Source organism: Mesorhizobium sp. M0016 (assembly GCF_040324035.1).
Lineage (GTDB): Bacteria > Pseudomonadota > Alphaproteobacteria > Rhizobiales > Rhizobiaceae > Mesorhizobium.
The window spans coordinates 1-57023 of sequence record NZ_JAMYVM010000035.1; the positions used below are offsets into that span (position 1 = coordinate 1).

Sequence of the window (57023 nt, forward strand, 5' to 3'; positions counted from 1 at the left end):
TCACAAACGAGATCATCGCACGTGAGTACGCGGCGTTTCAGCTGGGAGTAAGGCCAGTGGAACCGTCCGCGCTCTATCACTACGTGGCGATTTGGCAGAGGGGCAGGACCTTTTCGAACGCACTGGATGTGACGCTCGAGGCGATCATCGCCGCGTTTTCCCAGTCCGCTAGAGGGGGATCATCCCTTGAGGGCTGATATCCTCGGCAGCCGCTGCCCACAACAAGCAGCGGTTCTTTCTGACGGAGCAATCGGCCCGCGCCCTTGAACAGGATGCGGGCTTTTGTGCGAAATAGCCCCTATGTCAGGTTGTTTTGATGCCGATCTTGCGGCGCTTGGCCGGTGCCGGCAACGTTACGGGTTCAGGCGCGACGGCCTTCCGTCCAAGGCCGATCGCCTTTGCCATCGCGGATCGCACCGCGGCATAGTTCGGCGCAACCATTGGGTAATCGGAGGGCAGGCCCCATTTCGCCCGGTACGCATCCGGCGAAAGATCGTAGTGAGTGCCAAGGTGCCGCCTGAGCGATTTGAACCTCTTGCCGTCTTCCAGGCAGATGATGAAATCGGGCGTCACCGATTTCTTGATCGGGACTGCGGGTGTAAGCTTCTCTTCCGCTTTGGGTGGGAGTGCTCCCTGCAGCTTGCTGATTGCTCCATAGGTATCGGCAATTATGCGGGCGAGTTCCGCGACGGGAATCGGGTTGTTGCTGACATAAGCGGAAACGATGTCAGCTGTCATCTCCAGCAATTCCGCGTCGGAGTTAAGATCTTCAGGCATTTAGCCACCCTTCATTTGCTCTTCAGTTGCCGTAGCCCCGATCTACGTCAGCTGCCTCGCTACAGCAAATCGCACCGGGTGCACAAGACATGAAGTCACAAAGAGGAACGTGGCGGGGGCGTGGGCCACGAAACTCTGCATGAAGCAGTTCAGGCGAGGCACCGCCCAGCAATAAAGGCAATTGGGCGGGAGGGCGGAAGCTGGTTTCAAGCGAGCCTTGTTATCCTGCCGGCTGCATGGCTGCCTTCGCTAGCATGCCGAACAGAGCTGGCGGCTCGTCGGTGCTTGTAGCGGGTCGCGCACGTATCGCAGCGCCGAAAAATCTTCGATGGCGAGGCCGACGGAAGTGAAGAGGGTGATCTGCTGACGTCCCGGCGGCCTTGCGCGTTGGCGGCGATCACTCCCCGAACTCGGTACCCGCACAGTTGGGGTCCAGTTGCTGGATCTCGCCCTTGATGCGTGTCCGTGGTGGGAATTCGACGAAGATGTCAGAGACGCACCAGGATGCCGCGGTGCAGTTCAGTCTTGCCAGGGCAGTCGCCACCGACGCCCCCGGCTAAGGTAGAATCGACCGAAACCTTACGCTCACGACGTCGATCGCGCTCACCTATACCCCGGAGGACCCCTTCAACAGCTCTTCTATAAAATCAGCCACAATCGTCGAAGGCTCCCTTTGAGGCGGGAGCAACAGAAGCGTCCGAAAGTGAATTGCTGGCTCGAACGGCACGATCATCATTCCCCGTCCGAGGAAGGGGTCCGCCGTAATCGGATTGACCATGCCGCAGCCAAGACCAGCCTCGACCATCGCCGCGATCGTCGTCGAATAAGGGGTCTCCAAGACAATTTTTGGCTTCACCCCATGCTCCGCGAAGATCGCCTCCGCCTCTCGCCTTGTCGTGTCCTCCGGCGCGAGTGCGACGAAGTTTTCATCGTGGAGGTCTCTTGGATAGATAACTGCTCTGCCCTGCAAACGGTGGCCCGGAGGCAGGGCAATGGCAACCTGATAGCTGGCAAAGGGCCGAGCGATGACGCCCGCGAGATCGATCTCGTCCGCCGCCACACCGACGTCGAACTGGCCGGAAGCAACCAACTCCTTGACCGAGGACGACATCCGCGCTTGGAATGTTATAGCCACCTGCGGGTGGCGCTTCTGGAACGAGCGCATGACTTTCGGCATGACGTTTGTGCTTAACGCCGACAGGCTTGCCACTCTTATTTCGCCCGACCCGAAGTCTCTTATACGCGCAGCCGCACTCTTGAGATGGATCAGGCCGGAAAACGAGGTTTCAACCTCTCGGAAGAAGAGCCGCCCTTCCGCAGTTGGGCTCATGCGCCCCTTAGCGCGATTGAACAGCGCAAAGCCAACGGTGCGCTCCAACTCCTGAACTGCCTTGCTCACGGCCGGCTGTGAGATGCGCAGGATCTCGGCCGCACGTGTCGTCGTGCCGTTTGTCATCAGGGCATGGAAGACTTCGATCTGCCTCAGGTTCATCCGACCCTATAACCTCCGAGAATAGTAAACCGCAATCTTGATATTAGACCGCATAGTGAGGTGTGTGCTTAAACAATCGCCATGTCCAGGGGGTGGCGAGAGAATGAACGACTTTACCGAGGTAGTGCTGACCCCGAAGGTTAGGAATGAGGGCTTCGATCCTCTTGGAACGGCGGTCCACAGAGCTTCGACAATCGTGTTCGAGAATGCGGAGGCATACGCCAACCGCGCGCAGCGCGGGCCTGAAGGATATTCCTACGGCTTGTACGGCACGCCGACGACGCGCACGCTCGAACAAAAGCTTACCAAGCTCGAAGGAGGCGTCCGGACGTTCCTCGCCCCTTCTGGCCAAGCGGCCAACTCGGTAGCGATGCTTTCTTTCCTGAAGGCTGGCGACAACATCCTCCTTGTAGACACGTCCTACCCGCCCGTCAGGGACTTCGCCAACCAGGACTTGGCACGCTTCCAGATAGAGACGAGGTACTTCGATCCATCCACGATCGATGATCTCGAAAGCAAGATCGACGAGCGCACCGCGATTGTCTGGTGCGAGTCTCCTGGTTCGACGAGCATGGACGTCCAGGACATACCAGCCATTGTGGCGGTGGCCCGGCGCCGCGGCATTCTCGTCGGATGCGACAACACTTGGGCGACGCCGCTGAACTTCAAGCCGATCCTGCACGGCGTCCATATTGTCACAGAGGCGTTGACCAAATACATCTCCGGGCACTCCGACATACTGATGGGATCGATTACGATCGCCCGTCCCGAACACGAGGCTGTGGTCAAGGGTTTCATGGGACGCTTTGGGATAGGCGTCTCGCCGGACGACGCGGCCCTCGTCCTGCGCGGCATGGAGACACTCGGCATCCGGATGCAGCGCTCGTTCGAAAGCGCGCGGACCTTGGTCGAACAGATCGAACGGCATCCGTTGGTAGACCGCGTGCTGTGGCCGCCACTCGCCCATTCGCCTGGTCATGAGTTCTGGAAACGCGACTTCGTTGGAGCGAGCGGCGTATTCGGCGTGCTGTTCAAGGACGCCTGCACCCCACATGTCTCACCAGCGCTCGACGTCTTGACGACCTTCGCCATCGGCGCCTCCTGGGGAGGCACCCGCAGTCTCGTCGCACCGATGCCCGTCCGGCAGAACAGAACGGCGACAGAATGGCTCGCGTCCGACCTCGTGCTGCGCATCAGTGTCGGGATCGAGGCGCTTGAGGATTTGCAGGCGGACGTCGCTCGCTTGCTCGAAGACATATCTGTTCGGACCGCACAAGATCGGTCCGGCACGGGAGCTCGCTCCTACGGGTAATCAAATCAAAAACAAGGGGAATGGAACATGGACAGCAGCAAATTCATAGCAATTCACAGGCGGTCGTTTCTGACAGGCTTGTCCGGCATGATCGGCATCGCCGCCGGCGGCTCATTCTTTCCGAGCATGGTCGCGGCCGCGGCTGATAATGATACGCTTAGGATCGCCATCTCTGTGGCCCCCGGCGACTTGGACCCCCACAAATTTAAGGGGCTCTACGCGGTCCAGGACATGGTGTTCGAACCACTCGTCACATACTCCTATGACGGAAAAATTGAACCTGGACTGGCGACCGCTTGGTCCATCGAGAATGAGGGCAAGCTCCTGCGCCTGACGCTCAGAGAGCGGGTAGTCTTCCATGACGGGACACCCTTCGACGCCACCGCCGCCAAGTGGAACCTGGGGCGCTGGATGGGGCAGGCTGACAACAACTGGATGAACTGCTCCAGGCTCTTCGTGGACGCCACCGTCGTCGACGACAGTCATATCGATATTCGCTTCAAGGAGCCCGTTCTTGGGCTGCTGCAAGAATTGGCCTATGTCCGCCCCGGTCGTTTCCTCAGCCCGAAATCGGTCGCGGCTGACGGGAGCTACAAGGCTCCGGTCGGGACCGGTCCGTGGCGTGAAATCAGCGCGGATAACTCGGGCAGCGTCTTCGAGCGGTTCGACCCCTATTGGGGCGAGAAGCCCAAGTTCTCGAAAGTCCAGTTGAAGGTGCTCCCCGACTCGCGTGGCCGTATGGCTGCGCTCCGAGCCGGCGATATCGACCTAATGGGTGGGGCCTTCGTATCGCCGATCACCGCGATCGAGGCCCAGACCTTGAAGCAGGCGGGGCTAGACGTCGTTGTGGAACCCGGTTCGACGACGATGATCATGGCATTCAATCCCGACCGGGCTCCAGCTCTCAAGGAAGTCGCAGTCCGGAAGGCCATCGATATCGGCATAGATCGGGCAGCAATTTCAAAGGTACTTTATCGCGGGATGGCAGCGACGTCGGCCAATCTCTTCGCCGAATCCGTTCCACTTGCCGGAAAGCGCTATGAGGTTCCCCAGATCGACGTCGAAGGCGCTAAGGCGCTTTTGCAAAAAGCGGGATGGGTCGGCAGTCCTGTGAGAGAGAAGGAGGGTACTCCGCTCGCTCTCGAAATCGTCGTCAGCGAAGAACAAATTCCCGGATCGAGATCCGTCGCCGAGGTGCTTCAGGCGGAACTGCAGGAGATTGGCATTCAGCTTACGATCCGCTCGGTGGACCATGCCTCGCGACACAGCGATATTCCCGAGCGCAAGTTCGACCTTGCTTTCTTCCAGACATACGGCGCCCCTTACGAGCCTTTCGCCACAATCGTCGGTCTTTTCCTGTCTACCTACGACAACGGGGTCGACGGCAAGCTGTTCGTCGACGCCGAGCGGCTCGATCCGCTCGTGACCGCGACGATGTCGGCGTTGGACCCAAACATGGAAGCCAACGTCCAGAAGGTTTACGATTGGCTGCACGACAACGTCGCCATCGCTCCACTGCTTTACGTGCCAGGTGTCTGGGCGCACTCCAGCCGCGTCAAAGACTTCAAGGCCCCAGCAACGGAGTACGACATGCCTTACGAAAACATCAGCCTGAGCGAATAGGAGACGCCGTGTTCTTCTTCATCGCAAAGAGAGCCCGGAACGCGCTCATTCTGCTTTTTCTGGCTTCCGTCTTGTGCTTCTCGCTGGTGGTGTCAGCCCCAGGCAACATCGCTATCTTGATTGCGGAGCTTCGCACCCCAACGGCGACCAAGGCAGACATTGCCAAGGTCGCCGAGGAAATCGGCCTGAACAAGCCATTGCTCATTCGATACACGGACTGGCTTGGCAATGCCGCTCACGGCAACTTCGGTATCTCCTACAAGACTGGGGAGGACGTTGGAACATCTCTTCGGAGCCGGTTATCGGTTACCGCTACGCTGGTCGCCGGCGGAGCCATGGTCGCCCTCGTGTTGAGTTTGCTCATAGGATTTCTCGGGGCCCTGTGGGCACACAGAATGCCCGACCACATTGCACGCGGACTGGCGTTGTTCGGTGCATCCACTCCCTCGTTCTTCGTCGGTGCGCTTCTGGTCTATGCTTTCTCAGTGTCGTTCAAGATATTTCCGACATTCGGCTACGACGGTTTTCGCAGCTTCATTTTGCCATGGCTCACAATAGCGATGCTGCCTGCCGCTGTCCTCAGCCGCGTCGTGCGAGTCGGCCTTGAGGAGGCCATGGCGCGTCCTTTCGTCCTGACCGCGATGAGCAAGGGCTTCAAACGTGAGCGGATACTCGTGCGCGACGCTTTGCCCAACATCGCGCCGACCTACCTTAATGCGCTCGGAACTCAGATAGGTCTCATGGTCGTGGGCGCCGTCGTGGTGGAGCCGCTGTTCGCCTGGCAAGGGGTCGCAGAGCTGTTCCTGACCGGGGTCCGGTTCCGCGACTTCATGGTGGTGCAGGCCTGTCTCCTGATCTTCATAACCTTCTTCATTATCCTGAATGTGATCGTGGACGTCCTGATGATGCTCACCGATCCGCGGATGCGCCGGCAAAGGAGCGGATCATGAACATAGTAGGCAAATTGGCAGAGCCGATAAGGAAACTGCCGCGGGCATCCGTCATCACCATTGGCGCTTTCGTATTCATCGGCGTGTTCGCACCGCTGCTCACACCTCACGCACCGAACGCCCAGAACCTGCTGCTCGCAGGCGAAGGGCCAACCATGACACACTGGCTGGGCGCCGACCACCTTGGACGGGACACGCTCAGCAGGCTGATAACCGCTGCCCGGACCTCACTTGTCGGCGTCTGTCTCGTGCTCGTCATCGCCCACACGATAGGAACCACCATCGGTACGGTCGCCGGATATCGACGCGGCTGGACGGACGAGATCCTGATGCGCATTGTCGACGTCGGTCTCGCTATCCCCAGCCTTATCATTTCGCTCGCGGTCATCGGCGTATTCGGGGCCAGCTACTGGAACATGATCCTCGCCTTGGCGCTGGCTTGGTGGCCGGGTAGCGCTCGCGTCAGCCGCGCGGTGGCCGTGAGCGTCATGAACAAGCCCGAGATGGAGGCGCTGCGCGTCCTTGGTGCTAGCCCTATGCGGATCTACTTCGTCCATCTTCTTCCAACGACGCTCGGCGCCGTCCTTGTCTATGCCACGGCAGACGCGGGCGCAGTAGCTCTGGCGATTGCCACTCTGAGCTTTCTCGGCCTCGGCATCCAACCGCCAACTCCAGAATGGGGGCAGATGCTGGTCGATGCGCTTCCCTATCTGGAAACGGATCCACGGCAGGTCGTTCTCCCGGGTCTTGCCCTTACGCTGGCCGTGATTGGATTCAATATCCTGGGTGAAGCAGTCGCGCTGAACCGCGTGCCGACCCCGCTCACGAACAAGATGCTTGTCGCGCGTCGCCGCGCCACGGCGCTCTGGGCAAAGGAGTCGATCTGATGCCCGCTCAAACCGTACTGGACGTGAGAAACCTGACTGTCGATCTCTTAACTGGCCATGGGGCGGTCCGTCCGGTCGATGGCGTCAGTTATTCGATACGACGCGGGGAGACGTTGGCTGTCGTAGGAGAGAGCGGCAGCGGCAAGACCGTGATGAACTTCGCTCCTCTCGGTCTGATGCCGATTGGTGTGAAAGCGGACGTTTCGGGCTCAGTGGTCTTCGACGGCACCGAGCTGGTTGGAGCCTCCGAGGACAAAATCAGACGCCTCCGTGGAAAATCGACAGGCTTCATTTTTCAGGACCCGATGAGTGCACTGAACCCCGCAAGAAGGGTGGGGCGGCAAATCGCGGAGATGGCTGAGTTCCACTTGGGCATGTCGGCAACTGCCGCCGAAGCAAGGGCGCTAGACCTTCTTAAATTGGTCGACATATCCGACCCGGCGGCGCGACTAAGGCAGTATCCTCACGAACTGTCCGGTGGCCTCAGGCAGCGCGTGATGATTGCAATTGCCATCGCGGCCGAACCCAAGCTCCTGATTGCGGACGAGCCGACCACCGCGCTCGACGTCACCGTTCAGGCCCAGATCCTGCGCCTGCTCAAGAACATTCAGTCAAAGCTTAAAATGGCGATGGTTCTCATTACTCACGACATGGGCGTCGTCGCAGGATCGGCAGACCGAGTGGTCGTCATGTACGCGGGCCGGAACGCGGAAACCGGTCCCGTCGAAAAGGTTCTGGTTTCCCCGCATCATCCCTACACGATGGGACTGATCGACGCCATCCCGCGGCGTGAAGACGCGATCGGGGCACCCTTCCGGGGACTCCCCGGCGTGCCGCCTATGCTCGCGGCGCCTATTGTCGGGTGCGCTTTTGAGCCGCGCTGCGTTCATTCGGTCCAAAGCTGCAAATCGCATCGGCCTAAGCTCGTCGAGACGCTCGACCCTTCGGTCTTCGCCGCATGTCCTGTGATCAACGACCACCTCTTGGAGAGAGTAAGCTGATGGCTGTTCTCGAAGTCGAAAACCTTGTGACCAGCTTTCCCAGCGCGATGAGGGGCAAGACCATCAAGGCCGTAAACGACGTGTCAATCACGTTGAACGCGGGCGAAATCGTCGGCCTCGTCGGCGAGTCCGGCTGCGGTAAGTCGACACTTGGCCGATCCATCGTGGGGCTGGAGAACCCTCAGTCGGGTAGAGTGATCTTCGACGGCGTCGATCTCGGATCCCTCTCGGGCAGACGCCTTAGGGAAGTGCGCCGTGCCGTCCAATACGTGTTCCAGGACCCCTACGCCTCGTTGAACGATCGACAGACCGTTGGCGAAGCAATCGCAGAGGCTCTGATCATCAAAGGGATGCGCTCGAAGGAACAACGTGCGGCGCGTACGACGGAGCTGTTGGACCAGGTCGGACTGGCGACCCAGGTCAGGGACCGGTTCACCCGAGAGCTGTCCGGTGGACAGCGTCAACGTGTGGCAATCGCGAGGTCACTTGCCGTGGAACCGCGGGTGCTGATCTGCGACGAGCCCGTTAGCGCGCTCGATCTTTCGATCAGGGCGCAAGTGATGAATTTGTTCATGGGACTGCGCAGGGACCTTGGCGTCGCCTGTTTGTTCATCGCTCACGACCTCGGCCTCGTTCGACAGGCTTCGTCGCGTGTTTACGTCATGTACCTTGGTCGGATCGTCGAGATGGGAACGTCTGAGGACGTCTACAGCCATCCGAGCCACCCCTACACGCAGTTGCTCCTGGCATCGGTTCCAGTAGCCGATCCCATTGAGGAGAGAAATCGGAAGGTCCCGCTGCTCGTAGGAGAAATACCGAGCCCGACCAATCCTCCTTCGGGATGCGCGTTTCGGACGCGTTGTCCACTAGCTGTCGCCGACTGTGCGACAGCACTCCCGCCTCAGGTCGAGGTCAGTGCCGGTCACCGGGCGGCGTGCGTGCTCGCGGAAAAGGTCTTCCGTGGAGAACGCAGTGCTCTCAACGTCCCGCCTGAATCCGGAAGAATGCCCGGGCAAGTGCGTCTGATGACTGCCCCCGCCCTCTGAAAGTAATTGTTCAAGATCGAGTCGCACCTGCATGAGTCTGTCACCGGACATCGCCCTGCTGTCGCTTGCGGAACTGTCCCGCAGACTTCGCGCGAGGGAAATATCTCCCCTTGAACTCACGAAGACGTACCTCGACAGAATCGCTGGGCTGGACCAGAGACTTCACAGCTTCAACTCGCTGCGAACTGAAAGCGCGTTGCAGGAGGCATCGGCGGCGGAGCAGGCGCTCATGCGCGGGGACTGGCTAGGCCCTCTGCACGGCGTGCCCATTGGCATCAAGGACCTCATCGATGTCGCGGGACTGCCGACCACGGCGCAGGCTGTTCACAGGCGCGACGCGATCGCCAGCGAGGATGCAGGCGTCGTCGCATCCTTGAAGCGGGCCGGCGCGATTATCCTCGGGAAGCAAGCAACCACCGAATACGCGGTGTCCGGGACGCAGTTCGATCTTGGCTGGCCGCCCGCCCGCAACCCGTGGAACCTCGATCTCGACCCATCGTCGTCATCGAGCGGCTCGGCGATTGCGGTTGCGGCGGGTTTGTGCGCCGGGTCGGTGGGGACGGAGACCGCAGGCTCCATACGAGATCCTGCCGCGTGGTGTGGGGTCGCAGGTCTCAAGCCGACGGACGCGCTGGTAAGCCGAAAAGGCGTACTTCCGCTGTCACGATCAATGGATTGCGTCGGTCCGCTAGCCTGGACGGTCGAGGACTGCGCCCTGATGATAGCGTCGATGGTGTCGACGGATACTGACGATCTTTTGCTTAGAGGTTTCAAGAGCCCTGATATCTCAGGGATAGGAGAAGGGATCCGAGGTCTGCGTGTCGGCGTCATAAGGCAATTCTATGAGGGCGATCCCGACGTCGATCAGGACGTGCTCGACGCGATGGAGAATACGCTCGCCGTCGTGCAGGATCTTGGCGGCCGTGTTTCCTCCGTCAATTTGGCGGATTTCGGCCTGTACGGTTCTGTCGCAAGGAACATTACCTGGCCGGAGGAATACGCCGAACATCGGGCGGAGCTCGATGCCTATCCAGAACGGTTTCACCCTGTCAGCCGCTCCCGCCTGCAGGACGGGAAGACCGTTTCGGCGGCCGACTATATCGATGCCCGCCTTCGGCAGAAGGCGCTGACTGAAGCCCTAGCCGGCATTATGGAGGACGTCGACGTCCTTGTCCTGCCGACGATGAAGACGCCCGCTCAGATCCTAGGTTATGAGATGACGGAGATGGGCGAGATGGAACTTTCGCTCAGCCGGCCTTTCAACCTTACTGGTAGCCCGGCGCTTGCGATCTGCAACGGCTTTACCGCGACGGGACTTCCGATCTCGATGCAGATCGTGGGCCGCAAGTTTGAGGACGACACAGTGCTGAGGGCGGGACACTCCGTGGAGCAGGCGCTGGGACTTCGATCCAGGAGGCCGGTGGTGGCGACAGAAAATCCCGGGTGAGACCCGCCAAAGCGCAGCCAGCCGAACGTCGATCTCATGGCGCCTTCGGACCTATGTGCAGAGCAATCTCCCGAAGGCGGTACACTCGGTCAATGCCACGCTCGTTTTGTACAGCTTACAAGGCAGAAAGCCTGGCGGAGATGCCAGTTAACCCGAGCCGCGGACTACGCTGCCCTCGCAGCTTGGAGAGTGTGCAGCATCTCCGGCTTGAGATGCGTATACCGCCGCAACATCTTCCAATCCTTGTGACCCGTGACCAAAGCTACCTGTTCGATCGTGAATCCAGCTTCGAAGAGGCGGCTTGTTCCTTCATGCCGCAAGTCGTGAAAGTGAAGGTCGTCGATGGCCAGGTCAGCGCATCCTCGACGAAAGGCGGTGCCGACCGACCTATGATTGAAGGGGAAAATTCGATCATCGTCATTGCTTCGCTTGGCCAGTCGGTCCTCGACAATGGCCCACCACCGCGCCTTGCAGATTTCCTCCTGGCGCATCGCCGTTGCGACGGCGAAACGTATTATCTGACCAACCGGCGCTATTTGACGAGGATTTGCATCGAAGTGGGCGATGAGTCTGTCGAGTTCATCCTGGGTCGGCCTCCTGTCGCGCTGATTGCCTTTACCAACGAGGCCAAGCCTCTTTAGGGCAATACGCGCGAGATCAACCGGTTCGACCTTGACGGGCAGGCCGTGCACCGCAGCGGCATGAGCCAGTATGAGTTTTACAAAGCCGATGTCCATGCCGAGCGTCATCGGTCCGGCACCTTGGGCGGCCCGGTCGCGCCCAAAACGAATGAGCCGTTCGCGATCGAGAGCCGCAATGTTGCACTTCCCCAGATGTCTTTGGAGCATATCGAGAGCCGCGGCCTTGGAGCGGCGAGGGGACTTGCCTACATCACACATGTCGTCGATATGAAGGTCGATGAGTTCACCGAAAGTTTTCAGGCGGGCTATACGGGACTTGGTCGGCGTCTCACCACGATCGACTTGGCGCTCGGCTTCGGTTGCCCAGCGCCGTGCGTCGTCTCGGCGTAGAAAGGTCTCGCTAACGTAGCGACCCTTGCGACGGACTTGGACGCGCCAGGAACCGGACGAGAGTTTTGTGTAGGTGGCCATTTTTTTGTGTGCGCTCTGTGTGCACTGAGAGATCGAAACGTGGCGAAAAGGGTCGTATTCTGGCGTAAATTCGTGTGCACTCGGGCTGCTCTAACGATTTGATGTTAAAGAAAAAATGCTGAAAAATCAAGATCATAGACTGGCTATTGCACCCATGATGGTCTGGACACGCTTCGGCGATAGCTTCTGTTCGATGAACAGGCTGGCCGCTGCATGACGCAGGCCATGGAAGTCGTACTTGGGGCGCAAGTTCAACCAAAAGATTGAACAGGTTATCCAGACCAGAACATTAGCGCCGACTAACGGTTAATGTCGGCAGTGTCCCGAATCATGATTGGCTGGAGCGATGGCGGTACCGGCGTTCGATCTTGTCTATTTTTCCCGCCTGACCCTAGGCGACCTGCTGGGCAGCGTCATTTCGTTGCTGGCGTGTTTGGTGCTCTACAACGCTTTGGCTACGGACCGCCCGAACCGATAGGTCGGGTCTAACCCGCGATCGCGATTCCAAAGCCAAGGCCCAGGCCAATTGCGACGTCAAGGAACAGCTTGCCGGCCATGTCGATGCGAAGGCGCATACAGGGCGCCATGCGTCTGTGCGGGCGCTCTGAGGCCGTTGCCGATGTCATCGAAGATCGTTTCGATCGGTCGAGTCTCCGAATCTGTGAATCCCCTGTTTGATCCGTCAAAGTCTAACGATCAGGGAAGCGCCATGGAAAGCACGTGCAGTAACGGTTGATTCAACCATTGCTGGTATAAGTGTGGGGTGGGTGGCGGCTCCGACAGCTCGGGGGTGGAACTGAGTGCCGAAGCCGCCTGCGCAGCCAAGGTTGGGGTTTGACCGCGCCGTCCTATTCTGGGACAGCGCGGTCAACGATTCGTTAAAATGATCCGGACCTAATTAAGTCGGTGCTAATTGCGCCCTTCGGCCTTTTTGCGTCAGCCGGGAACATCCTCGCTCCGAGGCTGTTCGGTCACACCCGGCTCGCGTTCTCAGCGGTCCTGCCGGTGACCAAGATGGCCCCTCACTCATCATGGTCGGCCCGCGCTCGGAAGCAGGCGCGGGCCATCCCTGAACAAGCCCGGCGTCTCCAGAGTCAGCGCCCTGGCGCGAGCCGGACTGCATAACGATTGCGGATGTGGCTGTTAAAATAGACGCCCTTGGCAAAGACAGCTTTGAACGCAGCAACGGCCTTCAGCAGATACGTCCAAAAACTCGTAATGCTTCCCGCTCGCTACAAACCAAACCGAGAGAACCCTGGTGTTCGGGTCATAGTCGAACTTGCGTATCGAGGTCGACGGCATGGTATGCCATTCAAAAAACTCAGCTAGCCGAGTTGGCTAAAACTGTATTCGAATATGTGGCCGCGCTTTTCGTCGGCAACCCTGATCCAGATGGGCTCGCTGGTGCGCAGAGTGATGTCGCGCTCTGTCGCTTCCCGCGCCGCCCTGATCGCCGTTGTCGCGTGGAGATGTGGGTAGCCGTCACGGTATCGCCGTCCATTTCCTCAACGTGGTATTTCGGCACTTTTGGTCCTAAGCGTCCAGTTCGAGCGGGTCGTGCTCCGGATCGGCATGATAAGTGACCTGGCGAAAATCGCGCATATCGATCTGTTGCCCGCAAACAGGGCAAGGGAGGAAATGCGCGAGTTCGCTCGCGGGCGGGCCTTCATATCGGTGCCCGATTAGTGGTCTGCCGAGATCAGATAGCCTGGTCATTGTTTCCGCAGCGCCTTGGCTGCCCGCTCCAAAGTCTCGCGTTGGTTGCCGTGCTTCGCGATCAGCTCTTTGACCTGCTGGGGTGTTATGCCGGTCTTTGTTGCGAAATATTCAACTTCATAATCCTCGTCGGCTGAGACACGGTCCCGATCGCGAAAATCCCGCTTGCTCTTGTCATCGGCCATATCGTTTCCTCCTTCCCTCATCCCGCAACGTCGAGTTGACGTATTTGTTGCACCAAAAGGCTGATTTCCGGTTTCGGAACTATTTTAGCTTAATCGCCGGAGGGTGGGTCTGTGCATACGTTTGAACTTCATCGAGCCGTTGATGCCGACCCTTCGTGGAGAAGCCTCCCGCGGGTGAAGGCTGGACCCACGAGGTCAAGTTCGACGGCTACCGATCGCAGATGATCATTGATGAAGTCGGCACACGCATTTATTACGCGCAACGGCCACGACTGGACGGCGAAATATCGCGACTTGGTGAGAGAGGCCAAGCGCCTTGGTGCCGAAAGCGCCATTGTCGAGGGCGAGATCGTCGTTCTGAACGACAAGGGCCTTTCGGACTTCGCAGCGCTGCGCAAAGCCATCACCCGCCGGCAGCACGACTTGTATTTTGTAGCCTTTGATCTGCTTCATCTTAACGGCCACGATATGCGCGATAAGGCGCTAGAGGAGCGGCGCGAGATCCTGGCCAGCATGATCGAGCCCGGCGGGCGCATTCAATTCAGCGAGCCCCTGCCGGGCGAAGCGAAGGCCATCTTTCACTTGCTCGACAAGGCCGGACTTGAAGGCATTGGTGTCGAAGCGGAAGGACAGCAAATACCGAAGCGGTCCGTCGACCAACTGGCTGAAGGCCAAGTGCTATGCGATCGACGAGTTCGATCTGCTCGGCGTCGAGCGTGAAGCGGGCAAGCCGGCTTTCGCTCTGATGGCTGAGCGCGGCACCGGGCGCTATGTCGGAAGCGCATTCGTCACCTTGAACCGGGAATTGCGCGAGAGGCTATGGAAACGCGTCCAGGAGCACTCAGGCACGACGCCCAAGGGCATCGTGAAGCGGCCGGCCACGCAATGGGTCAAGCCGAGGCTGATCGGCCGCGTGAAGCATCTGCGCGGCGAGGATGACCTGCGGCTTGCATGGCTGCAGGATTTCCGCGAGGATGAGGATCAATAGGAATTTGCTTTTTTTGCGGAACTGAGGGTTTGATTCCGCGTTCCTGCAGACTTAAGTTCCTATCTTGGGTAGGACCTTAGTCTGATTCGATGATTTCAAGAAACCTTGCCGCCAGTGCCAAAACCGTCTCCGCCTTTCTCAACTTGATGGGAAATGAGAAGCGGCTTTTGATCATGAACCACCTGGCCGGCGGCGAACTTTCGGCCGGTGTCCTCGCCGAGAAAGTTCAACTCAGCCAGTCGGCTTTGTCGCAGCATCTTGCCAAGCTCCGCGCCTTCGGCCTTGTCGGCACCCGACGCGACGGTCAAGTAATCTACTACTACTGCTCATCCGGCGCAGCGCGCGAATTGCTAGCTATGCTGGACGGCTTGCTGATGACCGGACGACCGCTCGCGGGGCCAGGTCCGCACTACGTCGCCCATAGACTTCGCCGACTGCGAATGGCCTGATAAGGCAAATCTAAGACCTAAACGGGGGCGACCCGAACTAAGTGGATCGCTAAGTTCGATGGACCTAACGGGGCACGAGGGGCCCGCGCCAGCCTGTAAAGCACAGCACGGGCCTCAACCGTCGACATCGGTTGGCAGCGGGAGACGCTGCAACCACCCAACTCACCCGCCTGACGCCTGTTCCCCGGACAGACAAAAAGCCCGCCGCCTATGCGTTTTGCGCGCAATTAGTTCGCGCAGTTCACTGGCGCTAGTTGACCATCTCGCGCAGCGGCTTTTTTCGCCTCGGCGGTACATAGGGCGGCCCAGCAGCTTGTTGCGGGGGGGCGCTAACGGGCGGCCACTGGGCCTGACCGGTGATACTTAGCGCCGGCTGGCAAACATATGGGCACTGCTACCAATGCCCACGAAACATACAAACGAAGGAAGGACGCGATCTAACCCACGATCGCCATTCCAAAGCCAACACCAAGGCCGACTGCGAGGCCCAGGAACAGCGTGGCGGCAACATCGAAGGCGAAGGCGCGGACGGGCGCCACAAGTCCGGCGGGGCTCCCTGAGGCCTGGCCGGTATCATCGGAAACCGTGTCCATGCCTTCATAGAAACGCCCGCACTGTGAATCCCCCTGGAACATTGTAGGCTCGAAACACTTGGGGCGGTCGCACTGTTCCCATATCAGTGTCTCCCAAAACTGCCCACTACCTGAACGGTGGTGGGCTTTTTTGTACATTAGCGGAACCTGAAATTTGGGGGCATGTTGATAGAACGGCAGCGAGTGGGTGTTCGCTGCTGGTCGAGGTCCCGCAAGACTCGGCCGGGCTCGCATCACACCTGCCCCGGTACGGTGCGAGCCCACCGTCCCGCGACCAAGCGAGATCCCGTGTGTCGGTCTCTATTTGATACTCGGGGACGGCGGTTCATCATCACGATGGTTTATGGCACGTTGTCCGACATGCCGAGCGCCGGGCTCGGGCTGCAGCAAGTGCTGGTCGATAGCGGCGGCCTTGAACGCCGCAAATGCTACGGCCGGACTGCAGCTTCCATACTTGGCCTCCGCAATTAATCGGCATGCATCCCTATAGGCCGCCGCACCCTTATTTGGCCACTGCCCCTGGAGCGCTTGCTCGGCCTCACAAATAGAGGAAACCGTCATTGATTTCCGGTCTACCAGCTTAACGAAGAGCGGTAAAAAGGTGCCCATGGGCACAACCTCCCGGCCTTTAGTGCGCCGAACGCAACAAGAGCTTTTTGGTTTCCATGCCTATTTGATTTTTGACCCCATTTCAGCACAAGCCAATTGAATCGACGGATTGGGACGACCCAGCCATAGGGAATGGCTTTCTAAAATTGTATGGAACCGTAGCGAGAACCGCACATTTCCTAATCTAAGCCGTCGATTCTTCGGATGTAGCCGTGACTATGGAAACCCGCTGTTGCGCGCGATGGCGGTTTTCTTGGCGTTGATCCGCTACCGGTAAGAGAGGCTAAGTCCCATGAAAGACCGGTGGGAACCTGACCACCAGTTCATTGAAAGCGCCCGCCGTGGCCAGCGCCGAGCGGAGAGCCAGCTGGAATCCCTACAATCGACCATCCAAGAGACACGCCGCGTACTAGAGGCTTCACGGAAGCTCTTGGAAAAGATTGCCGAACGCAAAGACCATCCCCAGCCATAAGGGAATGGCCGGTGCAGTTGGGCAAGCTTGTGGGGGGCTTAACTGCACCGGCCACTGCGGGAAGACAGGAAGCCCCGCGCTGCCGAAGATATGCGTATTAGGAACCGAGCAAATTATCTCGCAATGCCATCTTGAAGGCTCAACCGCGAAGCCAACTTAGTTCCGAGAGAATGGGCGGATTGGTGAACGCAATGTCGCACCCGGTAGCAGTGAGCATCTTTGGGCTTTGGACCTTGCCGACCTGCGCAAGGCGTTTGGAAAGTTCGCTCAAGAGCACGGGACAACGCCTCTTGAGCGGAACGAGCACACCAAGCTGTTCCTTGAAGAACGAAGGGAACGCTGCCAGGAACCGGACCCTACCGGGCATTAGGACAATCATTCAGATCGTCAAGAGATGGAAGCCGAGGGCGACGAAGCCGCCGTCGAGCGCTCCTGACAAATAGCCATTTTGCCGTATGAATCCGTTTTTTTGATTGAAGGAAGGGTTTCGACGCCTATAAAGATTGCTGTTACCATTGCCTTTTGGGAGGATGCGATGGTTGCAACGCCCATAGATATCGCTCAAGCGGCCACTGCGACTACCGCCACCTTGCTAAAGTGGCAGAAGTCCATGGAGGAACGCGCCACGTGCCAGAACATGGATCAATCGCGCAGGGCGATCCAAGCCTCTCGCGAACTGCTGAAGCGCCTTCGTCAACATCATCGCGATGACATGGCGCAAAGTTGGGAAGATGCCGACCCATCGTCGGCAGCTAGCGCGAGGCGACCAGAGCCGATGAAGGGAAAAGTTTCAGTGGCCTGTGCTTTGGGTCGGCTGTGCCGTTAGGCTTTGTCAACAAGCCGCGTTTTCCCCTTCGGCGCCACATAGCTCTCAACCAGCCGCACATACTCGGCGTCCACAGTCACCAATGGCCGGAGGCTCACGGTCACCTTGTCTCCATCGACGCGCGTGACCGTGCCGGTGACCTCCATATTCTGGCCGATCACGGCTTTCAAAGCCGCATATTATACTTGACGTACCCACTCAAACGGAATAGGTTGATTCCATAAGGAGTTAGACCGATGTCCGTGCTTTCAGACCGCCACTTTCACGACGAAGCCGCCGCCTACAAGTTTGTAGAGGCCAGGATTTGGCCGAACGGCCCAACCTGCCCGCATTGCGGTGGCGTCGAGCGCATCTCGAAGATGGAAGGCAAGAGCACCCGCATTGGCACCTACAAGTGCTACCAGTGCCGCAAGCCCTTCACCGTGAAGATCGGCACCATCTTTGAAGCCAGCCACGTCAAGCTCAACCATTGGCTACAGGCGATCTTCCTTATCGCTTCGTCCAAGAAGGGCATTTCGAGCAACCAGCTTCACCGCACCCTTGGCGTGACCCTGAAAACCGCTTGGTTCATCTCGCATCGCATCCGTGAAGCCATGCGCGACGGCAAGCTTGGCCCGCTCGGCGGCAACGGCATGATCGTGGAGGCCGACGAGACCTATTACGGCCCGACCAAAGAGAAGCGCACTATGACCACCAGCGGTCGTCCCTTCACCAAGGGCGGGCGCACCGGCCCGTCGAACAAGCGTGCTATCGTTGGCCTTGTCGAGCGCGGCGGTTCGGTTCGCACCTTCCATGTCGTGCAGGCGACCAAGGTCAATGTCGCGGCGCTGGTGACTGAGAACGTCCATCGCGAAAGCACCCTCTACACCGACGAGAGCAAGCTCTATCACGGCATGGACGGTCACTTCGCCGGCCATGAGACCACCAAACACACTGGCGGCGAATATGTTCGCTACGTTGGCGATGCCGTCATCCACTCGAACACCATCGAAAGCTATTTCAGCGTCTTCAAGCGCGGCATGCGCGGCACCTACCAGCATTGTGCCGAGAAGCATCTGCACCGCTACCTTGCGGAATTTGACTTCCGCCATAATTCGCGCGTAGCCCTTGGCGTGAATGACGTAGCACGCGCCGGTCGCATCCTTGATGGTGTCGTTGGCAAGCGCCTGACCTATGAAACAACTAAAGCAAGGTGAGGCACCCTATGGCGTCTGGCGACCCTCCAAATACCGCCCGAAAGCCAAGCGGCAAAAAGGCGACAAAGCTTAGTCAGAAAGAGCAATCCGAGCGGTTCAAGGAAGCCGCTCGGGAGCTTGAAGCCGATGAGACTGGCGAGGCATTCGAGCGTGCCTTTGAGAAGATTGCGAAGCCGCCAAAACGTTGATTGTCATGAAAAAAGGCCCCGTTTTTGGCGGGACCTTCTTTTTCAGACACCACAATTAGCTTGGCTTCGCCGGTTGTGATGGCCCTTGCGGGACTTAAATCCCGGATATCTCCGGGGCCGTTCCCAAAATGGGGATATTCGAACCTAAAGTCAACCTTACATACCAAGAGAGTGCTTAATACATTCCTTGATTTCTGCCATTTTGGCTGCTTCTAGAACGCGGACGTCATAAACCCGCTCCCCGTTCGCATCTCTGCCACGGTCAAGCAATTTGAGGCGGTGAAAGGCAACGCACATGATCATGTCAGCCTTCACCCACATTCTTGGTGCTTCGTATGGGAATGGCAACGGCGGATCCATATCAAGCACGCAATTGTAAGGCTGCAAGGGGTTGGGCTGCGTGGTGCTGAGAGGCACTATCGTACACAATTGGTCTCGACCTGCTAAAGCAGGCGATATCACGATGGCAGGTCGCCGCTTCCGCATTTCCGGAACGCGGAACCCCTCATTTAGATCAACCCTGAGAATAGAACCAACTTGCGGGTGGTAAAGGATGCTCATAGCCAGCACTGTGCACGGAATCGGCGACTAAGGCTATATGGCTAGGTCTAGCTTTCTATTGACCTGCTTCTAAAGAAATTACGGCCGTCGAAGTCGTCAATTCGGGGATCACTAGCGGCTGAAGCATTTCTGTTACTGCCGTTCTGACCAAACCATGCGTCGCTATTCCTGCATCAACCGTGAGTGCTGTATCGGGGTGGATGAGCGGATTTCGGAAGCGATCAGAAATTTCTTTAACTAGAAAGAGGACCTTTTCGTCTCCCTTCCCCGACTGCCGCATGGCATTCACATACACAGCGATGTTGCGCACTTTTGGTTGCGGTCGGCCCCCTGTGACATGGGTGTAATAGCGACGCAAAACGGCTTCCAGCACTCTAAATATGTGAAATCCCGCCGCCGTAGCATTTTCGTAAGCCAGGCACTTCCCGGCCTCTCGCGCGTCAAAGACAGCTTCAGGAACCTTGGTAGCCAGATCGCTGGGAAAGAGGCTTTCCCCGAACATTAGAAGCGTCCAAGTGTCATACCCGCCTTTCTGGGAAACGAAATATGCGTGTAAAATAGCCAAATCGGCCAAGAGAACCGTTTTGTATTGGTCGTAGGCCTGCTTCAGCGTGAACATCTCATACTGCGGCACGGTGCCCTCAATTGGTATCTTAATCACCTTTGCCAGTTCGACCATCAAACTTTGCGCATACTGATACGACGCTCTCAAATGCGGCGCGTACATGGTGCTGGTTATCAGCTCACTGATAGCGTTGTGGGCAATTAAAGCGGGAAAATATAGGTCAGTCTTATTGGTCTCTAGCGGCGCGATAGTGCCTATCGGCTCCAGAGCCGCAGCCAGATTATAGATGTAAGACAGGGTAATTCGAATCACGGTTGCGCCTCTCCGGCCTTGGTGATTTTTCATATCACATCACCAAGTGGGTACGCAAAGTATAATATGCTGACTATAATCCTACATGCCGAGCCGGCTCGCAAGCGCGTCGCTGGCTTACCCGGAAGGAAGAGGTAGGGCCACGGCGCCAAGCGCAGCCATCAGGAGCAACCACCCGAGCAACGGCAGGCCCAGCGACCTCCTTTGGACACACACACAGGGAACGAAAAGAAGGGCGCCGAGCCTTACCGGCGCTGCTTTGTGAGGGAGACGACGCCGGATGAGATGAGAGTATGCGATCATGCCAATCTCCGCGAACCATGCGAATGAACGAAAGCCGTGTGACAGCGCGGTTGAGACCAAGGTAGGCGGTGCGATCAGCTACGGTGCTGAAGGGCGGGTGCGGCTTCAGTCGCAATCTCTGCCGGTGGAGTTATAGCCGGACTTGATGACGCGCTCTGATCTTGTGATTTCATCCCGCAAGTTGGCAGAGCCGATTTTCTGTTATGACTTCAGACGACAATAGTCGTGCCCAGCGTGTGATCGCGGATTTGGCCAGGGCGCAGACGTCATCAATACCCGCTTACGGCCGCTACGACCTCGGCGACAATGCCGCCCGGATCAGTGGGGTTCTTCGCCGAACTGCACCACGATGTAGCGGGGCAGGTGGGTGCGGCGCCGGCTGAGTGAAGGGTGATGCCAGGCACCGTTGCGGGCGTTGGCGCCGCTTGCGCTGGCGGTTCTCTAGGTGACGGCGGCGTGCCGCCGGAAGCCGCGTCGGCGCCGCTCTGGCCATAACCCATTCTTCAAACAGTTCCATCTTGCGTGCAGAGTGCGGTGATCTGGCTGACGAGCACCAGGCAGCGGCATCGGGACAGCGAACGGTGCCACCGACGTCCGGTACGGTCCGGTGCACTAGCCTGGCAGCTCGCGCACAAGGGCCAATGATGAATCGGCCGTCGTTGGTGAAAATCCAACAGAAAGATGCTACCAGCCAAATAGAAATAGCTAGAACCGCATGCGCCGGCCGACAGTTCCTTCAGGTCCGGCGAAGCTAGAACAGCTGATTCGTTGCGCCAGGGGAGCTGGCGGCCAAGTATTCTAGTTGGATCTCATTGCCAGACGGCTCGCAAGCACCTCAAGTTCATCAAGCGTCAACTCAATCTGGTACCGGTATTGCGAACCGCTTGCATAAATGCCGCCGGCATCTATCGACATGATGACCGCCCCCGTTTCGGATCTGATATCGGCATCGCCCAACGGTCGATGGAAAATCGTTCGAGAAACACCTTCTCGTTTAGCAGGTCCCACTAGGATGCGCATTGCCTACCTCGCCCTGTTGCTTCGCCAACCAGGAAGCAGCGCCCTCGCGCCACGACAAAGCTTTAGAAGCAATTGCGGTGCCAAACCAAGGGTGTCCCAATATGAGCCAAAGACAGACGGCGCCATTCGGCGTTGGGGGACTGCGGCTTGGCTTCCGCTTTCGCACGCAGCTCAACAAGACCGACGCGTCGGCGTCGCCAAAATCCTGCGCACTTGCTGGTCCCGCTGGGGCTATATCAAGTCGGAAAGGTGCAACCGAACGCACCTGCTGCTAAGGCACCGGCGAAGCTGAAAGCCAAGCTGCTCTATCTGGAGAACGCCGTCCGCCACTCGTTAAAGTCGTTCGGCATCCGCATGGGGCAAGGTCGGAGGCGGCGCCTTCGCGCAGGCGGTGCGCAGGCTGCGGCCGAGTTGATAGATGACATGCTCACCGGCCCGCGCGCGCTGTGGCGACAGTACTGCCGGCTGCATGATCTGGTCATGAGGACCGTCGCGCGCTGCGAGGCATGCTGGCGCTTTACGGCGATCCGCGGCGTCAGCCCGGTGACGGCAACTTCTTCATGACAGCGATCGAGGACCCGACGCGCATTCGTCGCTCGGGCACTCGCCGCCTACTTCGGCCTAGTCTCGCGGCCCAGGCACTCGGGCACTTCGATCGATGTTCGAGGTCCCTATCTCAAAGGCTGGCGACGCCGACGTGCGGCGCGCGCTCTCCGAGGCGGGTGTCGGGACGGATGACGCGCTTCAAGGCAAGGACAAGATCAAGAGCTAGGGCCTGGAGATCGGCAACGCTCTTGCCATCGCTAGGCCTGCGATAGCGCGCAAGCTGGCGGCGTTCATTTACGCCATGTGGAGCGACTGCACATTCTACGTCGCGATGGGCGGCGGGTGAGGGTGACGCCGCGGGGCGCGCCCATGTCAAGGATCGCACGCTTCTGCCATGTAGGGGCAAGCCTATCAGGAAAGATTTCGTCGTCGCGCGAGCGGTTCGTCAGGTCACCTGCCCGCGTTTGGCTCGCCACCAGTCGACCAGGCGGGTGAGGCCCTCATCGAGGTCGATGCTCGCCTTGAAGCCCAGCATCTTTTCCGCCTTGGACGTGTCGGCAAGGCGCCGCGAGACGGGGTTCACTTTGCGCTCGGGCCCGTACTCCGGCTGAAGGTCGGAGTCCATCACGCGAAGGAGTGAGGCGGCCAGGTCGTTCAGGCTGGTCTCCACGCCGCTGGCGACGTTGAACACATCGTCCTCCACGTCAGAAAGCAGGGACAGGATGTTCGCTCGGGCGATGTCCTCGATATAGACGAAGTCCATGGTGGTGGAACCGTCGCCGAGAATCAGCGGCGGCTGGCCGGCGTCGATGCGGTCCATCCAGCGGATTAGAACCTCGGTATACTTACCATGCAGGTCCATGCGCGGGCCGTACACGTTGAAATAGCGCAAAGCCACGTAGGGAAGGCCGTACATGTCATTGAACGAGCGCAAAAGGCCTTCCAGCATGACCTTGCTGGCGCCGTACCAGGTGCGGTTGTTGTACGGGTGGTGGCTCTCTTCTGTCGGGAAGAGGTCGGCCAGGCCGTAGACCGAGGCCGAGGAGGCCGCGCAGATCTTCTTCACGCCCTTAGCCTGGGCGGCCTCAATGACGTTGTAGCTGCCGTCGCACATGACGCCCAGGGCTTCGCGCGGCTCGGCGGCGCAGGCGATGACCCTCAGGGTTGCCATGTGGATGACGGCGTCCATTCCGTCGGTGGCCCTGTGGACAGTTGCCACGTCGCGAATGTCGCCTTCGACGAGTTCGATGCGCGGGTCTTGCAGCGCGTCCTTGACGTTTTGCAGGCTGCCGCGGACCAGGTTGTCGAGGATCACTATTTTTTCCGGCGCGTGCTCCTTCAGCAGCAGGTCGATGGTGGTCGAGCCGACCAGACCGCAGCCGCCGGTCACCAGGATGCGAGAGCCTTCAAGTTTCATCGTATTCCCTGTCATCGGTTCGAGGCGTGTTTCCGGTTGTGTGGGGCCCGCTCAACGCTTGCTTGCAATTCGATGACCGCGGCCACGACCGCGTCCTGCTGCTGCTCCGTCAACTCCGGGAACATAGGTAGGGAGAGAACCTCGGCGGCGGCCTTTTCGGCGTGCGGGAACTGGCCCTGCTTGTAGCCGAGATCGGCGTAGGCGGGCAGCAGGTGAACCGGAATGGGATAGTGGATACCCGACTGGATGCCTTGAGCGTTCAGCGCCTCCCCCCAGCGCGCGCGGTCGGGCGTACGCACGGCGTAGATGTGGTAGACGTGGCGCACATCGTCGCGGACGAACGGGGTCGACAGCCCGATGCCGGCGAACATGGCGTCATAGCGGGCGGCCGTGGCGCGTCGCTGCTCGGTCCATCGGTCCAGATGTTTGAGCTTCACACGCAGGACAGCGCCCTGAAGGCCTTCCAGGCGATAGTTATAGCCTTTGACTTCGTGATGGTACTTCCGCTCGGCGCCCCAGTCTCGCAGCATGCGAACCGCACGGTTGTGGTCGGCGATGTTGGTCGTCAGCATCCCGCCCTCGCCATAGGCGCCGAGGTTCTTGCCGGGATAGAAGCTGAAAGCTGCCATGTCGCCGATGGCCCCGACGCGCTTGCCCTTGTATTCCGCGCCGTGGGCCTGGCAAGCGTCCTCCAGCACCATCAGGCCGTGCTTCCGGGCGATGGCCATGATCGGATCCATGTCGGCGGGCTGGCCGTAGAGGTGGATCGGGATGATCGCCTTGGTGGCCGGCGTGACCGCGGCTTCGATCTGGGCCGGGTCGATGGTGTAGGTCGCAGGATCGATATCGACGAGCACGGGGGTCGCGCCTGTGTAGTAAATGGCCGCAACCGTCGCCACGAAGGTGAAGGGGGAGGTGATCACCTCGTCGCCCGGTCCAATCCCGGCGGCCAGCAGGCCCAGGTGCAGGGCGCTAGTGCCGGTATTGACGCCGACGCCGAACGCCGCTTGCGAATAGGCGGCGAATTCCTTTTCGAATTCAGCGACGTCAGCGCCCAGGGTAAACTGACAGCTCTCCAAAGTGCGCTGAATGGCGGCATCTACCTCGAGCTTGATCGTGGTGTACTGGGCTTTCAGATCTACGAACGGGATCATATTAGGCTGCATCTTTGCGTCGCAGGTGCACGGTTTCGCCACGCCCGCGCATGGAACTGGTGGCGGCTTCGATGATCTCCACCACGCGCAGGCCAAGCCGGCCATCTGCGATGGGAACCCTCTTTTCGACGATGCAGTCGATCCACTCCTGGCCGGCGATACGCAGGGCCTCGGTGGAGTCGAGCTTGGGCGCCCACATGTCGCCCGTCCGGTAGCCGACGCGCATCTCGTGGATCTTGGCCGGGTCGTCGGTGAAGGAGACGCCCTTGTCGTAAACCTTGACCTTCTCGGACGGCTCCAGATCGTCGTAGGTGATCATCTTGTTGGAGCCGCCGACCAGTATGTTACGCACCTTCACCGGAGCTAGCCAACTCACGTTGATGTGCGCCATCATGCCAGAGTCGTAAAACAGCGAAATGTAGGCCAAATTTTCCGGGGTGCCGGGGAAGTGGTTGATACCGCTGGCCGAAACGGCGGTCGGATGCTCTTCGAACAGACGGTCGATGATCGCGAAGTCGTGGACCGCCAGGTCGGATATGACGTTTACGTCCTTCTGAAAGAGGCCCAGGTTCACCCGGGTGGCGTCGTAATAATAGATCTGGCCGAGGTCGCCGGCGGCGACGATGTCGCGCATCTTCCGGACTGCACCGGTATAGATGAAGGTGTGATCGACAATCAGGGTCAACCCGCGCTTGTCCGCTTCATTAACCAGCATCCTGGCCTGTAGCGAGGTTTCGGTCATAGGCTTCTCGAGCCAGAGATGCTTGCCGGCCTTTAGCGCAGACATGCCCAGTTCGAAGTGGCTATTGACCGGCGTCGCCACGGCGATGGCGTCGATCTCGGGATCTTGGAACAGGGCCTGGACGTCCCTGGTGGTCTGGAGACCCGGATAGCGACGGTTCACCAACTCGCGCTTCTTGGGGTCCAGGTCGGCGACCACGCGGACCCGGGCATCGGGGATCTCCATGAAGTTGCGCAGGAGGTTCGGCCCCCAATAGCCGTAACCGATGATGCCGATATTGATCATATTGACTACCCTTCGCTCCGCCCCTGCCACCGGAGTCTTGGAGGCTTGTTGGAGCTTGTCGTTGGTTGAGAAGGGATGCGCCGATCGCTCAATGCCGTGCCACCTCGACCTCTTCACAATGCAGTTTGAAGCTGCGAAGCGGTGCGGTCACCATGGCCGTTGGGTCATCAAGACCCCATCAGGATCATCCAGCCAGGCGAGGGCAGGGCGCCGGATCTACCTCAAATGATCTCTCCGAATACACCAAAGATCGCAATTCGGTGTACGAAGCCGTGCCGAGAGGGCGCCGAGAGGGGGCGTCAGCCAGTCTTTGCGGTCCTTACGTCTCCGACCACACGGGCTGGCACGCCGGCAGCGATCGCGAAGTCGGGGATGTCACGGGTGACGACGGCGCCAGCGCCGATCAGGGCCCGTTCTCCGATGGTCACGCCCGGGGTGATGGTCACGTTGGAGCCGATGGAGGCGCCCTTCTTGACCAGGGTCAGCTCAATTTTCCAGTCGGCTTCATTCTGGGCGCTCCCGTCCGGGTTGGTGGCTCGGGGAAGACGGTCGTTGGTGAACATCACCCCATGGCCGATGAAGACCTCGTCCTTAATGGTTACGCCCTCGCAGATGAAGGTGTGCGAGGAGATCTTGCAGCGCTCGCCGACGGAGGAATTCTTCTGGATTTCGACGAAGGCGCCGATGCGCGAGCCGTTACCGACCTCGCAGCCGTAGAGGTTCACCATATTGGGGTGGTGGATGACGACCTCGCCACGCAGCACCACACTGTCCGAAATCGGCATCGCTTCCCCCTGGAGTTGTCTGTCTCGTGCCATCGCCTGCAAATCGGATATGATCCTTGGTGCGCCGCTGAAGCGATAGCAGCGGTCGGTTACAGTTCTATGTAACCTGCCTTGTCGCTTGGCAAGCGTTCGCCACTCGGTATAACAAGTTTAGGGCAGGCTGCGACCGTGGGGGGAAGGATGCCGGAGACGATGCGATTTGAAGCCGTGCGCTCCGATTCCGAGGTGGCGCGTATGCGTCACAACTATGAAGAGTTTCAAAGCCTTCGGTTTGAGGCGGAGCGCTGTCTGGAGGCTGACGACCTCAACTCCGCGGCGGCCTATGTAGAGGCGGCGGTCACGCTTGCACGCAAGCGGCATTGCGGCTTTTATCGGTCCGAGCCGCTTGAGCAAATCCTGATCGAGATCGCGCGACGGACACTCGCCCCGAAGGCCGAAACTGCGCGACCAGCGCGAACGAAGATCGGCCGCGTGCTGCATGTGGCCACCGCCTTGAGCGAAGTCGGCGGCTTGACGCGGATGATGCGCCGCTGGATCGTCGCCGACGAGAGCCGTCATCACTCCTTGGCCCTGTTGCGCCATCCGGGGAAGCCGCCGGCCTCGGTGCGCCAGGCCGTGGAGGCTCGTGGCGGACATATCCACGTAATCGGCGCAACACGCGGCGGACCGGTGGAATGGGCCAGCGCGCTCCGCAAGTTGTCGCTCAATTTCGACTTGGTCGTCCTGCACGTCAGCAACGAGGACCCGACGCCCAGTATAGCCTTCGCCGACGAGCGCAACCGACCGCCCGTGGTGCTGGTCAACCATGCCGACCATGCCTTCTGGGTCGGGCTCTGTGTGTGCGACCTGATCGCCAGTTCGCGCGTCTCGGGCGAGCGTCTGGTGGTGGAACGGCGTGGGATCCCGGCTAAGCGTCACGCCATCCTGCCGATCCAAATCGATCCGCCGATCCGCAAGCACAGCCGGGCCGAGGCGCGCCAGAAGCTCGGCATCCCGGTCGACGGACCGCTTCTGGTTTCGGTCGCGCGCGGCGTGAAATACCGGACGATGGGCGGGGTGTCGTTCGCCGACATGCATGTCGAGGCACTGCTGGCCCGATCCGATGCGCGGTTGTTGGTCGTCGGGCCGGGCGAGCCGGCCGATTGGCAAGACGCCATAGCGGCGACCGGCGGGCGGATCATGGGGCGGCCGGAGACGCCCGATCCTTCGCTCAGCTTCGAGGCGGCGGACATCTATCTCGACTCTTACCCCTTTGTATCGATTACCTCGATGCTGGAAGCCGGCGGGCTGGGCGCGCCCTGCGCAACGCTGTTTCCCTATCCGTTGGATGCCAACGTCATGAGCACCGATATGCCTGGGCTGGCGCCTACCATTGGCTTCGCCACCTCGATGGTGGAGTATAACCGCATCCTGGCGGACTGGCTCGCCGACCCGCAGGCGCTGCGTCGGCGGGGCGATGAGACGGCGGCCAATGTCAAGCGGCTGCACACCACGCCGAATTGGATCGAAAGCCTGGAGGCTCTCTACGCCAGAGCCGTGGCGATCCCGCCAGTCACACCGCTGCGTGGGAATGGCGCGCCCGCGAACGAGGAATTCTACGAAGGATATCCAGACATCCTGCTCAACGAGGTGTTCGGCGAGTTCGACAGCGCCGAGGCGATCCTGAAGCGTTCCCTGCGCCTGATGGCGCTGCCGGAACGGCTACGGGTATGGCGGCGCCTGGCGCGGACCAAGAGCTTCGACGGGCCTTGGGACGCAGTCCGCAACCTGCTTCCCGAATGGCTGCCGCGGTCGGCGAGCCGGCTGAGGGGCGACAGCTGGATGTGAGGTTTTAACGGCATGATTTGCCCGGCGTCCCTTCGTCGGGCGCGTCTGCGACGCCTGTAAAAGCGAGATCGATCTTCAGATGCGACCCGCACACCTTATTCCCAGTACCCCTATAGCCTGAAGGGCTGTCAGTCAGGCAGCCATCGCGAATTACACTTTTGATTTAGCAGGCTGACAAAAACGTACCGGGATACCCTTTTTGACTCTGGTCTGTTCAGCACCTCATTCTGATACGTTCGACGAAACAAAGCCTGTTGAGGCCTTGCTTTCCTTCTGGTGAGGATTGCGTTTGACGGGATGGGTATGGGTGCCTCGGGTTTCGACATGGTGGCGTTGGCGTCAGAAGTCATACTTGCCATGAGGCCTGCTATTCGACACCGACAAAAAGAACTGAGGCGAAGGTGAATATGATTGGGCGACCGCCGAAGATTCTGAAGCGGGCTGTCCGCGCCTTCGGTGCCGAAAGGCGTCATCTGGTCGGCGCACGCATGGTCCTCGAACGAGAGGGCATGTCCGTCCTTGGCCGACGCGTAAGCCGTTCGGGCGGCCGTATCCTGGCCTACCACTCGGTCGGCCAGCCGCTGATGGATCACAACGACGTGCCGCCGAAGCTGTTCCGTCGCCAGTTGGAGTGGGCCGCGGCGCGAGGCTACCGGTTCGTCCCGGCCTCGAAGATCGCTCGGACGGGGGGCGACCCGATGGACCTTGCCATCACCTTCGACGACGGTCTGCGCAGCGTGATGACCGAGGCCGCGTCAATCCTGAAGGACTTCGAGGCTCCCTGGAGCCTGTTCGTCGTCACCGACTGGAGCGAAGGCGGGTCTCCCTGGCCGACCGACGAGGTTCTAGGCTGGCGCGATCTGGAGCGCCTGGCCGCCGACGGCGCCGAAATCGGCAGCCACTCCGCAAGCCATCCCGATTTTGGACAGCTGGACGGCGCGGCCGCCCGTGAGGAATTGGACCGCTCGCGCACTATGATCGAGGCCCGGCTCGGCTTTGCGCCGACCTCGTTCGCAATTCCGCTCGGCCAATCGACCAACTGGACCCCGATCGCCATGCGGGAGGCCAAGGCAGCAGGTTATGAGCTGGTGTACGCCCAGGCAGAGGAGACGCGTTCGGCTGGCACCATCGCGCGGACCTTCATCACGCGCTTCGACAACATGCGGGTATTTTCGGCGGCCCTGGCGGGCGTCTTTGATCGGTGGGAGGAATGGGGGTGAGTCAGGCGCGCATCGTCTCGGTAGTCGTCCCGACCCGCGACCGTCCGCAGTACCTGGACCAGTCGCTGGCGAGCATTCGCGCGCTCGAAGGCCCGGATCTAACGTTTGAGATCCTTGTTGGCGACAACGGCTCCAACCATGACGCCACCGGCGCAGTGACACAGGCCCATGGCGCGCAGCACCTCATCGTGACGACCGCAGGCGCTGGCGCCGCGCGCAACGCCGCGATGCGGGCGGCCTCGGGGGAGTTCCTGGCGTTCCTGGACGACGACGACGTGTGGACCGAGCAACATGTGCGGCCGCATTTGCAACTCTTCGATCGCCAGCCGGAGGTGGAGGCGGTCTTCGGTCAGGTTGTGATGGCCGATCCTAGTCTGCGGCCGATCGCGCCTCCCATCCCCAATGACGTGCGCCCCGACGGCGACCATCTGAAGATGATGCTGGACGGCTACTTCCCGCAGATCGGCGCCACGATGGCGCGTATCGCGGTACGCGACGCCTACGGTTATTTCGACGAGACCCTGCTGGCCGACCAGGACTGGGACTGGCATATGCGCGTCGCCAGCGGTGGGCATGTGGAGCATGTGGCCGTGCCATGCGTTTTGTTCCGCCAGCGTCCGTCGGGGTCCTACGACGCCTTGGTCCTGAGCCGGATTCCCTATACGCGCAGGGTGTTTATGCGGCACGCCATACCCGTCTGGCGCAAGTGGCGCTCACCGAAGGAGTGGCTGCATTCCTATTTCGCCACGCTCTTGGGATTCTACACCTATTTCGCCGATGCGGCGGTGGAGCGGGCGGCCAAGGGGGATGCGAAGGGCGTGCGGTTCGCGGTGCGTCATGCGCTGCTGGTGTTTCCGTTCCGGGCGGTTAGGCAGCTCGTGAGGCCGACGCCGTTGCGCGCGGCGTTCTTCTGGTCGATCGGCCTAGGCGCGCGCCCGTCGGCCGTCGAGGACGCGGCGCTGGACTGAACGCGCGTGGAGCTTAAGGATCGGATGGGCATGCACGACGCCAAGGACGCGCCGAAGATCAGCACAGGTGCCCCGGCCATTAGCATCGTCATCGCCACACACAACCGCAGCCACGACGTCCTCGAAAACGTCGACGCCCTGCTGCCGCAATGCGTCGGCCAGGCGGTGGAGGTCATCGTCATCGACAGCGCCTCGGCGCCGGCGCACGCCGATGTGCTGGAGACCCTGAAGGCGCGCCCGGGACTGAGCTTCTTACGGCTCGACGAGCCCGGCGTTGCCCGGGCCCGTAACGCGGGTTTCGAGGCAGGCAAAGGCGATTGGATTGCATTGCTGGACGATGACGCCGTGCCGCGGCCCGGCTGGGTACAAGCGGCGATCACCTACGCGGCCCGCTGTGACGCCCAGACCGCCATCCTGGCGGGGCGGGTGGTCGCACACTGGCCCGACGACGCCAGCAGTCTTGAAATACCGCCGAGCCAGCTCGGACCGCGAGCGCGCTTGTTGTTGTCGGTGGTCGATGAGGACGGCTTCCGCGACACGACCGATCATCCCATCGGCGTCGGCGCCAACTTGTTGTTCCGCCGCAGCGCGCTTCAAGCTCATGGTGGGTTCGACGTAAAGACCGGTCGGGTCGGCTCGAACCTAGCCAGCGGGGAAGAGGCCCAGATGATGACCGATCTGATTGGAGCAGGTTATCGCTGTTGGTACGCGGATGCCTTCGTCGTGGACCACAAGGTCGATGCTGGCCGTCTTACGCGCGCGTGGCTCACAGAGCGCGCGCGCAAGGAAGGCGAGGTGGAACTGAGGGGTTTGAAAACGCCAGGCCAGAAGATCGCGCGAGCAATCAAGATGCTCGTCGCCACCCCGGTGCTGGCCGCGTTCCAGATGCTCGACCGGCCCGAACGCGAATATTACCTGCGCCTGAACCACAACATTGGTCTGCTGCGGAAGCTGTTCGGTCTGGCAAGCTGAGGGGGGCTCAGGCGATGGCCGGCGCGGCTTTCGGTGTCGCCCGATGGGCCCAGGCCATGATTGGTCGTTCAAAGAATCGCCAGGAGACGGTCGCCAAGCCGATGGTCAACACAAGTTCGATGGGGGCCGAGATCCAGTCCGGCGCTTCGAATGCGACGCCGAACTTCCGGGCCGCTGCCTCGACGTTGTAGAAATGAATGAACTCGTGGAAAACGTAACAGCCGTAGCTTATGCGTCCCAGGTTGCGCAGGGGCCTTGTGTCCAGAAGGGCGACGAAACGCGAGGCCTGGTTCCTCGCGATCTGGAAGACCAGAAGCGCGGCTGTAGCCGCGACTGCCGGCGCGTAGACGCGCCAGGCGATCTCGTCCTTGAGGACTGTCAGGGGCAAGATAAGAAGCGCCAGGGCGGCGATGCTCTGGGCCGCCGTGGAAACCAGCCATGCCGGTACCCGCCGGTCGAGGTTCAGTCCTGCCAGACCACCCAAGGCGAGATAGCCAAAGCCGATCATGGGATTTAAGCCGATGACCTTGGACGATGCTCCGGCCCATTCGAGGCCCGCCTGAGTGATGAGACCCACAACCACGAAAGCAACGCAGATCTGACCGGCGGCCTTGCTGTGGGTGAACAGCAGCAAGGGTGCAAACAGCACATAGAATTGCTCTTCGATCGCCAGCGTCCAGAAGTGGTTGAAATGGCCTACCCAGTGGCCGGTCATGAACACATAGATGTTCGTGGCGTAGAGCAGCATGGCCTGGGGCGCGCCGCCTTCGAAGCCATCGAAGTGAACGTACAGCGAGGCGATCAGGAAAACGCCGATCGTCGCGTAATAGACGGGGAATATCCTGGCCGTGCGTCGAAGATAGAATCGCCCCAGACCCGCAAGCGTTGTCGTCTCGCCAGCCTCGACTGCCACCCGCGTGCGAGCCAGGATACGGGTGATCAAGAGGCCGCTGAGCCCGAAGAAGAGCATCACCCCGTCGCCGCCAAGGGATCCATACGTCCCTTGATGAAACTTGTGGCTAATGAATACGAAGACGAAGGCGATCGCGCGCAAGCCATCAAAACCCTTGATGCGGCGTTCGTCGTCGAGTCGCATTGGTCGTAGCTCCGCCCGCATCTACGTGGCTCTTTGCCGGCCAGGGGACAAGGCAGCGGTTGCGCTGCTGGCCTCGGTGCCTTCCCGCGCCGTCAATCTGGCGCCCAACCGCAGAAGCGGCCGCTCGAAGAAGTGCCAGGAGAGCGTCGCCAGCGCGATGGTGATGAAAAGCTCCAGGGCCAGTTGAACGTTAGCCGGCGCGTCGATCTCCAGATGCAGCTTATGGAGCACCGCCGTGACGTCGTAGAAATGGACGAACTGGTGCAGGATATAGAAGGCATAGCTCACCCGGCCGAGCGAGCGCAGCGGCCACAGGTTGAGGAAAGCCACGACCGGGGTCTGTTGGTTGCGGGCGATCTGGAATAGGAACAAACCGGCCACAGTGCAGGTCAGCGGTCCGAAGACGTTCCATGCGTCCCGGAAATATCCGAAGACCAGCGGGATCGCGATCAACGCCAGGCCAGCCGCCGCCTGGGATTGCGCACTCACCAGCCATGCGGGCGGCTTGAAGTTTTTCAATGAGGCGAGAAAGCCGCCGACGCCGAGCATGCCGAAGGCGATCAGCGGATCGACGTGAATGGCGTTCGGGTGGGTGTTCACCGATACGAGCCAAGCCAGCCTTGCCGCGCCGGCGAGCATGAAGCCGATGCAAATCCGAAGCAGGTATTTGCGCGGGGTGAACAGCAGGATCGGCGCCAGGAGCAGGTAGAACTGCTCCTCCGCCGACAGCGACCAGAGGTGACCAAAATGACCGTGGGCCCCGGTCGGCGTCATCTCGATATAGATGTTGGTGCCATAGAGGGCGTAGATCGTCGCTTCCACGCGCGAGAAGCCGACGAATGAGGTGAACAGCGAACCCAGTGCGAAAACACCGAGACAGGCGTAATAAAGTGGGAAAATGCGCAGGCTGCGGCGCAGATAGAAGTCACCCATCGACCGCCAGGTCGACTGGACCCCCGCTTCGACCTTTGCGCGCATCTCCGACAGTATCGAGGAGATGAGCATGCCGCTTAGCACGAGAAAGAGCCAGACGCCGACGGAACCATAGGAATCGTGGTGCGGCAGGGTCGTTTTGTGGCTGATGAAGACCATCAGGACGGCGATCGCGCGCACGCCGTCGAAGCCGGCGATACGATCTTCCGCCGGCCGGGCGACGGCCTTGGCCGACCGGACGGCGAAAATCGCGCCTTGATCAATGGTTGCCATGGGTCAATACTCGAGCCGATGCTCCGCAACCGAGACATGGTTCGGCCCCGGGGGCCGTCAGACTTTCTTGGTTATAAACGCCTAACTCTTTGTCACATCAATTCGGCCAGAAGGCGTAGGCTCTGAGCGTCACGGTGCAGGCGCACGTCTCGCCAAATTGAGATCCTGAAAAATGTTGTTTGCGCGCCGGTCGGTCTATAGGTGGGTTACTCGTCTCTTCCAGGCGATGGATAAATGAAAAGAAGCGTAACGATAACATTTTCCTCCCAGGCCAAGCTTATCTCGCAGCACAACATACGCTTCGGCTTGACTGGATGCTAAGCTGCATTGTAACACTGCCACAACTGGTGTTTCAGGGTAGATGAATCTGCTGTAGGCCACCCGCCGGCAATCCCTATATTGAATTCAATATTTAAGTGTTAGCGTATATTATCGAATGGCGGGTGCGACACATTTTGGCGTTTCCCCGCCGAAAATGTCGGGCCACACATTGCTTGCCCCATTGCAATGGGGCCGGAAGGTTGTTTCAGAGCCTGTCCGCTGACCGAAAGCGGTATCCGTATGGTAGGAAACCCAAGTGTCCCAATACACCAGGCACGCCGGCCGTCGGTATCTGCATCCCACAATAGGACAAGGTGAGCCACCGGCTTTGTCGTGATACGACCACTGCAACTTCTCGCACCGAGTAGGTCTTTCGTTCTGAGGATCTGACATGATTCCGATCATCAAGCCCACCATGGATGGGGCCGAGGCCGAGGCGGCGCGCCGCGTCATCCTGTCCGGCTGGGTCACGCAAGGCCCCGAGGTGGCGGCCTTCGAGACGGAATTCGCCACCTTCACGGGCGCGCCGCACGCTGCGGCCGTCTCGAACTGCACCACGGCCCTGCACCTGGCCTTGCTGGCGGCGGGGGTGAAGCCCGGCGACGAGGTGGTCACGGTCAGTCACTCCTACATCGCCACAGCCAATTCGGTGGCCTATTGTGGCGCGATCCCCGTCTTCGTCGACATCGATCCGACCACCTACAACATTGATCCGGCTCTGATCCAGCACGCGTTTTCGGCCAAAACCAGCGCGATCCTGGTGGTCCACCAAATGGGCTTGCCCTGCGACATGGCTGCTGTGGTCGACATCGCCAAGGCTAGGGGCTTGCCCCTAATCGAGGACGCGGCCTGCGCCAGCGGCAGCGAGATCTTCTGGAACGGTCGATGGGAGAAGGTCGGCAAGGCGCACGGCGACGTGGCCTGCTTCTCCTTCCACCCACGCAAGATTATGAGCACCGGCGATGGCGGTATGCTGACCACCAAGCACGCTGACTGGGTCGCCAAATTCAAGTCGTTGCGCCAGCACGGCATGAGCGTGCCCGACACGGTCCGCCACGGCTCGACCCAGGTGATCTTCGAGACGCACCCAGTGCTCGGCTACAACTATCGCATGACCGACATCCAGGCCGCTGTCGGCCGCGAGCAGCTCAAGCGCCTGCCCGGCATCGTGGCCCGCCGCCGCGCGCTTGCCGCCCGCTACGCCGAATTGCTCGGCGAGGCGCAATGGCTGGGCCTGGTGCGCGAGCCGGCCTACGCTCGCACCAACTGGCAGAGCTTCTGTGTCCGTCTGCCGGACTCCGCCGACCAGCGCACTGTCATGCAGGCTATGCTGGATGCCGATATCGCCACCCGCCGCGGTATCATGTGCGCTCACCGCGAGGACGTCTATGCCTCCCGGCCCCTGCGCATGTCCTTGCTGGAATCGGAGGCAGCCCAGGATCATACCATCGTCCTTCCCCTCTATCCCCAGATGACCGATGAGGATCAACAGAAGGTCGCCTCGACCCTGATCAAGGCTACCCGGGTTCAAAATCCAAGGCCATGACTCCAATTCTGGAATTCAAGCGAGATGTGATGGAGGTCCCACATCGGGGCCGGTCTGTCCGAAAGTGAGAGATAGGAATGGCGAGCATCCGGCGCGCCGTGGTCGCGGTCTATTTCGAGAAGTACGCCACCCTCATCCTGAATTTGGCGACGCTGTATGTTTCGTCGCGGTTTTTGACACCCAACGAAATCGGTGCTGCCTTCCTTGGCGCCAGCCTCGTCGCGCTCGCCGAGGGTATGCGGGACTTCGGCGTCACCAACTACATCGTCAACGCCGAAAAACTCTCGAAGGGGGAAATACGCACTGCCTTCACCTTGATGCTGGCGGTCGCCGTCGTCCTTACGACCGCCTTCGTCGCGACGGCGGGCCTCTATGCCGCCTTCGCCCACGAACCGCGTCTGGAGAACTTTGTCCGCACCGTGGCATTCGGCTATCTGTTCTCCAGCATCGGTTCGCCGATCGTGGCTCTGCTTCGCCGCGACCTGAAGTTCTGGAGCATCGCGGCCATCAACCTGGGCTCCGCTCTCGTCGGCAACATCACCACAACTGGCCTGGTGATGATGGGCTTCGGCTATATGAGCTTCGCCTGGGGCTCGCTTAGCTATCCGCTCTCCACCTTTGTCTTTGCCGTCCTCATGCGCCCGGACCTGTCCATCTTCCGGATCGAGCTCACAAAATGGCGCGAGATTCTGGCGTTCGGCGGCTTGAACACCGCGACCGGCCTTCTGACCACCCTCGGGGAGGTCATTCCAACCTTCATGCTGGGGCGGGCCAGCGGCAGCACCGATGTAGGTCTCTACAGCCGAGCCCAACAGGTCACACAGATGCCCAGCCGCCTAGTCATATCGGCTATCTCCGCGGTGGCCCTGCCAGGGTTCGCCGCCCATGCGCGCACGGGGCGTCCCCTCAAGGCCCCCTATCTCAAAGCCGCCGCCAGCCTGACCGCATTCCACTGGCCGGGCCTGGCGATGGTCATCCTCTTCGCCTATCCCCTGGTGCACACCCTACTGGGACCAGGATGGGAGACCTCCATCCCGCTGGTGCAAGTGATGGCGGCCGCCACCATGCTCTGCTTCCCCGTCCCCCTTATGTTTCCGGCCTTGGTAGCCGTCGGCGGCATCCGAGACACGGCCAAGGCCTGGATCATTTCCCTGCCGATCACCAGCCTGATCATGATCCTGGCGGCCCAGCATGGCCCATTTATGCTAGCGCTCTCGATCTTCGCCACCACGCCGATCCAGGTGGGCGTCGGCCTCTGGTTCCTGATGCGGCGGCTGAAATTGAGCGTCGGCGAATATCTGCGCGCCCTACTGCCCAGCGCCGTCGCCACCCTCGCGCCGGCGCTGGGCCCGCTCGTCGTCATCGGACTGAACGGCCTCGACATGAACCTGTCGGTCTTACAGACTGTCCTGGGCGGCGGGCTTGGCGCAGTGTTCTGGTTCCTGGCCATGGGCTGGACCCGTCATCCGTTTGCCGCCGAACTGGCTTATCTGCTGGGCAGGATCCAGGCCTTGGCGCCTGTGCGCCTGCGCGCGCCCTTTGCCCACCTCCGGCGCTTCCTGGGTGAGGACACCGAACAGGGGCAGGCGCCTGCGCCGGCCGACGCGAACACCGGCGGACCGCTTCTTCGAAGGATTGCCTGGATGGCAGACAAGCACTGACTGCAGGGGGAACCGGTGATGAATCACTCTGACGCCATGGATTCTGCCGGCGCGAAAGCCGCCGGCTCGGATTTCAAGCGTGCGTTGGGCCATCTCGCCGCGCCCGCCGTGATCTCCGCTGCCCGCATCGTTACCCCCTTAACCTCGCGGGGCGTCAAAATCGCCTGGTTTGATGTCTGGAACTCGACCCTCGACCAAGCCTTGGACGTCCTGCCGGCCATTCCCGGCTGCGACCATGACCTCTATCGTGAACTCACCCAGCCCACGAGCGTCCAGAAGCGCCACGCCCTGGCGACAGAGAGCGGCCGGCCGACCGCGCTCATCTCGCTGCGTCGCCGCCGCCGGTACTGGGAGCCCGTCGCCTATCAATCGCTTTCTGGCGTAATCGCGCCCACGTCCTCTCCCGCCGGTCTTGGTCGGGCGCTACACGCCCTGGGTGTCGAGGTCCGGGTCGAGGCGGGGCTCGACAAGAGCGTCGTGGATCTCAAGCCGCGATCCTACTGGTCTCCAGACAACTACCGCGTCGACCTGCAGGGCGACTATGAGGCACTCTGGAGCCGCAATCACCGCAAGAATGTGCGCAAGGCCCGCCAACGTTGCGACGAGTTCATGCGCCTTCGCGTCGACGATGTGGGCGACCTGGAATGGTGCTGCACCCAGTGGAGCCGCGTGTGGGAAAGCAACGACGCCGAGGAGACGGTCGCCGCGGAGGATCGTCTGCGGTTCTGGCGCGCCTTCATGAAACGGCAGACCGCCGACAGTCCGATCCAGTTCCACACCTTGCACCTGCTCGACGGCGATCGGCCCACGGCCGGCACCGTCCTGATGTGTCAGGACGGTGCCGTGCTCGGCCAATGCATCGTTCGCGACCCCGAATACGACGGCCTTTGGGTCGGTGTCCGCATAATGCAGGCTTCGATCGAATGGGCGGCAAGCGCTGCGTATCGCCAGTTCGATCTCGGTTCCGGGCAAGACTACAAGCAGAGTTGGGGTCAGCCCGTAGCCGGGCGTTATGGTGCGATCTTCCGCCCACTTGCGGTCAGCGCGCTCTATCGGTTCGGACTTCTGTGACGACGCAGCGACATTAGCCGATTGAGCAAACGGATCGAGCTCTGCATTGCTGAGGACGACCGACCCGCCCCCAGTGCTAGCCCAGAAGCCAAGCAGGACTTCACCGGGTGCCACAAAGCCGGGGAAAACGGCTCTGAGAGGTGTTACTTCGAAGGTCCTAATATTACCATCGTTCCAGCCGGCAACGCCACCCAGGGAGCCGGTGAGGCCCGACGGTCAGACAAGTTGCACCCCAACAGGCTGTCGGGCCGCTTGCGCGGATTCCGCTCCCGGCCAAATGAGCGCGTGCGGCCCGAAGTCTGCGGGGTAGCGGCAGACGCCGCCGGACCTGACCGGCAGGATCCACTTCGCGCCCGGTGACAACGATTATGTGCTATTGATTATATAAGAAGAATTCACCCAAACGAATAATGAAGGAGGCGAAGCGTGACTGGTATCAGGCGTACTCCGAACAAACGGCAATGTGGGACCTGCAGGCCATATTGCCAGCTAATCCAGGCTGACGTAGCTTATGCCCGATCTTACTTGCTAGGCTTAAGAAACACGCAAAAGCTTGCCTAAGCGGAGCGGCAGGTTCGGAGTGGTTTGTAGCTCGGCGCAACTCTCTTTCCATCGCTGCAGCTATTCACCAACGGGAATTCCGTTGCGGCCAGTCCAGCGCTCGAGCGCGCTTTACCAAAGCGAGGGTTCCAAGGGCTAAGGCGCCCGGCGCTCAACTCTTGATGTATTCGCCGTCGAATCCAGCGAACTTCGCCAGACCGCGGTAATCGAGCAGGCGGACATGGCCCTGCCGGAATTCGAGAAACTTCCGCTCGCGAAGTTCCCGCAGCATTCGATTGACGTGGATCGGAGTAAGGCCAAGGGCGTCAGCGAGGTCGTATTGGGTGAGCGGGCAGTCGAAGCCGTTGCGGTCAACTGCGCCTACTCGTTGCAGACGCGCTGTCAGCTCGAGCAGCAAATGTGCTGTCCGCTCTAATGCGTTGCGTCGTCCTGCGCTGGCAAGGTGCTGAGCCATAACCGCCCCATTGCGCAAGAGGGCTCCAACGATGAACGCGAACAGACGAGGCGATTTCATAGCGGCAAGCGTCAATGTCTTGGTGGGTGCTACCAGCAATGAAAGTTCAGTTTGAGCTACGAATGTCCCAATAGAGCCGCTTCCAGGTGATTGAGACAGAACGACATCGCCAGTCAGGGCAAAATCGAGAATTTGTCGCTGCCCGTCCGGAAGCTCATGGGAAATGCACCCCCAACCCGACTCGACGACGTAAATACGATCGTTGTCGTCACCTTGGCTGAAGATTACCGCGTCGACTAGATACCGCTTCGCGGCGAAGCCGAGGGTCTTGATCAGAGCGGCGTCGTCATCGTTAAGTCCAACGTATGACAAACTGTGCTCATCTCCTCTCGAAAAAAAACGTGAAGCCTGTGTCATCCGTAACCCTACCCAACTCCTATGTACCTTCCTGAAACTCATCATGCATATTAAATTTTAGCTTATGAGCGTTCTTTCAGATCTCGCCAAAGGAAGGTGCCACGACATCAATGTCCTGTCGAAACCTGGATCGGAATAGGCCACGGGTCGATTGATGCCGCCTAGAGCTTGTATTATCTATGACTTACTCCTCTTAAAATTCTCCCTCATTGACTCAACGATCTCACTGGCAACGAGACAGCTCCGATTGTCCGCCTGGTCGGCGGCATTGCGCAACGTCAGGGACGCATCCCGCAGCAGGCCCCTGATCTGCGCCGGAGATAACAACTCCGATGCTTCAAGTTCCAAGAGGACCGATTCACTCACATGCAGCGCTGCAAGCGCAACTACCCGAGGTCTTGTTGCAAGCAGCTTCAAGAGATCACCACTGCGCCTGTCCCGCGATTTCTTTTTTGCCATCGTCGCCCTTCAGCTGCCCGGACAAAAAGCTTCTACTTCCCACACCTTGATAAGTTTACGCCGCCAGAAGCCGGGAGACCCTCGTGTTTGTGGGCGCGGCCTCTGCTTAAGGTACCGCAGTTTGCCATGGTGACACAGAGGCAAGAAGATACCGAATTAGCGGTACCTCCCACCGCATCAGCGCGAACGGTGAGAAAACTCCCTGTTTGGAGTAAGATCTGCCGCGTTGTGACGCGATGAGCAGTCGCTTTCTTCAACCATAATTCTGCTTCGCAACAAGGCTGTCCGCTTTCAGAGAAAGTCCCGGAAACGCCTGAACCTGCCCCTCAGTCTTGTCGAGATATTGCATCAATGCCGTCACCAAATGGTAGAAGATGCTGGCAGGAACCTCCGTCGCCAGCGACCGACCGCGCTCGTCGATCCTGTCCATCCACAGGCCAAGCGGCGCGGGATCGATATGCCATCTGAAAAGGCGCGCGACGCGAGCTTCGATCTCGGGTTTCAGATCAGGCCCACCGATGTTGTCCAACGCGATCGCCGCCTTGATGGCTTCGCATTGAGGCCAGCTGCGCGAGAGCCTGTCGAGAGGCATCCCTTGTCGCGAAACGGCCGCATAAGCCAGCCCTGTGGCTCGATTCAGTCCGCTGGCGACCGCCGACGAGTAGAGTTTCCTCGCGTAAGCAGCCAGATCTTTCTGTCCGGTTGCCCGCGCGAAGTCGACGAGCAGGGAGGCCCATTCGAAATGGTGCCCAGGCTCGGTCCACTGTCCCTTGTCTCCGGGCAACGGCAGCCAGTCGGCATCGAAATATTCGCCCAGCGTCCAACTTTCCTGGTCGAAGAAATGGCTGCGGAATAGATCGATGATGCGAGCCGCTCGACGCAGATATGCGCGATCGCCGGTTGCGGCGTACCAGGCAAGGAATGATTCGAGCATGTGCATGTGTGGGTTCGAGGACCGAACCCCGTTCCAGCCTGGTGTCTCGAGGAAGCCATTTAAGCTCCCATCCTCAAGGTGCGAATCGATGAAATGAAATGTCTCCTGTGCAAGCTGAAGGGCAGGTTGGTGGCCGCAGCGATAGGCATGAGCAAGTGCCAGGAGCACGCAGGAATGGTCGTAGGCATCCTCCGCCGGATCGGCTACGCTTCCATTGGAATTGAGGGTGCGTACCCAGCCTCCACGATCTGTGCGGCCGTATTTTGCGATGAAGTCTATACCATGATCGATGAGCTTGTCGGCGGCCCCCGTCCAGCCACGTTCCTTGGCCACAGCGAAAGCATAGATCTGGCGAGCCATCGTGCGCATCCGCTTGGGTTTGCCCAATGGCCTGGCATCGAAACCGAGCGCTTCGTGGAAGCCGCCATGCGCGTTGTCGACGCCTGCGTCTGACCAAAGCGGAAGGGTCTCGTTGAAGAGCCAGTGCTCGACGCGCTTGCGCCATGATCCGCTGACAATGATCCGGTCTTCCGACGCTGTGAATTTCGTCTCGAGGCGCCCGCTCTTCTCAAGTTGCTCGACGACCTTCTTCACCTTCTGACTATGGCTGACCGGGGCGATGAATATGGCGTCCGGCGTTGCGACCACCGCCACATCCTTCATTCCTATGACGGTGAGCAGCCGACCTTGGCTTCTGAGGTAGGAGTTGTCGCAGTCCATGGCGACGACATCGCCCATTACGACGTTGCCGTTTCCGTCCACGGGGCTGGCCTCCAGCAAGGATTGCCACGACCCAAGATCGTTCCAGCGGAACGAAGCCGTCACCATCGCGATGCCCCGCGCATGTTCCATGACTGCATAGTCGATCGATGTGGAGGGGACAGCCGAGTAGAAGCCTTGCGGCAGGTAAACGCCCGACACATCCACCTTGGCAGTGCTGAAGGCGCGTTCGGCGGTTTCCCAGATCTCCGGGTGAAACTCGAGCAAAGCCCTCCGCATGGTGTCGGCACGAAACAGAAAGATACCAGCATTCCAGTAAAACCTCCCCGACGACAGATATTTTTGCGCCGTCTCGATGTTCGGCTTTTCGACAAAGCGTGAGACCGCGGCTGCGCCGTCACCATTGGCCGCAACCTCAATGTATCCGTACCCGGTTTCTGGATGAGTGGGCTTGATGCCGAACACGACAATGCTTCCCGAGCCGGCGGCGGGCATACCCGCTTCAACGGTCTCCCAGAACTGCGTCTCGGTCGATATCTCATGGTCGGAGGGAACCACGAGCACAAGCGCTTCGTTGCCGTGCTCCGAAATCGTCTGCAGTGTCGCAATGGCGACCGCTGCGGCCGTATTGCGGCCCAGCGGTTCGAAAATTGGCTTTCCCCCGTTCAGACCGAGCGAACTAATATCGGAGATGACGCGTTCGGCATGGCGTTCGGATGCTATCAGATAGATCGGCGTTTCGTTGTCCGGCCACGCCTTCAGGCGCCGAACCGTCTTCGCCAGCATAGAGCCATCCCCCGAGAGATCGTGGAATTGCTTAGGATTGTCTTCGCGCGAGAGCGGCCACAGCCGGGACCCGACCCCGCCGCTCATAACAAAACTTACGATCCGGTGTGCCATGCTTCAGTTCCTCTCAGAATGTCTGGTTGTAGGCTCCGACCTCTGGATTGCGGCGCAGGACGGCGTCGATCGCCTCGAACATCTGTCGACGTCGCTCCGACGAGACGGGGCTTTCGACGACGACGACAATTTCGGGCTTGTTCGACGAAGCCCTGACCAGACCCCAGGTGCCGTCTTGAGCCACGACACGCACCCCATTGACGGTAACCAGATCAACAAGCGGCTGCCCCGCAAACTCGGTCCCGTCCCCCTTCATTTTCATGAAGTCGCCCAGGACCTTGTCGACGACGCCATATTTGACTTCGTCGGGACAGTGGGGGGACATTGTTGGGGTGCCGAAGGTCACGGGCAGGGCGCGGTAGAGTTCGGCCAGCGTCCTTCCCGGATTACGGTCGAGCATCTCGCAGACAGCAATCGCCGTGATAAGGCCGTCATCATAGCCACGCCCGATCGGCGGGTTGAAGAAGAAGTGTCCCGATTTCTCGAAGCCGGCGATTGCGTTAAGCTCGGCTACCCGCCGCTTGATGTAGGAATGTCCCGTTTTCCAATAGTCCGTGCGCGCGCCGTTTCGCGCCAGAACTGGATCCGTCATGAAAAGCGCGGTTGATTTCACGTCCACGACAAAGGTGCATTGCGAATGCAGGCTGGAAATGTCTCGCGCCAGCATGACGCCGACCTTGTCAGCGAAGATCTCGGTGCCCTCATTGTCGACGACGCCACAGCGGTCGCCGTCGCCGTCGAAGCCGAGACCCAAATCGGCACCGGTCTCCAGAATCTTGTCCCGGATGGCATGCAGCATCTGCATGTCTTCGGGATTGGGGTTGTAATGCGGGAAGGTGTAATCGAGCTCCACGTCCAGTGGGATCACGTCACAGCCGATGATCTTCAGCACCTGTGGCGCAAATGCGCCAGCCGTCCCGTTGCCGCAGGCCACGACCACGCGCGGCTTGCGTCGAGCCGTCCTTCCGGCAGTCAAGTCGTCGATGTATCTCTCACGAAATCCGGACACGAATTCGTAGCCGCCGCCACCGACAAGATCGAAGTCGCCGTTCAGTACGAGCGCTTTGAGGGCTGTCATCTGGTCAGGACCGAATGTTAGCGGTCTCTGTGCGCCCATTTTAACTCCGGTCCAGCCGTTCTCATTGTGGGAAGCCGTGACCATCGCAACAGACGGAGCGTTGAGTGCGAACTGGGCGAAATAGGCGGTCGGGGAAAGCGCCAGGCCGATGTCCTTGACATGTGCGCCAGCCGCCATCAGCCCTGAGACCAACGCCATCTTTATGGACATTGAATAACTGCGAAAGTCGTGACCCGTGACGATCTCCGGGCCGACCCCCATTCGGCGGATCAGAGTGGCGAGACCCATTCCCAGTGCTTGGGCGCCCATCAAATTGAGCTCGGGCTCTTTCTCCGAGCCAGGGTGGCCGAACCACCACCGCGCATCATATTCCCGGAAGCCAGTGGCTTTGATGAGAGCATTGTTCTCGAACGCGAATGTGTTTGGCCTGGCTTGGGCGACTATTGTTAGGGTCACGGCTACCGCTCCGGGATTGCGCCAATATTCCTAGCATGGCCGCGAACCTCGGCCCCTTCATGAATTCGGGTAGCGCTACCCCGCGGCTCGTGCCGCTTCATCCAATAGGTGGTGCCGATCGATGATCGAAAGGATATCTCGTCCAGGCATGGCGGTCGCGTATCGTGGGGGTAGGCCCGTATCGGGCGCCAACATCAATTGTGGCTCTGTAGTGCCGCTGACATCATTCGGATTCTCCTTTCACAAGAACGTCGATGATAGGCGTTTCCAGGCTTTGGCGCGTGCGCTCGACCTCATTCAGCCGGAGATCGAAAGGGAATCGGAACGACTTCGCCAAGCTCGGAAACGAATGACAGATTGTGCCGCATTTTGCCTGGAGGCGACGGAAAACGGGGATAGGGGCGAACGTCTTTCAGCCAAACTGGTTATCCTCTCGCACGATCTTGCGGCAAACCAAGCACGAGAGTTGCTGCTGGAACAGCAGAAGTCATTTCTAGCCAGGATAAGGGCCGGTCTGCCGCGCATTCTTCATTCGCAAAGGATGTAGGTCTACGCCAATTGGCGGCGTTTACCTTCCCCCACGTCGGCGTAGTCTTTCTGCAGAAGCCGGGATCGCGGGCCCCGGCTCTTATGAGAACATCGGGCGGACGCCATGAAGCTCTGTATCGGGCGGCGTGCACGAAGGACTCTCCCATGCCCGCCGGAGACGTTTGAATGAACCGCTTGTTCGCCAACCAATGGCCTTTGGCAACCAATCAGCAGGCCAATGTCGGACAGGAATTCATCGGCCTCTCGGACATAACCGGGTTTTTGAGAAATTATGTCGGAACAATTACGGCCTGCCTTGCCGCGGCACTCCTGGTCGCATGGTTCTACGATTTGACCACCGATCCGGTTTTTACGGCCAGCGCCCAGATATTGATCGAACCGAAGCTACCGCAACATTTGCAGGAGGGCGGTGAAGTAAATCTGTCATTGGACACCGCACAAATTGAAAGTCAGATCGCAGTACTGCAATCTGAGAAGATTGCTTCGATGGTAATTGATCAGTTGAAATTGATTGAGGATACGAGTTTCAATCGCCCCGAGACACCGATGTTGCAGGAAAGATTCAGGAAACTCAATGATATAATGGTGCAAGCTTTAGGGCTTGAGAAAAGCGCACGGCTGAACTCACTCTGGGGGCATATCGGCTTAGGCGCTCCGGAGTCGACCGCAAAGCTGACCGATTACCAGAAGTCCCGTCTCAGCATGCTGATTTTCCTCAGTGGCCTCGATGTGCGAAGGGTAGGTGTCTCCTACGCGATAGACATATCCTTCACCTCCGCCGATCCGGAGGGCGCCGCCAAGATTGCGAATGCAACGGCTGACGCCTTCGTGCATGAACAGATCGACACCAAGGCCGATTCGGCAAGAGAAGGTGGAGCATGGTTGGAAAAACGCCTTCAGCAGCTGCGCACCCAGATGAACGAGGCCATGGCAAGGGCGCAGGCATTTCGCTCTCGGCACGATTATAGCGTAGGAGGTGGTGCAAGTGCCGGTGGCGGCGTTAATTCTGAACCTACTCTCGAAGAACTCGAGGTAACTGCTGACACCTATCAAAAAATGTATGAGAGCTTTCTGCAGGCTTACACCAATTCGGTAAGCCAGCAATCCTACCCGGTTGCAGATGCAAGAGTGATCACTGCCGCGACGCCGCCGCTTTTTCCAAGCGCTCCAAAACCGAAGCTGGTGTTGGCCTTCGCTGGCGTCGCAGGGCTCATTCTCGGCATTGGCCTTTCCTTCGCGCGGCACTCGTTCGACTGGACCATACGATTGCCACGTCATATCCGCGATAATCTGGGAATAGAGTGCGTCGGAGAACTACCGCCCACGAGCAGGCGCAGGGAATTCGGAAACGTCGACGAAGTGACCAAGCATCCGTGGTCGCGATACAGCCAGAGCCTAAGGAAAGCGCGAACCGAAATCAGCTTGGCGGAAACGAACCATCCGGTGAAGTTTCTTGGACTAACCGCTGTTTCGAACAACAGTCAGAAGACTTCCGTTGTCAGCAACCTCGCCACGCTCTATTCGATGTCCGGTCTAAAGACGTTGGTGATTGACGCTGATGTTCGCAGATCGACGATTACCACAAGACTGATTGGGCACTCAAACGTCCAGGGCAACGAGTGCCTGGATCCCGCTCGACACAATATCATACGCGCTCTGGGGCGGCGGTTCGACGTTCTTCCAAGTTCCGTCGTGGATGCAAAGAACCTGCTCGTGCCAAGGAACATGCAGGTTTTCCTTTCTGAAGTTACTGCTGGGGACGCGGCAGGCTACGAGTTGGCCGCTTATGATATCGTCATCGTTGACCTGCCATCGCTTGAATCCGGGGCGGATGACCTGGTCGTTGGATCCGTGCTCGACGGTGTCGTGGTGGTTGCGGAGTGGGGAAAGACGCACGTCGACGCACTGCGGGAACTCGTGAGAACACTTCAGGCCTCCAGGACGCCTATACTTGGCGTGCTTCTCGCGAACGCGAGGGTAATGACGTCCAAGCACCGTCGGGTTGCCGCTAAGCAGAGCGCTTTCGGAAGCCGGCAAAGCGTGTAGAGCAATCATATGTGAGGATAGGGGGTAGCCCCCGGAGTATCGCGCTACCTCCTTTGCATTTCTTGCCGGCACGTTCCGTCCTTGGAAGACTGTCGAAGTTAATCAACGAGAAACAGCGACCGTCACATGACAAACGCCTTCGAAAAGCAGCACCAGGGTGAGGCGCTTTGGAGCCAACCCGTTGTGCCGGCCGCGATCGAAAGCAGGGCGATCCTGCATGTTGTTTCTGCGCGTGACTACGCCAGCACCGGAACGGTGTTGAATGAGCTGCCGGGTGTCCTCACCGGGAAGACGAACCCTCCGATTGGAGGCCTCCTCAAACGGATCATGGATCTGGCCATAGCCGGCGCAGCGCTCGTTTTGGCCGCGCCCGTCATGATTGTCGTCGGTCTGTTGATCAAGGTTACGGCCGGCGGTCCAGCCGTATTCTCGCATAGGCGAGTAGGCTTCGGTGGAAGCTCATTCAATTGCTATAAATTTCGCTCGATGGTCGCCAATTCGGACGAGGTTCTGAAGGCATATCTCCAGTCCAACGCCCACGCACGCAAGGAGTGGGAAGAGACCCACAAGATCAGGAACGATCCCCGCGTTACGCTTTTCGGGCGACTGCTGCGCAAGTCCAGCCTGGATGAGCTTCCCCAACTCATCAACATACTGCGCGGTGACATGAGTTGCGTGGGCCCAAGGCCGATCGTCGAGGACGAACTCAGGCGTTATGGCGAGCATCAGGCAGAGTACCTCGCAGCAAGGCCGGGGCTCACCGGTCTTTGGCAGGTGAGTGGAAGAAGCAGCATGGACTATAATAACCGCGTTGCGCTGGACAGCCACTATGTGCGGAACTGGTCGATCTGGCTTGATATCGTGATCTTGCTTAGGACCATCGTCGCGGTCATGCGGGTCGGCAGGGCCTCCTGAAACGTCGAACGATCACTTCTCGTTTCGATTGCAGTAGTGCGACAGAGACAAGCCTGCGAGGTAGGCGCAAGCCAAAAGAAATATCAAAACCAGAGATTTGCCACCAGTCACATGGCCCCACAGACCTAGGCTATTCCAGGCAAGGATTGCGATCAGAAGCACTGCAGTCGCTGCCAGCAGCGCGGCAGCCTTGAAGCGTAGACCCAGAAGTATCCCTGCCACCGATACGGCCAGTATGCTTGTGAGCACCGATATCTCCAGTGGCACCCGCAGAAGGAGTTGGCTTGCCGCGGCGGGGAGTTCCGTCAGGGGCCGAGACCCCACCGTGCGCCAACTGATAGGCGGCCTAGGAGTGCAAGGCAAGTGCTAGATACGGTGCTTCGGAATGCTGTTTGCGGTATTGCAAAAGGGGTACTTGTAGAGCCACATATTTTTGGGTCGCAGCCCCCATGCCTAACGCCCCAGCCATCCAACCCCACCTGCAACAGGTGGCGGTCCTGGTGAGCATCGACGGAGCCAGGATGCTGGCCTGGTTCGCGCCAAGCGGATCTGGTCAGTTCGTAGTTCCAACAGCAGTGGTGTCCGCCTGGACGCTTGCATCCGCTGCAGGCAAGCTGTCCAAGCCAGACTGCGGCAGGGGGATTTCGACCTTGATGGTATCGCCCGGCTCGACAAGGGTTGTCTCTTGGGCAGCAAGTTCTTCCGTGCCGGTGTCTTTCGGCCTCACAATGGTGAAGATCGGCTTGGCCCTCGCCGCACTCTGCCTTAGCGCCAGCAGAGCGGGCACAGCGACCTGCGTCTCGCTCAGCAACTGCACTGCGGTGTCGGATTTGCTGGTCACCTCGTTGAGCTGCTGCTGTGTTTCGCGCAAGCCCTCGGCGACCTCGCTGGAACGCTGATTGCTGAGGTTGAGTATTTCGATGTCTGTCTTGCTCATCTCCTGCCTGACACGCAGCATCGAGGTCTCGGCCGCTAATCTGTCGCTCTGCATCTGGGCGACAGTCCCCTCCAGCGCAAGTTCCCGTGGTGCAACCGCAAGGCCCTTCTGCACGAGATTCGAGACACCCGCGAGCTCCTTTTGGATGAGCTCGATCTGTTTGTCATGGAAAGTCAGCTGTTGCTCGAGCGAGGCCAGCTCCTGTTGCAGGAAGTCCTTGAGGTCTCGCAGTGAACGGAGCTGGGTCGCCAGTGCATCCTTTCGGATATCGAAAATCTTGCGTTCCTGGTTCATTGCAAGGGCAACGGTTTCGTTCGAAACCCTGTCCCTCAGTTCAGGGGGGAAAGCGATGTCGTCACTGCCGGCCAGCTCTGACTGCAACCGCGCTTTGCGTGCGAGCAGGCTGACATTGTTCAGAGCCAGCAGCCCGACATCGCCCCGGGCCGTGATGAACTCTCGTCCAAGCCGAGACACATCATCCTCGCGTATCGGCAACCCGCCGGCGACCCCAAGCGCCTGCAGCACTGTCAGGCCGGGCCTGTAGGGAAACTCTCCGGATTGCTTGACGTTGCCGACCACATAGAACGGCCTGTACTGGGCAATCTCCACGGCGACATCCGGCTGGCGGCCGAGTCCCATCTGCTGCATCAGCCGATCGCCTATGGCGCGGGCGAGAGTCCCAGGAGCGGTGCCCTCCGCGCGTATCTGCCCGACAAATGGCAGGAAGAGAGTCCCGTCGGCACCGACAGTGAAACTGTCGTTGAGAGCCGCCCACTCGAAGATCACATCACGCGATGCGCGCCATTCGTAGACTTTGAGCCTGACCTTGTCCTGGGGCCCAAGCAGGTACTCCACGGCTGATGCCGGATACGGACAGACAGAGGCTGCCGCCAATGAAATCCCTGCCGCTGTTGAAAGCCATTTCCGCATTGTCTTCACCGTCGTCAGATCTTCAGGATGTATTCGGGTTCGATGCGCCCCATGGCGATATGCAGGATCGCGAGCGCGTTGCCGCTGAGACGACCTCTGCGATCGACATATGGCTCGGGCCAAAGGCTCTTTGCGAGGTTGGCCGCAATGTTCCTGAACATAAGGGGCAGTGCGAAAGAGGCTGGAACTGACCCCTTCTTTATCAGGTAGATCGCATTGACGACCTGGGAGTAGCCGAACCGCTTTCCGCTGACGCGGCCCGTTTTGATTCCGAGATGAACGCCCGTGATCGACGTCACGCATACGACGCGGCCTCTGGATCGCATTTGACTTGTGAAGTCGATGTCTTCTTGCCAGCCGTAGAGGACCAGGCGCTCGTCAAAGCGCAAATCGCCAACCAGCGAGGAGCGGAGCGACATATTGCATCCATAGGCACCGACATGGTCGACCACGGACGCTCCATCCGGTTTTAGGCCCTCGGCTTCCCTCAGCGCAGCCTCTGCATCGTCCCAGGTGAGACCAGCATTGGTGGCGCCGTCTCTGACGACCCTGCCCATCACAACCGCCCATCCGCGATTTCCGGCAAAAGCCTGCTCGATCTGCTCCAGGTACTGGGTGGCTGGAACGAAATCGTCGTCGAAGAATGTTATGATGTCGAAGCGCCGCAATGAAGGCACGAGAGCGGCGTTGCGTTGCGCAGCCAATCCTTTTGGACCGAACACATTCGACACAGGGAAGGGGCAGCCGTCCGGCAGGTCGATGTGTGTGGCGTCGGGTGCCGACAATATGACTTCGTCGGGAAGTCTTGTCTGGCTGCCCAAATATCCGAGCAGGCGAGCTACTTGCTCGCTGCGGCCGAGGGTTGGGATAATCACCGCAAGTTTCATGTTTCGTCCAGGCGTCGCTCCCCCTGACCATATTATGAGGCGATAGCTCAAACAGCTTGAATAAAAGTGGGCGCGACCAACGCGGCCTACCCCATCGAGTACCAGCTTTTGACGTACTTCCTGCAAGCGGGTCACGACCATAAGCGGTAGGCGCATACGCGCCGGCAGCGGTCGGTGATCGATCGGACAACTTGCGATGGTCCCCGCACAAAACGGAAACTCGGGCTTCAAAGAAAGGGGAGAACCATGCTCCATGAACGTTCTTCCGACCTGGCCATCGCGGCCAAGGTCGAAATGCCGATTGAGGAGTTTCCGGCTGCCCCGGCGCCCGACTTCGACAGATATGCCAGGATAGCGGTCGTTCACGACTGGTGCCCAAATTTCCGGGGCGGCGAGCGAGTTCTGGCGCAAATCTGCAAGCAGCTTCCCAATGCAGAGGTATTCACACTTTTCGATTTCCTCCCGGCCGAGGTGAAGGAGCAATACTTCCGCGACGTGGAATTTCATGCCTCTCCGGCCAACCGGATCCCTCTGGTGCGGAAATTCTACCGGTCTCTCTTCTTCTTTTGCCCGTTTCTGATCGAGCAGTTCGACGTGACCGGCTATGACGCTGTGATCTCGTCGTCGGCCGCATTTTCTCGTGGCGTGATCACAAGGCCTGATCAGCCGCATCTGTGTTATGTGCACAGCCCTGTCCGCTATGCTTGGGACGAGCAATTCTCGTATCTTGAGCAGGGCAAGCTCGGTTTCGGTCCGAAGGGAATACTCTACCGCTATATGCTGCACCGTCTGAGGACCTGGGATACGAGAACCGCGCACGGTCCAGACCTGATGCTGGCGAATTCCAACTATGTCCGTTCTCGCATCCGCCACATCTACGGACGTGACGCAAAGGTTGTTTTCCCGCCGGTCTCGCTGAAGGAACTGCCCTGTGTCGAGGACAAGGACGATTACTACGTCTCGGCGTCCTTCCTGGCCCCCTACAAGCGCACCGACCTCGTGATCAGGGCCTTCAACGAGATGCCGTCGCGACGGCTGGTCATAGTGGGCGAAGGACAGCAATCGGCCAGCCTGCGGGCGCTGGCAGGTCCTAACGTCACATTCTCGGGATTCCTTCCTCGCAGGGACTATATCGATACGCTTGCCCGAGCGAAGGCGATGGTCTTTGCGGGTTGCGAGGACTTCGGCATCGCGCTCGCCGAGGCGCAGGCCTGCGGGACGCCGCTGATCGCTTTCGGGAGAGGCGGCGCGGTCGATATTGCGCGCAGCCTGGGGTCAAATTCCGAGCCGACGGGGGTGCTGTTCAAGGCTCAGACCATCGATCACCTCAAGGAAGCGGTCAAACGGTTCGAGGAAAACAGCCACCTCATCACCCCGCGGGCCTGCGCTCGGAACGCGCAGCGCTTTTCCGAAGAGAATTTCGACCGCGCCATGCTGGACTCGATCGGAGCGGTCCAGGCACTTCACACGATCACGTGAGTTCACGTAACCTGACTATCCTGGTCTCTGGATCGATACCGTCGGCAAGAGCCATCGCCTGCAGGTAGCGCAAGGCGCTCGCTCTCCAGCTATATGCCAAGGCTCTGGCTTTTCCCTTCCCCATGAACTGCACGCGTAGCGCCTTGGAATTGCGCAGCCCCATGAAACGGTCGAACCACGCCTGCGGGTCGTTGGCAGCGGCATAAAGAGCTGCGTTCCTACAGACCTCGGGCAGGCTGGCGCGTTCGGACACGACGACCGGACAGCCCAGCGCCATTGCCTCGACAACCGGAAGACCAAAGCCTTCAGTTAGCGAAGGAAAGGCCAGGCAAAGCGAGTCCATCAGCAAAGCAGCCAACTCGTTGTCGGAAATGCGTCCGAGCCAATGGATATTTTGGGCTTCAGCTCTGGCTGATCCTGTTTTGAAAATGTCCGAATCCGACATGCCGACGACCGCGATCTTCAGTCCGGCCTTGCCAAGGCGCTCGGCCATATCGAGAATGAGCTTCACATTCTTGTGAGGTGCGGCGCCGCCGATCATGACGATTGTTTCACGCGAGGCCGCCAATCGTGTCGCCGCCGAATGTTCAGGCTTCCATCGGAATACATGTTCATGACCGTTGGGGGCAACGAAGGCCCTCTGCTCCGCAACGATGCCCAGCCGAACCAGCTCGCCTAGCGAAAAATTGGAAACGGTCGAAATGCTGCATGCCGTCTTGCCGAGGCAGGGTAGCAGCGCTTTGTAGGAGGTCCTGAAGCGAAGTGAATAGCTCTGTGGGGCATTCCAGACATTTGCATCATGAATGCAGACGATATGCTTGCGCGACAGAAGCGGGCCGGTATTGCACAGGCTGAGGAGCCCGCCACCCCGAAGAGAGGCGGCTAGCCGGGTCTGCTCCCATAGGTGCCCACCCCTGCTGCCTATCTCGCAACGTTCGATGGAATTGATCGCGATGTCTGAGCTGCCAGGTGGGCAGTGAAGCCTGAGTTCCAGCCCACGGGTGAGCGGCGCCTGCTCGGCGAACAGGGCGTCCAGCGCACGCACGATCTCTCCGGCATAACGCTGGACGCCCGTTGTCGGTTGGGAAAGGAAACGCCCGTTGATCGTCCACTGCCGTGCCATGTCACCCTCTCCATGTCCCTAGTTTGAAACCGTCAGCGCGTGGGGTCACCACAGCCGTTGGGTCGTGCGGACGCGCGCAGCATCATCCAGGCAGGCGAGGGCGAGCGTTGGAGCTACCTCAAACGTTTGAGGGTCGCTGCGGTTCAGAGAGTGTTAGTCTGGATGTTGGGGCGGCAAGGCGGGGGACGTGATGATCGGCAAATCTGAGTTCGATGCGGCGCCGGCGGTGCAATCGGGGAATTTGAACGGACACAGCGTTGCCGCCGTGGTGGCAAGATCGCTTCCCGGAGGCTCGCAGTACCTGATTGGCCATCCGGGCCGGACATTGGCGGACTTAGTGCCGCCAAAGCGGCGGTGGACGATAAACGGCGATTTCACTACGCTTCGACGCAATGGGATAGCGCGTTACGCCCACGAGGTGACGATGGCTCTCGACGCCCTTATTTCCGAAGGGCATCCCTTGGGTCGCGACCTTGAGATCGATCTCGTGGTGCCGCGCCAGCCTGCCGAGCCTCTTCATCTGAAGGCAATCGCGGTGCGGGTCGTCCCCGAATTCAACAGGCCTCGACTTCCCCAGTTCTGGGTACAGGCGCAGTTGCCCTGGCATGTGCCGGGAGGGTTGGTGAGCTTTTGCAACCTCGCACCGGTCGTGCTGAGACGCCAGATCGCATGCATCCACGACATGCATACAAGGTTGATGCCGTCGAGCTACGGGCGAGGGTTCCGTTGGGCTCACCGCCTGATCCTTCCGCTGCTGGGCAGGCGGGCTGCACGGATCACTACGGTTTCGCAACTCTCCCGCAGTCATTTGGTCGCGTTCGGCATAGCGCGCGAGGAGAACATTGTCGTTACCTACAACGGCAGCGACCATGCTAAGAAGTGGGACGCGACGATATCATCCTTGGCTGTCAATCGGGGCAGGCCATATGTCGTTTGCCTCGGCCGGCGGGATCAAGAATACAAGAACATGGGGCTTCTCGCTAAGCTCGCATCGTTTCTAGATGAGATGGGCCTCGATCTGTGGATGCCGGGTGACATCGACGAAACCACGGTCTTGCGGCACGTCCCGAAAATGCCGGCGAACATCATCCTTCTTGGGCGCATAAGCGATCACGACTTCAAAAAGGCGCTTGAAGGCGCCCTCTGCTTCCTGTTTCCATCACGGATCGAAGGCTTTGGGTTGCCCGCTATCGAGGCTATGGCGTCGGGTTGCCCGGTCATAGCCTCGACTTCGCCCTGTTTGCCTGAAATCTGCGGAGATTCCGCACTCTATGCCGATCCGGACGACGTCCAATCATGGGTCGAAAACGTTCGCCAGCTAGCGGTCGACCCAGATATGCGCAAGCGAATGGTTGGCAAGGGCCATACCAGGGCGAGCAGCTATTCCTGGCGCTGGATCGCTTGGAAATATCTCGAGCTTATGATCCAGGTCGACGCCGATTTCGGGGAAGTCCACGGGTAATTGACCGCGAGCGCAGTTACCCCGTTGGTTAGCGCACAAATCGCAATCAATTTGAGTCATCCTCGGCAGTCACCCCCGCTCATCCGGGTGCTGAATCGGGGCAGCGGCACTCCAATGGTCATGCCGCTTGATGGCTAGGTTGTAGCCTCCAAAGGAGGTAACGCGAAGCTTCCCATATCCATTTTGACCAATTGCTCCCGTGTCCCGCAGTTCCGACAATCCCAATATTGATCGTCGTGCAGGGAGGCATGATCGCCATGTCGTTTCGTTTCGCAGCCGCGACTGCTTTGTTGCTGATAGCATCGGCGCCCGCATCCGCCGATTTGCTCTGGGGCGTGAACGGCCATCCGGTGATTTCCTACCCGGATGTTCCGATCGAAAAACAACTCGATTTCGTCAAGAACCTCGGTCTCAAATCATACCGGGTCAACATCACCGCCGCAGATCAAGGAGATACCCTTGCTCGGGTCGTGAAGGCCGGTAAAGAAAGAGGGATCGAAATACTCCCCGTGATCACGCCGGGACTAGACCTGGACAAGCGCGATCCGGAAGAACTCTATAGTCAGGCCCGGCAATTGGCGGTCGTCCTTGGGGGCAGGTTCAAGAACGATATCCGCGTTTGGGAACTCGGCAATGAGATGGAAATCTATGCCATCATAAAGCCCTGCGAGAAACGCGATGACGGATCACAATATCCATGCAGCTGGGGGCCTGCAGGTGGAACCGGAGCGCTCGACTACTACGGTCCGCGTTGGGTGAAGGTGAGCGCTGCCCTCAAGGGCCTGTCCGACGGCATGACAGCAGTTGACCCGAGCATCAAAAAGGCAATGGGTACGGCTGGATGGGGCCATACCGGCGCCTTCGCGCGGATGAAACAGGACGGAATCGCCTGGGACATCTCGGTCTGGCACATGTACGGGGAAGATCCGGAATGGGCTTTCCACGAGATTTCCGCCTACGGCAAACCCATCTGGGTCACCGAATTCAACAACCCCTACGGAAGTCAGCACAGCGAGCGGCAGCAGGCCGACGGCGTCAAACAGGCAATGACACGGCTTCGCGAACTCCAGGATACGTACAAAGTCGAAGCGGCGCACATCTACGAGTTGCTGGATGAGACCTACTGGGCGCCGAGCTTCGAAGCCAATATGGGGCTGGTTCGACTTAGCAAGAACAACAACGGCAAATGGATAGCCGGTGAACCAAAGCCTGCCTACATGGCTGTTCGCGACATTACCCGTGGCCCGCAGCCGTTGCCCAAGCCACACCGAGATTGCGCCCCTGAAGCAAAGTTTGCCGGCCGGTTCACCTATGTCCATCAGATAAATTTTGCCTATTGCCTCGTCCTTGGCCATGATGGCGATGCCGCAGGGTTGGATCGGTGGTCGCCAGCCCTCGAGAACGGAGACGCCACGCTCACTGCCGTGATCATGGAAATGTTCCGCTCCGACGAATTCGAGGCCAAATATGCCACGATTGGCCTTACCGACCGAGCCTATATCGGCTTTCTTTACCTGATGCTGCTGGATCGCCCCGCAGACAGTTACGGCATCGAAACCTATTCCCGTCAGTTGCGGGCAGGATCAATGACGCGTGATAGCATTGCCCTTGGCATCGTCAGCTCGAGCGAATTCAAGTCCCGACATGCTGCCCTGCGCAACGCCTCGGATGTGCCCGCGCCCTACTAAGCAGGACAAGACGCTGTTATGGCGGCGGCATTTGCAAGTCCATTGCTCCGCCTCCGGCCACAAAAAGCGCCGGCAAGTCGATTGCCGCGATCGACATGCCAGGCCGAGATCAACAGACAGATGCATCACGTCGCGGACTTGGACCCGAAATTGCTTGTTGCGGTGGCCGCGACACACGCATTGTTACTATTGGAACCGATGTGTACCGCTCTTTAGACGGTCGGCCAGGCGTGCACGAAGCCCCGAGGGAACGATATTCGTCCATAGGTGCAATCATGGGCAGCCTTTTTGGTAATCGCGGAATCTTGAGTGGACATGGAGGATTTTCGTTGAGGCTGGAGTGTCCTGCACCCAGCAGAGCCTCGTCCTGGCAAAACTATCATTTGCAGCATCGGGCATGACAACTGATTCCAGGTGGTTCCCACCCACCGCCAAGGGGAGGAAAACCATCGGTGGGGCGCGGGGGGTGCCAAGGCCGGCCGCCAGGAACCCCGAAAAAACATTAGAGAGGGGGGCCTACCCGAAAAGAAAGTTTAAGATATTTGTGAAAGGCCTAGGTATTTTAGGCGTGTTTTTTTTTT

General features: G+C 59.6%; 47 protein-coding genes and 3 pseudogenes. 27 read left to right on the top strand and 23 right to left on the bottom strand.

Annotated elements, in window-relative coordinates; genetic code table 11:
• A pseudogene (locus NKJ88_RS30545) lies at positions 1-197 on the top strand (LysR family transcriptional regulator); the annotation flags it as partial.
• Positions 198-303: 106 nt separating this feature from the next.
• On the opposite strand, the gene NKJ88_RS30550 reads toward NKJ88_RS30545, so the two are convergent.
• The 3 genes and pseudogenes from NKJ88_RS30550 to NKJ88_RS30560 all read right to left on the bottom strand — a co-directional run bounded on the left by NKJ88_RS30550 (position 304) and on the right by NKJ88_RS30560 (position 2269).
• Positions 304-777, bottom strand: a complete 474-nt coding sequence (locus NKJ88_RS30550; RefSeq protein WP_352446653.1) for a Ros/MucR family transcriptional regulator — start codon at positions 775-777, stop codon at positions 304-306.
• Positions 778-997: 220 nt separating this feature from the next.
• Positions 998-1325 (bottom strand): annotated as a pseudogene (locus NKJ88_RS30555) (ornithine cyclodeaminase); the annotation flags it as partial.
• Positions 1326-1384: 59 nt separating this feature from the next.
• Positions 1385-2269, bottom strand: coding sequence for a LysR substrate-binding domain-containing protein (locus tag NKJ88_RS30560; RefSeq protein WP_352446654.1), 885 nt, complete (start codon positions 2267-2269; stop codon positions 1385-1387).
• A 103-nt stretch (positions 2270-2372) separates the two neighbouring features.
• On the opposite strand from NKJ88_RS30560, the gene NKJ88_RS30565 reads away from it, so the two are divergent.
• From NKJ88_RS30565 to NKJ88_RS30595, 7 genes are read left to right on the top strand one after another with little or no spacing between them, the layout of a single operon-like run.
• Positions 2373-3581 (top strand): trans-sulfuration enzyme family protein, encoded by a 1209-nt coding sequence (locus NKJ88_RS30565; protein WP_352446655.1) that lies wholly within the window; start codon positions 2373-2375, stop codon positions 3579-3581.
• 27 nt (positions 3582-3608) lie between these two features.
• Positions 3609-5204: an ABC transporter substrate-binding protein gene (locus tag NKJ88_RS30570; RefSeq protein ID WP_352446656.1), complete on the top strand. Its 1596-nt coding sequence runs from the start codon at positions 3609-3611 to the stop codon at positions 5202-5204.
• 8 nt (positions 5205-5212) lie between these two features.
• Positions 5213-6154: an ABC transporter permease gene (locus NKJ88_RS30575; RefSeq protein ID WP_023669026.1), complete on the top strand. Its 942-nt coding sequence runs from the start codon at positions 5213-5215 to the stop codon at positions 6152-6154.
• A complete protein-coding gene (locus NKJ88_RS30580) occupies positions 6151-7041 on the top strand; it encodes an ABC transporter permease (protein ID WP_352446657.1) in 891 nt (296 codons plus the stop codon). Before NKJ88_RS30575 ends, NKJ88_RS30580 begins: the two co-directional genes overlap by 4 nt.
• Positions 7041-8042: an ABC transporter ATP-binding protein gene (locus NKJ88_RS30585; RefSeq protein WP_352446658.1), complete on the top strand. Its 1002-nt coding sequence runs from the start codon at positions 7041-7043 to the stop codon at positions 8040-8042. Before NKJ88_RS30580 ends, NKJ88_RS30585 begins: the two co-directional genes overlap by 1 nt.
• Positions 8042-9088 (top strand): ABC transporter ATP-binding protein, encoded by a 1047-nt coding sequence (locus NKJ88_RS30590; protein WP_352446659.1) that lies wholly within the window; start codon positions 8042-8044, stop codon positions 9086-9088. The genes NKJ88_RS30585 and NKJ88_RS30590 overlap by 1 nt, the downstream gene beginning before the upstream one ends.
• Before the next feature lie 31 nt (positions 9089-9119).
• Positions 9120-10535, top strand: a complete 1416-nt coding sequence (locus tag NKJ88_RS30595) for an amidase (RefSeq protein WP_352446660.1) — start codon at positions 9120-9122, stop codon at positions 10533-10535.
• Positions 10536-10699: 164 nt separating this feature from the next.
• Here the strand turns inward: NKJ88_RS30595 and NKJ88_RS30600 are convergent, their stop codons facing one another.
• The 3 genes from NKJ88_RS30600 to NKJ88_RS30610 all read right to left on the bottom strand — a co-directional run bounded on the left by NKJ88_RS30600 (position 10700) and on the right by NKJ88_RS30610 (position 13548).
• A complete protein-coding gene (locus tag NKJ88_RS30600; protein WP_352446661.1) occupies positions 10700-11647 on the bottom strand; it encodes a tyrosine-type recombinase/integrase in 948 nt (315 codons plus the stop codon).
• 1143 nt (positions 11648-12790) lie between these two features.
• Positions 12791-12949 carry a KTSC domain-containing protein gene (locus NKJ88_RS30605; RefSeq protein WP_352446662.1) on the bottom strand — a complete coding sequence of 53 codons (159 nt, stop codon included), beginning with the start codon at positions 12947-12949 and terminating at the stop codon, positions 12791-12793.
• Between the two features lie 410 nt (positions 12950-13359).
• Positions 13360-13548 carry a DUF3606 domain-containing protein gene (locus tag NKJ88_RS30610; RefSeq protein ID WP_023833301.1) on the bottom strand — a complete coding sequence of 63 codons (189 nt, stop codon included), beginning with the start codon at positions 13546-13548 and terminating at the stop codon, positions 13360-13362.
• Between the two features lie 115 nt (positions 13549-13663).
• On the opposite strand from NKJ88_RS30610, the pseudogene NKJ88_RS30615 reads away from it, so the two are divergent.
• Positions 13664-14536: pseudogene (locus NKJ88_RS30615) on the top strand (ATP-dependent DNA ligase).
• Between the two features lie 89 nt (positions 14537-14625).
• Positions 14626-14985, top strand: coding sequence for an ArsR/SmtB family transcription factor (locus NKJ88_RS30620; protein ID WP_352446663.1), 360 nt, complete (start codon positions 14626-14628; stop codon positions 14983-14985).
• A 437-nt stretch (positions 14986-15422) separates the two neighbouring features.
• Here NKJ88_RS30620 and NKJ88_RS30625 read toward each other — a convergent pair whose 3' ends face one another.
• The 3 genes from NKJ88_RS30625 to NKJ88_RS30635 all read right to left on the bottom strand — a co-directional run bounded on the left by NKJ88_RS30625 (position 15423) and on the right by NKJ88_RS30635 (position 17655).
• A complete protein-coding gene (locus tag NKJ88_RS30625; protein ID WP_023715452.1) occupies positions 15423-15620 on the bottom strand; it encodes a hypothetical protein in 198 nt (65 codons plus the stop codon).
• A gap of 258 nt (positions 15621-15878) precedes the next feature.
• Positions 15879-16187, bottom strand: coding sequence for a DUF982 domain-containing protein (locus NKJ88_RS30630; protein ID WP_352446664.1), 309 nt, complete (start codon positions 16185-16187; stop codon positions 15879-15881).
• Between the two features lie 1294 nt (positions 16188-17481).
• A complete protein-coding gene (locus NKJ88_RS30635; RefSeq protein WP_352446695.1) occupies positions 17482-17655 on the bottom strand; it encodes a hypothetical protein in 174 nt (57 codons plus the stop codon).
• A gap of 66 nt (positions 17656-17721) precedes the next feature.
• Here NKJ88_RS30635 and NKJ88_RS30640 point away from each other — a divergent pair, with 66 nt between their 5' ends.
• A complete protein-coding gene (locus NKJ88_RS30640; RefSeq protein ID WP_352446665.1) occupies positions 17722-18681 on the top strand; it encodes an IS1595 family transposase in 960 nt (319 codons plus the stop codon).
• An 8-nt stretch (positions 18682-18689) separates the two neighbouring features.
• On the top strand, positions 18690-18869 hold the full coding sequence (locus tag NKJ88_RS30645; RefSeq protein ID WP_352446666.1) for a hypothetical protein: 180 nt from the start codon (positions 18690-18692) through the stop codon (positions 18867-18869).
• Between the two features lie 156 nt (positions 18870-19025).
• Here NKJ88_RS30645 and NKJ88_RS30650 read toward each other — a convergent pair whose 3' ends face one another.
• Both NKJ88_RS30650 and NKJ88_RS30655 read right to left on the bottom strand, forming a co-directional pair.
• Positions 19026-19430: a type II toxin-antitoxin system PemK/MazF family toxin gene (locus NKJ88_RS30650; RefSeq protein WP_352446667.1), complete on the bottom strand. Its 405-nt coding sequence runs from the start codon at positions 19428-19430 to the stop codon at positions 19026-19028.
• Positions 19431-19485: 55 nt separating this feature from the next.
• Positions 19486-20340 carry a hypothetical protein gene (locus NKJ88_RS30655; RefSeq protein WP_352446668.1) on the bottom strand — a complete coding sequence of 285 codons (855 nt, stop codon included), beginning with the start codon at positions 20338-20340 and terminating at the stop codon, positions 19486-19488.
• A 1503-nt stretch (positions 20341-21843) separates the two neighbouring features.
• Here NKJ88_RS30655 and NKJ88_RS30660 point away from each other — a divergent pair.
• Positions 21844-22194 (top strand): hypothetical protein, encoded by a 351-nt coding sequence (locus tag NKJ88_RS30660; protein ID WP_352446669.1) that lies wholly within the window; start codon positions 21844-21846, stop codon positions 22192-22194.
• A gap of 427 nt (positions 22195-22621) precedes the next feature.
• Here the strand turns inward: NKJ88_RS30660 and NKJ88_RS30665 are convergent, their stop codons facing one another.
• The 4 genes from NKJ88_RS30665 to NKJ88_RS30680 form a co-directional block, all read right to left on the bottom strand.
• Positions 22622-23593 (bottom strand): NAD-dependent epimerase/dehydratase family protein, encoded by a 972-nt coding sequence (locus NKJ88_RS30665; RefSeq protein ID WP_352446670.1) that lies wholly within the window; start codon positions 23591-23593, stop codon positions 22622-22624.
• Between the two features lie 11 nt (positions 23594-23604).
• Positions 23605-24747, bottom strand: a complete 1143-nt coding sequence (locus tag NKJ88_RS30670; protein WP_352446671.1) for a DegT/DnrJ/EryC1/StrS family aminotransferase — start codon at positions 24745-24747, stop codon at positions 23605-23607.
• Position 24748: 1 nt separating this feature from the next.
• Entirely contained in the window at positions 24749-25774 is a 1026-nt protein-coding gene (locus NKJ88_RS30675) for a Gfo/Idh/MocA family protein (RefSeq protein WP_352446672.1), read from the bottom strand.
• 299 nt (positions 25775-26073) lie between these two features.
• The gene (locus tag NKJ88_RS30680) at positions 26074-26559 is read right to left on the bottom strand and encodes an acyltransferase (protein WP_352446673.1); all 486 of its coding nucleotides are present in this window, start codon (positions 26557-26559) and stop codon (positions 26074-26076) included.
• Between the two features lie 192 nt (positions 26560-26751).
• Between NKJ88_RS30680 and NKJ88_RS30685 the strand changes: the two genes are divergently transcribed.
• From NKJ88_RS30685 to NKJ88_RS30700, 4 genes are all read left to right on the top strand, one after another.
• Positions 26752-28386 (top strand): glycosyltransferase family protein, encoded by a 1635-nt coding sequence (locus NKJ88_RS30685; protein ID WP_352446674.1) that lies wholly within the window; start codon positions 26752-26754, stop codon positions 28384-28386.
• 509 nt (positions 28387-28895) lie between these two features.
• Complete coding sequence (locus NKJ88_RS30690) at positions 28896-29606, top strand: polysaccharide deacetylase family protein (RefSeq protein WP_352446675.1); 711 nt, start codon at positions 28896-28898, stop codon at positions 29604-29606.
• Complete coding sequence (locus NKJ88_RS30695; RefSeq protein WP_352446676.1) at positions 29603-30574, top strand: glycosyltransferase family 2 protein; 972 nt, start codon at positions 29603-29605, stop codon at positions 30572-30574. Before NKJ88_RS30690 ends, NKJ88_RS30695 begins: the two co-directional genes overlap by 4 nt.
• Positions 30575-30604: 30 nt before the next feature.
• Positions 30605-31546, top strand: coding sequence for a glycosyltransferase family 2 protein (locus NKJ88_RS30700; RefSeq protein ID WP_352446677.1), 942 nt, complete (start codon positions 30605-30607; stop codon positions 31544-31546).
• A 7-nt stretch (positions 31547-31553) separates the two neighbouring features.
• Here the strand turns inward: NKJ88_RS30700 and NKJ88_RS30705 are convergent, their stop codons facing one another.
• On the bottom strand, positions 31554-32642 hold the full coding sequence (locus NKJ88_RS30705) for an acyltransferase family protein (protein WP_352446678.1): 1089 nt from the start codon (positions 32640-32642) through the stop codon (positions 31554-31556).
• Positions 32643-32663: 21 nt separating this feature from the next.
• Positions 32664-33848: an acyltransferase family protein gene (locus tag NKJ88_RS30710; RefSeq protein ID WP_352446679.1), complete on the bottom strand. Its 1185-nt coding sequence runs from the start codon at positions 33846-33848 to the stop codon at positions 32664-32666.
• A 712-nt stretch (positions 33849-34560) separates the two neighbouring features.
• On the opposite strand from NKJ88_RS30710, the gene NKJ88_RS30715 reads away from it, so the two are divergent.
• From NKJ88_RS30715 to NKJ88_RS30725, 3 genes are all read left to right on the top strand, one after another.
• On the top strand, positions 34561-35715 hold the full coding sequence (locus tag NKJ88_RS30715) for a DegT/DnrJ/EryC1/StrS family aminotransferase (RefSeq protein ID WP_352446680.1): 1155 nt from the start codon (positions 34561-34563) through the stop codon (positions 35713-35715).
• A gap of 77 nt (positions 35716-35792) precedes the next feature.
• Complete coding sequence (locus tag NKJ88_RS30720) at positions 35793-37376, top strand: oligosaccharide flippase family protein (RefSeq protein ID WP_352446681.1); 1584 nt, start codon at positions 35793-35795, stop codon at positions 37374-37376.
• 18 nt (positions 37377-37394) lie between these two features.
• Entirely contained in the window at positions 37395-38447 is a 1053-nt protein-coding gene (locus NKJ88_RS30725) for a GNAT family N-acetyltransferase (RefSeq protein WP_352446682.1), read from the top strand.
• Between the two features lie 712 nt (positions 38448-39159).
• On the opposite strand, the gene NKJ88_RS30730 is transcribed toward NKJ88_RS30725, so the two are convergent.
• From NKJ88_RS30730 to NKJ88_RS30740, 3 genes are all read right to left on the bottom strand, one after another.
• Positions 39160-39879, bottom strand: coding sequence for a Crp/Fnr family transcriptional regulator (locus NKJ88_RS30730; RefSeq protein WP_023697353.1), 720 nt, complete (start codon positions 39877-39879; stop codon positions 39160-39162).
• Positions 39880-40591: 712 nt separating this feature from the next.
• Positions 40592-42892 carry a mannose-1-phosphate guanylyltransferase/mannose-6-phosphate isomerase gene (locus NKJ88_RS30735; RefSeq protein ID WP_352446683.1) on the bottom strand — a complete coding sequence of 767 codons (2301 nt, stop codon included), beginning with the start codon at positions 42890-42892 and terminating at the stop codon, positions 40592-40594.
• A gap of 13 nt (positions 42893-42905) precedes the next feature.
• Entirely contained in the window at positions 42906-44426 is a 1521-nt protein-coding gene (locus NKJ88_RS30740; protein WP_352446684.1) for a phosphomannomutase/phosphoglucomutase, read from the bottom strand.
• A 121-nt stretch (positions 44427-44547) separates the two neighbouring features.
• On the opposite strand from NKJ88_RS30740, the gene NKJ88_RS30745 reads away from it, so the two are divergent.
• The 3 genes from NKJ88_RS30745 (at position 44548) to NKJ88_RS30755 (ending at position 47936) form a co-directional block, all read left to right on the top strand.
• Positions 44548-44973 (top strand): hypothetical protein, encoded by a 426-nt coding sequence (locus tag NKJ88_RS30745; RefSeq protein ID WP_352446685.1) that lies wholly within the window; start codon positions 44548-44550, stop codon positions 44971-44973.
• A gap of 167 nt (positions 44974-45140) precedes the next feature.
• Positions 45141-47021 carry a GumC family protein gene (locus NKJ88_RS30750; RefSeq protein ID WP_352446686.1) on the top strand — a complete coding sequence of 627 codons (1881 nt, stop codon included), beginning with the start codon at positions 45141-45143 and terminating at the stop codon, positions 47019-47021.
• Between the two features lie 126 nt (positions 47022-47147).
• Positions 47148-47936 (top strand): sugar transferase, encoded by a 789-nt coding sequence (locus NKJ88_RS30755; RefSeq protein WP_352446687.1) that lies wholly within the window; start codon positions 47148-47150, stop codon positions 47934-47936.
• Between the two features lie 553 nt (positions 47937-48489).
• On the opposite strand, the gene NKJ88_RS30760 is transcribed toward NKJ88_RS30755, so the two are convergent.
• On the bottom strand, positions 48490-49803 hold the full coding sequence (locus NKJ88_RS30760) for a polysaccharide biosynthesis/export family protein (protein ID WP_352446688.1): 1314 nt from the start codon (positions 49801-49803) through the stop codon (positions 48490-48492).
• Positions 49804-49817: 14 nt separating this feature from the next.
• Positions 49818-50690 carry a glycosyltransferase family 2 protein gene (locus tag NKJ88_RS30765; protein ID WP_352446689.1) on the bottom strand — a complete coding sequence of 291 codons (873 nt, stop codon included), beginning with the start codon at positions 50688-50690 and terminating at the stop codon, positions 49818-49820.
• A gap of 246 nt (positions 50691-50936) precedes the next feature.
• On the opposite strand from NKJ88_RS30765, the gene NKJ88_RS30770 reads away from it, so the two are divergent.
• A complete protein-coding gene (locus tag NKJ88_RS30770; RefSeq protein WP_502897992.1) occupies positions 50937-52169 on the top strand; it encodes a glycosyltransferase in 1233 nt (410 codons plus the stop codon).
• Here the strand turns inward: NKJ88_RS30770 and NKJ88_RS30775 are convergent.
• The gene (locus tag NKJ88_RS30775; protein ID WP_352446690.1) at positions 52162-53292 is read right to left on the bottom strand and encodes a glycosyltransferase family 4 protein; all 1131 of its coding nucleotides are present in this window, start codon (positions 53290-53292) and stop codon (positions 52162-52164) included. The genes NKJ88_RS30770 and NKJ88_RS30775 overlap by 8 nt on opposite strands.
• Positions 53293-53482: 190 nt before the next feature.
• Between NKJ88_RS30775 and NKJ88_RS30780 the strand changes: the two genes are divergently transcribed.
• The 3 genes from NKJ88_RS30780 to NKJ88_RS30790 all read left to right on the top strand — a co-directional run.
• A complete protein-coding gene (locus NKJ88_RS30780; protein WP_352446691.1) occupies positions 53483-54754 on the top strand; it encodes a glycosyltransferase family 4 protein in 1272 nt (423 codons plus the stop codon).
• A 248-nt stretch (positions 54755-55002) separates the two neighbouring features.
• Complete coding sequence (locus tag NKJ88_RS30785) at positions 55003-56442, top strand: DUF4214 domain-containing protein (protein WP_502904780.1); 1440 nt, start codon at positions 55003-55005, stop codon at positions 56440-56442.
• Between the two features lie 397 nt (positions 56443-56839).
• On the top strand, positions 56840-57023 hold a 184-nt coding region (locus NKJ88_RS30790), incomplete at its 3' end, for a hypothetical protein (RefSeq protein WP_352446692.1).

What these genes read in the sequence shown, in the direction of transcription:
- NKJ88_RS30550 (WP_352446653.1), bottom strand. Translation starts at nt 777, where the DNA reads ATGCCTGAAGATCTTAACTCCGACGCGGAATTGCTGGAGATGACAGCT.
- NKJ88_RS30560 (WP_352446654.1), bottom strand. Translation starts at nt 2,269, where the DNA reads ATGAACCTGAGGCAGATCGAAGTCTTCCATGCCCTGATGACAAACGGC.
- NKJ88_RS30565 (WP_352446655.1), top strand. Translation starts at nt 2,373, where the DNA reads ATGAACGACTTTACCGAGGTAGTGCTGACCCCGAAGGTTAGGAATGAG.
- NKJ88_RS30570 (WP_352446656.1), top strand. Translation starts at nt 3,609, where the DNA reads ATGGACAGCAGCAAATTCATAGCAATTCACAGGCGGTCGTTTCTGACA.
- NKJ88_RS30580 (WP_352446657.1), top strand. Translation starts at nt 6,151, where the DNA reads ATGAACATAGTAGGCAAATTGGCAGAGCCGATAAGGAAACTGCCGCGG.
- NKJ88_RS30585 (WP_352446658.1), top strand. Translation starts at nt 7,041, where the DNA reads ATGCCCGCTCAAACCGTACTGGACGTGAGAAACCTGACTGTCGATCTC.
- NKJ88_RS30590 (WP_352446659.1), top strand. Translation starts at nt 8,042, where the DNA reads ATGGCTGTTCTCGAAGTCGAAAACCTTGTGACCAGCTTTCCCAGCGCG.
- NKJ88_RS30595 (WP_352446660.1), top strand. Translation starts at nt 9,120, where the DNA reads ATGAGTCTGTCACCGGACATCGCCCTGCTGTCGCTTGCGGAACTGTCC.
- NKJ88_RS30600 (WP_352446661.1), bottom strand. Translation starts at nt 11,647, where the DNA reads ATGGCCACCTACACAAAACTCTCGTCCGGTTCCTGGCGCGTCCAAGTC.
- NKJ88_RS30605 (WP_352446662.1), bottom strand. Translation starts at nt 12,949, where the DNA reads ATGCCGTCGACCTCGATACGCAAGTTCGACTATGACCCGAACACCAGG.
- NKJ88_RS30610 (WP_023833301.1), bottom strand. Translation starts at nt 13,548, where the DNA reads ATGGCCGATGACAAGAGCAAGCGGGATTTTCGCGATCGGGACCGTGTC.
- NKJ88_RS30620 (WP_352446663.1), top strand. Translation starts at nt 14,626, where the DNA reads ATGATTTCAAGAAACCTTGCCGCCAGTGCCAAAACCGTCTCCGCCTTT.
- NKJ88_RS30625 (WP_023715452.1), bottom strand. Translation starts at nt 15,620, where the DNA reads ATGTTCCAGGGGGATTCACAGTGCGGGCGTTTCTATGAAGGCATGGAC.
- NKJ88_RS30630 (WP_352446664.1), bottom strand. Translation starts at nt 16,187, where the DNA reads ATGGGCACCTTTTTACCGCTCTTCGTTAAGCTGGTAGACCGGAAATCA.
- NKJ88_RS30640 (WP_352446665.1), top strand. Translation starts at nt 17,722, where the DNA reads ATGTCCGTGCTTTCAGACCGCCACTTTCACGACGAAGCCGCCGCCTAC.
- NKJ88_RS30645 (WP_352446666.1), top strand. Translation starts at nt 18,690, where the DNA reads ATGGCGTCTGGCGACCCTCCAAATACCGCCCGAAAGCCAAGCGGCAAA.
- NKJ88_RS30650 (WP_352446667.1), bottom strand. Translation starts at nt 19,430, where the DNA reads ATGAGCATCCTTTACCACCCGCAAGTTGGTTCTATTCTCAGGGTTGAT.
- NKJ88_RS30655 (WP_352446668.1), bottom strand. Translation starts at nt 20,340, where the DNA reads ATGAAAAATCACCAAGGCCGGAGAGGCGCAACCGTGATTCGAATTACC.
- NKJ88_RS30665 (WP_352446670.1), bottom strand. Translation starts at nt 23,593, where the DNA reads ATGAAACTTGAAGGCTCTCGCATCCTGGTGACCGGCGGCTGCGGTCTG.
- NKJ88_RS30670 (WP_352446671.1), bottom strand. Translation starts at nt 24,747, where the DNA reads ATGATCCCGTTCGTAGATCTGAAAGCCCAGTACACCACGATCAAGCTC.
- NKJ88_RS30675 (WP_352446672.1), bottom strand. Translation starts at nt 25,774, where the DNA reads ATGATCAATATCGGCATCATCGGTTACGGCTATTGGGGGCCGAACCTC.
- NKJ88_RS30680 (WP_352446673.1), bottom strand. Translation starts at nt 26,559, where the DNA reads ATGCCGATTTCGGACAGTGTGGTGCTGCGTGGCGAGGTCGTCATCCAC.
- NKJ88_RS30685 (WP_352446674.1), top strand. Translation starts at nt 26,752, where the DNA reads ATGCGATTTGAAGCCGTGCGCTCCGATTCCGAGGTGGCGCGTATGCGT.
- NKJ88_RS30690 (WP_352446675.1), top strand. Translation starts at nt 28,896, where the DNA reads ATGTCCGTCCTTGGCCGACGCGTAAGCCGTTCGGGCGGCCGTATCCTG.
- NKJ88_RS30700 (WP_352446677.1), top strand. Translation starts at nt 30,605, where the DNA reads ATGCACGACGCCAAGGACGCGCCGAAGATCAGCACAGGTGCCCCGGCC.
- NKJ88_RS30705 (WP_352446678.1), bottom strand. Translation starts at nt 32,642, where the DNA reads ATGCGACTCGACGACGAACGCCGCATCAAGGGTTTTGATGGCTTGCGC.
- NKJ88_RS30710 (WP_352446679.1), bottom strand. Translation starts at nt 33,848, where the DNA reads ATGGCAACCATTGATCAAGGCGCGATTTTCGCCGTCCGGTCGGCCAAG.
- NKJ88_RS30715 (WP_352446680.1), top strand. Translation starts at nt 34,561, where the DNA reads ATGATTCCGATCATCAAGCCCACCATGGATGGGGCCGAGGCCGAGGCG.
- NKJ88_RS30720 (WP_352446681.1), top strand. Translation starts at nt 35,793, where the DNA reads ATGGCGAGCATCCGGCGCGCCGTGGTCGCGGTCTATTTCGAGAAGTAC.
- NKJ88_RS30725 (WP_352446682.1), top strand. Translation starts at nt 37,395, where the DNA reads ATGAATCACTCTGACGCCATGGATTCTGCCGGCGCGAAAGCCGCCGGC.
- NKJ88_RS30730 (WP_023697353.1), bottom strand. Translation starts at nt 39,879, where the DNA reads ATGACACAGGCTTCACGTTTTTTTTCGAGAGGAGATGAGCACAGTTTG.
- NKJ88_RS30735 (WP_352446683.1), bottom strand. Translation starts at nt 42,892, where the DNA reads ATGGCACACCGGATCGTAAGTTTTGTTATGAGCGGCGGGGTCGGGTCC.
- NKJ88_RS30745 (WP_352446685.1), top strand. Translation starts at nt 44,548, where the DNA reads ATGATCGAAAGGATATCTCGTCCAGGCATGGCGGTCGCGTATCGTGGG.
- NKJ88_RS30750 (WP_352446686.1), top strand. Translation starts at nt 45,141, where the DNA reads ATGAACCGCTTGTTCGCCAACCAATGGCCTTTGGCAACCAATCAGCAG.
- NKJ88_RS30755 (WP_352446687.1), top strand. Translation starts at nt 47,148, where the DNA reads ATGACAAACGCCTTCGAAAAGCAGCACCAGGGTGAGGCGCTTTGGAGC.
- NKJ88_RS30760 (WP_352446688.1), bottom strand. Translation starts at nt 49,803, where the DNA reads ATGCGGAAATGGCTTTCAACAGCGGCAGGGATTTCATTGGCGGCAGCC.
- NKJ88_RS30765 (WP_352446689.1), bottom strand. Translation starts at nt 50,690, where the DNA reads ATGAAACTTGCGGTGATTATCCCAACCCTCGGCCGCAGCGAGCAAGTA.
- NKJ88_RS30770 (WP_502897992.1), top strand. Translation starts at nt 50,937, where the DNA reads ATGCTCCATGAACGTTCTTCCGACCTGGCCATCGCGGCCAAGGTCGAA.
- NKJ88_RS30775 (WP_352446690.1), bottom strand. Translation starts at nt 53,292, where the DNA reads ATGGCACGGCAGTGGACGATCAACGGGCGTTTCCTTTCCCAACCGACA.
- NKJ88_RS30780 (WP_352446691.1), top strand. Translation starts at nt 53,483, where the DNA reads ATGATCGGCAAATCTGAGTTCGATGCGGCGCCGGCGGTGCAATCGGGG.
- NKJ88_RS30785 (WP_502904780.1), top strand. Translation starts at nt 55,003, where the DNA reads ATGATCGCCATGTCGTTTCGTTTCGCAGCCGCGACTGCTTTGTTGCTG.